Annotated in this window: 51 protein-coding genes, 1 tRNA gene and 2 pseudogenes (1 of these 54 running past the window's edge); 21 read left to right on the top strand and 33 right to left on the bottom strand. The window is 71.5% G+C overall.

Features of this window, described 5'->3' with window-relative positions; genetic code table 11:
- The 7 genes from F8568_RS38135 to F8568_RS38105 all read right to left on the bottom strand — a co-directional run.
- A protein-coding gene (locus F8568_RS38135; RefSeq protein ID WP_151598486.1) for a F0F1 ATP synthase subunit B crosses the window boundary here: on the bottom strand, positions 1–332 show its 5' portion. It extends 226 nt beyond the left edge of the window; 332 of the gene's 558 nt are visible here — the first part of the coding sequence; the start codon lies at positions 330–332; the stop codon falls past the left edge of the window.
- 32 nt (positions 333–364) lie between these two features.
- Positions 365–598, bottom strand: a complete 234-nt coding sequence (atpE, locus tag F8568_RS38130; RefSeq protein WP_151544552.1) for an ATP synthase F0 subunit C — start codon at positions 596–598, stop codon at positions 365–367.
- Positions 599–705: 107 nt separating this feature from the next.
- Positions 706–1,500: a F0F1 ATP synthase subunit A gene (gene atpB, locus F8568_RS38125; protein ID WP_151598485.1), complete on the bottom strand. Its 795-nt coding sequence runs from the start codon at positions 1,498–1,500 to the stop codon at positions 706–708.
- 61 nt (positions 1,501–1,561) lie between these two features.
- The gene (locus F8568_RS38120) at positions 1,562–1,786 is read right to left on the bottom strand and encodes an AtpZ/AtpI family protein (protein ID WP_151598484.1); all 225 of its coding nucleotides are present in this window, start codon (positions 1,784–1,786) and stop codon (positions 1,562–1,564) included.
- Between the two features lie 78 nt (positions 1,787–1,864).
- A complete protein-coding gene (locus F8568_RS38115; protein ID WP_151598483.1) occupies positions 1,865–2,281 on the bottom strand; it encodes a hypothetical protein in 417 nt (138 codons plus the stop codon).
- Between the two features lie 390 nt (positions 2,282–2,671).
- Positions 2,672–3,838, bottom strand: a complete 1,167-nt coding sequence (locus F8568_RS38110) for a glycosyltransferase family 4 protein (protein ID WP_151598482.1) — start codon at positions 3,836–3,838, stop codon at positions 2,672–2,674.
- A 191-nt stretch (positions 3,839–4,029) separates the two neighbouring features.
- Entirely contained in the window at positions 4,030–5,016 is a 987-nt protein-coding gene (locus F8568_RS38105; protein WP_160573919.1) for a DUF2207 domain-containing protein, read from the bottom strand.
- A 247-nt stretch (positions 5,017–5,263) separates the two neighbouring features.
- Here F8568_RS38105 and F8568_RS38100 point away from each other — a divergent pair, with 247 nt between their 5' ends.
- Complete coding sequence (locus tag F8568_RS38100) at positions 5,264–5,695, top strand: hypothetical protein (protein ID WP_151598480.1); 432 nt, start codon at positions 5,264–5,266, stop codon at positions 5,693–5,695.
- 326 nt (positions 5,696–6,021) lie between these two features.
- On the opposite strand, the gene F8568_RS38095 is transcribed toward F8568_RS38100, so the two are convergent.
- The 13 genes from F8568_RS38095 to F8568_RS38035 all read right to left on the bottom strand — a co-directional run bounded on the left by F8568_RS38095 (position 6,022) and on the right by F8568_RS38035 (position 20,370).
- Positions 6,022–6,891 carry an L-threonylcarbamoyladenylate synthase gene (locus F8568_RS38095; RefSeq protein WP_151598479.1) on the bottom strand — a complete coding sequence of 290 codons (870 nt, stop codon included), beginning with the start codon at positions 6,889–6,891 and terminating at the stop codon, positions 6,022–6,024.
- A gap of 70 nt (positions 6,892–6,961) precedes the next feature.
- Entirely contained in the window at positions 6,962–7,822 is an 861-nt protein-coding gene (prmC, locus tag F8568_RS38090; RefSeq protein ID WP_151598478.1) for a peptide chain release factor N(5)-glutamine methyltransferase, read from the bottom strand.
- Between the two features lie 164 nt (positions 7,823–7,986).
- Entirely contained in the window at positions 7,987–9,051 is a 1,065-nt protein-coding gene (gene prfA / locus F8568_RS38085) for a peptide chain release factor 1 (protein WP_151598477.1), read from the bottom strand.
- A 135-nt stretch (positions 9,052–9,186) separates the two neighbouring features.
- Positions 9,187–9,405: a 50S ribosomal protein L31 gene (rpmE, locus tag F8568_RS38080; protein ID WP_151544542.1), complete on the bottom strand. Its 219-nt coding sequence runs from the start codon at positions 9,403–9,405 to the stop codon at positions 9,187–9,189.
- Positions 9,406–9,610: 205 nt separating this feature from the next.
- Entirely contained in the window at positions 9,611–10,264 is a 654-nt protein-coding gene (locus F8568_RS38075; RefSeq protein ID WP_151598476.1) for a response regulator, read from the bottom strand.
- 39 nt (positions 10,265–10,303) lie between these two features.
- Positions 10,304–11,686: a sensor histidine kinase gene (locus F8568_RS38070; protein ID WP_328601203.1), complete on the bottom strand. Its 1,383-nt coding sequence runs from the start codon at positions 11,684–11,686 to the stop codon at positions 10,304–10,306.
- A gap of 289 nt (positions 11,687–11,975) precedes the next feature.
- Entirely contained in the window at positions 11,976–14,024 is a 2,049-nt protein-coding gene (gene rho, locus F8568_RS38065; RefSeq protein ID WP_151598475.1) for a transcription termination factor Rho, read from the bottom strand.
- 470 nt (positions 14,025–14,494) lie between these two features.
- Positions 14,495–15,466, bottom strand: a complete 972-nt coding sequence (gene thrB, locus F8568_RS38060; RefSeq protein WP_151598474.1) for a homoserine kinase — start codon at positions 15,464–15,466, stop codon at positions 14,495–14,497.
- Positions 15,466–16,533 (bottom strand): threonine synthase, encoded by a 1,068-nt coding sequence (thrC, locus tag F8568_RS38055; RefSeq protein ID WP_151598473.1) that lies wholly within the window; start codon positions 16,531–16,533, stop codon positions 15,466–15,468. Before thrC ends, thrB begins: the two co-directional genes overlap by 1 nt.
- Before the next feature lie 53 nt (positions 16,534–16,586).
- Positions 16,587–17,900: a homoserine dehydrogenase gene (locus tag F8568_RS38050; protein ID WP_151598472.1), complete on the bottom strand. Its 1,314-nt coding sequence runs from the start codon at positions 17,898–17,900 to the stop codon at positions 16,587–16,589.
- On the bottom strand, positions 17,897–19,294 hold the full coding sequence (gene lysA, locus F8568_RS38045; RefSeq protein WP_151598471.1) for a diaminopimelate decarboxylase: 1,398 nt from the start codon (positions 19,292–19,294) through the stop codon (positions 17,897–17,899). Before lysA ends, F8568_RS38050 begins: the two co-directional genes overlap by 4 nt.
- On the bottom strand, positions 19,291–19,971 hold the full coding sequence (locus tag F8568_RS38040; protein ID WP_160573918.1) for a DALR anticodon-binding domain-containing protein: 681 nt from the start codon (positions 19,969–19,971) through the stop codon (positions 19,291–19,293). The genes lysA and F8568_RS38040 overlap by 4 nt, the downstream gene beginning before the upstream one ends.
- A gap of 36 nt (positions 19,972–20,007) precedes the next feature.
- Positions 20,008–20,370 (bottom strand): response regulator transcription factor, encoded by a 363-nt coding sequence (locus F8568_RS38035; protein ID WP_151541835.1) that lies wholly within the window; start codon positions 20,368–20,370, stop codon positions 20,008–20,010.
- A 130-nt stretch (positions 20,371–20,500) separates the two neighbouring features.
- Between F8568_RS38035 and F8568_RS38030 the strand changes: the two genes are divergently transcribed.
- Positions 20,501–20,572, top strand: a tRNA-Arg gene (locus tag F8568_RS38030).
- Between the two features lie 340 nt (positions 20,573–20,912).
- Here the strand turns inward: F8568_RS38030 and F8568_RS38025 are convergent.
- The 3 genes and pseudogenes from F8568_RS38025 to F8568_RS38015 form a co-directional block, all read right to left on the bottom strand.
- A pseudogene (locus F8568_RS38025) lies at positions 20,913–21,344 on the bottom strand (aldo/keto reductase); the annotation flags it as partial.
- 22 nt (positions 21,345–21,366) lie between these two features.
- The gene (locus F8568_RS38020) at positions 21,367–22,269 is read right to left on the bottom strand and encodes an SDR family NAD(P)-dependent oxidoreductase (RefSeq protein WP_160573917.1); all 903 of its coding nucleotides are present in this window, start codon (positions 22,267–22,269) and stop codon (positions 21,367–21,369) included.
- A 14-nt stretch (positions 22,270–22,283) separates the two neighbouring features.
- Positions 22,284–24,539, bottom strand: coding sequence for a hypothetical protein (locus F8568_RS38015; RefSeq protein ID WP_160573916.1), 2,256 nt, complete (start codon positions 24,537–24,539; stop codon positions 22,284–22,286).
- 662 nt (positions 24,540–25,201) lie between these two features.
- On the opposite strand from F8568_RS38015, the gene F8568_RS38010 reads away from it, so the two are divergent.
- The 3 genes from F8568_RS38010 (at position 25,202) to F8568_RS38000 (ending at position 27,428) form a co-directional block, all read left to right on the top strand.
- Entirely contained in the window at positions 25,202–25,762 is a 561-nt protein-coding gene (locus F8568_RS38010) for a TetR/AcrR family transcriptional regulator (RefSeq protein ID WP_160573915.1), read from the top strand.
- Positions 25,763–25,768: 6 nt separating this feature from the next.
- Positions 25,769–26,704, top strand: a complete 936-nt coding sequence (locus F8568_RS38005) for a hypothetical protein (RefSeq protein WP_151598465.1) — start codon at positions 25,769–25,771, stop codon at positions 26,702–26,704.
- A 139-nt stretch (positions 26,705–26,843) separates the two neighbouring features.
- Positions 26,844–27,428: a hypothetical protein gene (locus tag F8568_RS38000; RefSeq protein WP_151598464.1), complete on the top strand. Its 585-nt coding sequence runs from the start codon at positions 26,844–26,846 to the stop codon at positions 27,426–27,428.
- Here the strand turns inward: F8568_RS38000 and F8568_RS37995 are convergent.
- The 3 genes from F8568_RS37995 to F8568_RS37985 all read right to left on the bottom strand — a co-directional run bounded on the left by F8568_RS37995 (position 27,425) and on the right by F8568_RS37985 (position 31,206).
- Complete coding sequence (locus tag F8568_RS37995; RefSeq protein ID WP_151598463.1) at positions 27,425–28,042, bottom strand: TetR/AcrR family transcriptional regulator; 618 nt, start codon at positions 28,040–28,042, stop codon at positions 27,425–27,427. The genes F8568_RS38000 and F8568_RS37995 overlap by 4 nt on opposite strands.
- Before the next feature lie 114 nt (positions 28,043–28,156).
- Entirely contained in the window at positions 28,157–29,074 is a 918-nt protein-coding gene (locus F8568_RS37990) for an SDR family NAD(P)-dependent oxidoreductase (protein ID WP_202125809.1), read from the bottom strand.
- Positions 29,075–29,085: 11 nt separating this feature from the next.
- Complete coding sequence (locus F8568_RS37985; protein ID WP_328601206.1) at positions 29,086–31,206, bottom strand: MMPL family transporter; 2,121 nt, start codon at positions 31,204–31,206, stop codon at positions 29,086–29,088.
- A 680-nt stretch (positions 31,207–31,886) separates the two neighbouring features.
- Here F8568_RS37985 and F8568_RS37980 point away from each other — a divergent pair.
- On the top strand, positions 31,887–32,675 hold the full coding sequence (locus F8568_RS37980; protein ID WP_151598461.1) for a VOC family protein: 789 nt from the start codon (positions 31,887–31,889) through the stop codon (positions 32,673–32,675).
- A 178-nt stretch (positions 32,676–32,853) separates the two neighbouring features.
- Here the strand turns inward: F8568_RS37980 and F8568_RS37975 are convergent, their stop codons facing one another.
- On the bottom strand, positions 32,854–33,432 hold the full coding sequence (locus F8568_RS37975; RefSeq protein WP_236009893.1) for a LuxR C-terminal-related transcriptional regulator: 579 nt from the start codon (positions 33,430–33,432) through the stop codon (positions 32,854–32,856).
- Positions 33,433–33,464: 32 nt separating this feature from the next.
- A pseudogene (locus F8568_RS51265) lies at positions 33,465–33,836 on the bottom strand (class I SAM-dependent methyltransferase); the annotation flags it as partial.
- Positions 33,837–34,000: 164 nt separating this feature from the next.
- Here F8568_RS51265 and F8568_RS37965 point away from each other — a divergent pair.
- Positions 34,001–34,795 carry an ArsR/SmtB family transcription factor gene (locus tag F8568_RS37965; RefSeq protein WP_328601202.1) on the top strand — a complete coding sequence of 265 codons (795 nt, stop codon included), beginning with the start codon at positions 34,001–34,003 and terminating at the stop codon, positions 34,793–34,795.
- 43 nt (positions 34,796–34,838) lie between these two features.
- On the opposite strand, the gene F8568_RS37960 is transcribed toward F8568_RS37965, so the two are convergent.
- Positions 34,839–35,882: a PucR family transcriptional regulator gene (locus F8568_RS37960; protein ID WP_151598460.1), complete on the bottom strand. Its 1,044-nt coding sequence runs from the start codon at positions 35,880–35,882 to the stop codon at positions 34,839–34,841.
- 172 nt (positions 35,883–36,054) lie between these two features.
- On the opposite strand from F8568_RS37960, the gene F8568_RS37955 reads away from it, so the two are divergent.
- Entirely contained in the window at positions 36,055–36,750 is a 696-nt protein-coding gene (locus F8568_RS37955) for an SDR family NAD(P)-dependent oxidoreductase (protein WP_151598459.1), read from the top strand.
- On the top strand, positions 36,750–37,496 hold the full coding sequence (locus F8568_RS37950) for an SDR family NAD(P)-dependent oxidoreductase (RefSeq protein WP_151598458.1): 747 nt from the start codon (positions 36,750–36,752) through the stop codon (positions 37,494–37,496). The genes F8568_RS37955 and F8568_RS37950 overlap by 1 nt, the downstream gene beginning before the upstream one ends.
- Before the next feature lie 5 nt (positions 37,497–37,501).
- On the opposite strand, the gene F8568_RS37945 is transcribed toward F8568_RS37950, so the two are convergent.
- Positions 37,502–39,172 carry a bis-aminopropyl spermidine synthase family protein gene (locus tag F8568_RS37945; protein ID WP_160573914.1) on the bottom strand — a complete coding sequence of 557 codons (1,671 nt, stop codon included), beginning with the start codon at positions 39,170–39,172 and terminating at the stop codon, positions 37,502–37,504.
- A gap of 59 nt (positions 39,173–39,231) precedes the next feature.
- Between F8568_RS37945 and F8568_RS49995 the strand changes: the two genes are divergently transcribed.
- The 4 genes from F8568_RS49995 to F8568_RS37925 all read left to right on the top strand — a co-directional run bounded on the left by F8568_RS49995 (position 39,232) and on the right by F8568_RS37925 (position 42,921).
- Positions 39,232–39,693 (top strand): LysE family translocator, encoded by a 462-nt coding sequence (locus F8568_RS49995; RefSeq protein ID WP_202125808.1) that lies wholly within the window; start codon positions 39,232–39,234, stop codon positions 39,691–39,693.
- Positions 39,694–39,835: 142 nt separating this feature from the next.
- A complete protein-coding gene (locus F8568_RS37935; protein WP_151598456.1) occupies positions 39,836–40,291 on the top strand; it encodes a hypothetical protein in 456 nt (151 codons plus the stop codon).
- An 11-nt stretch (positions 40,292–40,302) separates the two neighbouring features.
- Positions 40,303–41,661: a hypothetical protein gene (locus F8568_RS37930; protein ID WP_151598455.1), complete on the top strand. Its 1,359-nt coding sequence runs from the start codon at positions 40,303–40,305 to the stop codon at positions 41,659–41,661.
- Positions 41,662–41,748: 87 nt separating this feature from the next.
- Positions 41,749–42,921, top strand: coding sequence for a S8 family serine peptidase (locus F8568_RS37925; RefSeq protein ID WP_151598454.1), 1,173 nt, complete (start codon positions 41,749–41,751; stop codon positions 42,919–42,921).
- Here the strand turns inward: F8568_RS37925 and F8568_RS37920 are convergent.
- On the bottom strand, positions 42,887–44,287 hold the full coding sequence (locus tag F8568_RS37920; RefSeq protein WP_151598453.1) for an FAD-dependent monooxygenase: 1,401 nt from the start codon (positions 44,285–44,287) through the stop codon (positions 42,887–42,889). The two genes, F8568_RS37925 and F8568_RS37920, sit on opposite strands and share 35 nt — an antisense overlap.
- Positions 44,288–44,501: 214 nt before the next feature.
- On the opposite strand from F8568_RS37920, the gene F8568_RS37915 reads away from it, so the two are divergent.
- Positions 44,502–45,341: a class I SAM-dependent methyltransferase gene (locus tag F8568_RS37915; protein WP_151598452.1), complete on the top strand. Its 840-nt coding sequence runs from the start codon at positions 44,502–44,504 to the stop codon at positions 45,339–45,341.
- Here F8568_RS37915 and F8568_RS37910 read toward each other — a convergent pair.
- Positions 45,331–46,716, bottom strand: a complete 1,386-nt coding sequence (locus F8568_RS37910) for a PucR family transcriptional regulator (RefSeq protein ID WP_151598451.1) — start codon at positions 46,714–46,716, stop codon at positions 45,331–45,333. The genes F8568_RS37915 and F8568_RS37910 overlap by 11 nt on opposite strands.
- Positions 46,717–46,904: 188 nt before the next feature.
- On the opposite strand from F8568_RS37910, the gene F8568_RS37905 reads away from it, so the two are divergent.
- Complete coding sequence (locus F8568_RS37905) at positions 46,905–49,751, top strand: AAA family ATPase (protein ID WP_160573913.1); 2,847 nt, start codon at positions 46,905–46,907, stop codon at positions 49,749–49,751.
- An 81-nt stretch (positions 49,752–49,832) separates the two neighbouring features.
- Here the strand turns inward: F8568_RS37905 and F8568_RS37900 are convergent, their stop codons facing one another.
- On the bottom strand, positions 49,833–50,225 hold the full coding sequence (locus F8568_RS37900) for an SRPBCC family protein (RefSeq protein ID WP_151598449.1): 393 nt from the start codon (positions 50,223–50,225) through the stop codon (positions 49,833–49,835).
- 404 nt (positions 50,226–50,629) lie between these two features.
- On the opposite strand from F8568_RS37900, the gene F8568_RS37895 reads away from it, so the two are divergent.
- The 6 genes from F8568_RS37895 (at position 50,630) to istB (ending at position 57,376) form a co-directional block, all read left to right on the top strand.
- Positions 50,630–51,883, top strand: a complete 1,254-nt coding sequence (locus F8568_RS37895) for an extracellular solute-binding protein (protein WP_151598448.1) — start codon at positions 50,630–50,632, stop codon at positions 51,881–51,883.
- On the top strand, positions 51,884–52,825 hold the full coding sequence (locus F8568_RS37890) for a carbohydrate ABC transporter permease (protein ID WP_328601201.1): 942 nt from the start codon (positions 51,884–51,886) through the stop codon (positions 52,823–52,825).
- Positions 52,822–53,649, top strand: coding sequence for a carbohydrate ABC transporter permease (locus F8568_RS37885; RefSeq protein WP_151598447.1), 828 nt, complete (start codon positions 52,822–52,824; stop codon positions 53,647–53,649). Before F8568_RS37890 ends, F8568_RS37885 begins: the two co-directional genes overlap by 4 nt.
- The gene (locus F8568_RS37880; protein ID WP_202125807.1) at positions 53,646–54,725 is read left to right on the top strand and encodes an ROK family protein; all 1,080 of its coding nucleotides are present in this window, start codon (positions 53,646–53,648) and stop codon (positions 54,723–54,725) included. Before F8568_RS37885 ends, F8568_RS37880 begins: the two co-directional genes overlap by 4 nt.
- A 408-nt stretch (positions 54,726–55,133) precedes the next feature.
- Complete coding sequence (gene istA, locus F8568_RS37875) at positions 55,134–56,600, top strand: IS21 family transposase (RefSeq protein ID WP_151598446.1); 1,467 nt, start codon at positions 55,134–55,136, stop codon at positions 56,598–56,600.
- On the top strand, positions 56,597–57,376 hold the full coding sequence (gene istB / locus F8568_RS37870; protein ID WP_151598445.1) for an IS21-like element helper ATPase IstB: 780 nt from the start codon (positions 56,597–56,599) through the stop codon (positions 57,374–57,376). Before istA ends, istB begins: the two co-directional genes overlap by 4 nt.
- The last annotated feature ends 295 nt before the right edge of the window (positions 57,377–57,671 follow it).

Here is a 57,671-nt window from a genome sequence, read left to right as displayed (position 1 = left end):
TGGGCCTGCTCCTTCATCTCGGCGATGATCTGAGCGCCCTGCTCCTCGGCCTTCTTGCGCAGCCTGGACGCCTCGATCGCGGCGTCCTTCTGCTGGGCCTTGTACTGCTCGAGGGTCTGGCGGGCCTCCTCCTGCGCCTGCTCGGCGCGCTTGAGGCCCCCCTCGATCGCGTCGGTCCGCTCCTCCAGCGTCTGCTGGATGCGCGGCGTGAGGATCTTCCCGACCACGATGAGCACGACGAGGAACGAGAAGATGCCGACGACCAGCTCGTACGGGTGCGGGACGAGAGGGTTGTTCTCCTCCGCCGCAAGGACGGAAGCTGCTGTGATCATGTCTGCAGCCCTTCCTCAGGTGGCAGGGGTGGTCAGACGCTCTTGAAGATGAACGGCGCGACCAGGCCGATCAGGGCGAGCGCCTCGGTGAGGACGAAGCCCAGCAGCATGTTGGTGCGGATCACGCCGGTCAGCTCCGGCTGGCGGGCGATCGCGTTGACGCCCTGGCCGAAGATGATGCCGATGCCGATGCCCGGGCCGATGGCCGCGAGGCCGTAACCGATCGCGGTGACGTTACCGTCGACGGCGGCGAGGACTCCCGTCATGGGTTCATTCCTTTTCTGTCGGCCGGCGGAGTGTCCGCCGGTCTGGGCTGGAGACGAGGTTGTCGGTTTCGGGCCGCGTGCCGGGGGGCACCGTCCGACCCGGAGGGCTAGTGCTCGGCTTCGAGGCCGCTCTGGATGTACATGGCGGCCAGCAGCGCGAACAGGAAGGCCTGCAGGAACTGGATCAGCAGCTCGAGGGCGGTCATCAGGATCGTGACGATCACGCCGACGACGCCGACGCCGAACCCGGCGACCGTGGGCTTCTCGAAGATGAACCAGAACCCGACGAGGCTGAAGAACGCCAGGATCATGTGGCCGGCGAACATGTTCGCGAAGAGCCGCACCGCGTGGGTGAAGGGGGCGATGATGAAGGTCGACAGGTACTCGATCGGCACGAGCAGGATGTAGACCGGCCAGGGCAGGCCCTTGGGCAGCATGTCCGTGAAGTACTTCGCGCCCTGGTGCCGCAGGCCCAGGTACACCTTCAGGCAGTACACGAAGATCGCCAGGACGATCGGGAACGCGATGTGCGACGCGATCGGGAACTGGATGATCGGGATGACCGAGAAGATGTTCCAGAACCAGATGAGGAAGAACAGCGACATCAGCAGCGGCATCCACCGCTCGGCGTTCTTGCCGAGGAACGGCCGGGCGATCTGGTCCCGGACGAACATGTAGCCGACCTCGCCGAGGTTCTGCGCGCCGCGCGGCACGAGCTTCGGCTTGGCGAACGCGGTCCAGAAGAACCCGCAGATCAGCAGGGCGCCGACGACCGCGAACAGCACCGGCTTGGTCAGCCAGGCCGGGCCACCGGAGAACAGCGGCGGGAAGTCGAAGATCTCAGGCCCGGGGGCCTGGAACTCATCTCCCCCGGAGGAGGCGAGGACCGTCAGCGCGTTCACGCGGCGTTCCCTTCGTCAATGTGGTGATGTTTCACGTAGGCTTCCTCGGCGGCGGGGCCGCTCAGGAGGAGTGGCGACCGTACTGCAGGTAGACCAGGTAGACGGCGAGCGCGACACCGATGATCAGCCCGATCGGGATCAGCCACGGCCACCCGGTCCACCAGGACAGCAGCCACCCGATCCCGCCCCAGATGATCATTCCGGACAGGAGGTAGCTCGGCACGGACCAGGCGACGTCGGCGAATTCCCGCTGGCCCTCCTCCGGCCGGCGCTTCTGCTCGCTCATCGCGCTCCGGACGATAGCAGGCCATGCCTGCAGTGGTCATATTGGAGTAGTCCGCCAGGACCGTGCGCCGGGTGGACATCACGGACTCCGGTCCAGGGCGCTTTCGGGCTCGTCAACGTAGGGCCTCCGCTGCAGGACGACGCGGAACTCGGCGGCGATCCAGCACAGGGCGAGGGCGATCACCGCCCAGCCGAACACCGTGGTGTTCCAGATCGACACCCCGTCCATCACGGTGACCAGGACCATCACGGCGAGGATCTTCACCATGTAGCTGGCCAGCGCGGCCAGCATCATCGTCTGGGCGGAGATCCTCCCGGCCCAGGAGACCGCGATCGCGCTGATGGAGAAGAAGACGAGCACCACGACGGTGGCCAGCGCCGCCGCCAGCGCGCCCTTGCCGCCCGCCGTCAGCAGGCCGATGAGGACGGCGCCCACCCCGACCGCACCGGTCGGGATCGCGGCGCCGCGCAGGTTCCGGGCGTCGGAAGGTTGCATGAGGGCTCCGGCTGGTCACGTTCAGTGGTCGTCTCTTGTTCGTGAAAGGTATCACAAGCGTCCGGAATGTCCACAATTACCCTAGAGGTAACGCCCCGCCCGGTCAGGTCCCGGGCGCGAGACCACGCTCGCATCACGGACCTTAACCCAGGTCACGACGGTCCATCGAGGGAACGGCCGGGACGCGCCGCGGGCCGGGGACCGCGGCGGACACGAGGCGTGAACACCGGCGGGGGACCGTGCGTCCCCGCCCGCTCCGCACCTTATGACTCGAATGGTATTCGACGCCGTGTAGTACACCGTCCGGACGGCCGGGTGGCCCTCGTCACCGCGCCCGGCCGGCCGTGCGACGCCGCTCGAAAAGCGCAGGGCCGGTCGACAAAGCGCAGGTCAGACCGGGAGCTGCGGGCTGGCGGCGGGCTGCCCGGCGTCGCCCGGTTCCGCCGCGGCGCCGCGCCGCTTCCCGCGCGGCCGGCCGAGCCGCAGCATCAGCACGACCCCGAGGATCGCCACCGCCAGCGTCACCCCGATGGTGAGCCAGGCGGCGTTGAACAGCGCCAGCCCGACCAGCCCGGACGCCAGCAGCCCGACCCAGAAGTACATGATCAGCACGGCCCGGCGGGTGGAGTGGCCGAGCTGCAGCAGCCGGTGGTGCAGGTGCTGCTTGTCCGGCGAGAACGGCGACTTGCCCTGGTTGGTCCGGCGCCACACCGCCAGCAGCATGTCCATGAACGGGACCGCCGCGACCGCCGGCACCAGCAGCAGCGGCACGTACAGCGGGAACAGCCCGTTCGCCAGCACCGCCGGGTCGAACTGCCCGGTCAGCAGGATCGTCGACGCGCTCAGCAGCAGCCCGATCAGCATCGAGCCGGTGTCGCCCATGAAGATCTTCGCCGGGCTGAAGTTGTGCGGCAGGAAGCCCAGGCACATCCCGAACAGCACCGCCGCGGTGAGCGTCGCCCCGCTCAGCGTGGTCATCCCGTTGATCTTGGTGAGCAGGTAGGCGTAGCCGAACAGGCCGAGCGCGGCGATCCCGACGACCCCCGCCGCGAGCCCGTCCAGGCCGTCGATGAAGTTCACCGCGTTGATCGTCGCGACCACCACGAACACCGTCAGCGGCACCCCGTAGGCGGGCGGCAACGACAGCGACTCACCGTTCGGCAGCGGGATCGAGTAGATCTGGATGCCCTGCATGATGAAGATCCCGGCGGCGGCGACCTGCCCGGCGAACTTGGTGAGCGGGTCGACCTCCCACCGGTCGTCGGCGATGCCGACCAGCACGATCAGCCCGCCCGACATCAGCAGCGCCTTGCCCACGCTGAGGTCCCCGTTGGCGAGCACCTTGCGCATCTCCGGCAGCCCGGACGCCACCACCAGCGCCGCCACCATCCCGCCGAACATCGCCAGCCCGCCCAGCCGGGGCGTCGGGATCACGTGCACGTCCCGGTCGCGGGGGACGGCCTGCGCGCCGAACCACACGGCGAACCGCCGGACCGCCGGGGTCAGCAGGTAGGCGACCAGCGCGGCGACCAGGATGGTGAGCAGGTACTCCCGCAACTTCCTCCGCGCCTCCCCTCGCCGATCACTTCGCCGATCACCGCCGTCCCGCGGCGGAACCCTCAGCGATCACCACTCTGCCGACACCACTGCGACGTGCCCCGGATGAACGCACCGTCACCCGGACGGGGTTCCCGACCGGGTAAGACGACCGTCGATCCTGATCGGTTCGCCGTCACGACCGACCAACTCTAGTCCCACCTGACCCCATCCGCGGCATATCGCGCCGTCTCGGACATCCCGGAGCACGCCGCGGCCGCCCCGGCGATCACCAGCGCGAGGCCGGCCAGCGACCGGTCCCCCAGCGAGAACGCCCACGGCCCGCGGTCCAGCACGTCGTCGGCGGCGTCCGAAAGGATCAGCAGCGCGCCCACCACCGCCAGTGCCGCGCCCGCCCGGCGGTGCGGCACCGGCCCCCGCGCCGCCGGCACCAGCACGGCCAGGGCCAGCGCGAGCACCGCCGAGCCGGCCCACGTCCCCGCCCAGCGCGGCCTGGCGTAGTGCGGCGGCGCCACCGCGACCGCGTGCTTCGGCAGCCGCACCCGGACCGTCATCCCCTCGTGCGGGGCGAGCGCGCTCTGCGTGAAGTCCATCGCGTAGCGCCCGTCGTGCTTACCGAGGCAGCGCGTCGTCGCCCCCGGCGCGCCCGCCCGGCACGTCGCGTGCCGCAGCGGGACCGGCGCCTCCACCCGGACGACCGCGTCCCCGATCGGCACGTCCCAGCTCGTCCCGATCGCGTCCCAGACCAGCTCGTCATGGTCGGCGTACGGGGTGAACGCCCAGCCCACCGCGTACTCGATCACGTAGGCCTGGCGGCCCCGGACCTCGCGGTGCCGGTCCCCGACGGTGATCTGCAGGTCGTTGAGGAGCCGCATCGTCCGGGCGCGGGCCGGGGCGCCCGTCGACGAGCCCGCGCTCACGTCCCGCACGTCGTACAGCCGGTTCGCGCGGCGGAACGGCACCCGCCGCACGATCCCGTGCTCGCCGCCCCGGTCGAAGTCGTAGGTGATCGTCTCGCGGACGTGCACGACCCCGTCCCGGCCCAGCGTGAGGACCACGTCGTAGGTCGGGATGCTCTCGCGGGGCCCGGGCGCGGCCGCCGCGGCGGGCAGCAGGAAGACCACGGTCACCAGGACCACGCCCGCGGCGATCACGGGCCCCCGAACACGGCCGCGCATTCCCCGAATGCTCTCACCGCCGCCCGCCCCATGTCGGCAGAACCCGCCGCTCCGCGACCCGCCGCGCAGTTCCGGCCCCGGCGCGTAGCGCGTCCGGACCGTTGGACGCGGCGGAAGGCGCTCCGGTTCGGACTTATCGATCTTTCGGCCGCCCCCGGCCGCCGGGTAAGAAAAACGTAAAGTTGATCTTGATGTCGCTGCTACGTTAGCCGCCGCTAACCCGTGATTCATGAGCATGGAGGGACCAATGCGGCGATTCGCAGCCGTAGCCCTGACCGCCGGCACCCTGCTGACCGGCACCGCCCTCGTCGGCGCCCCCGCCGAGGCCTCCACCACCCACAGCTGGGCGCCCTACAACTCGTACGGCAACGTCAGCGCGTGGGGCACCTACACCCGCAAGGGCGGCAGCACCTACGTCACCGGATACCTCCGGGACGGCAAGAAGAACGGCTGGACCGCCTGCGTCCGGTTCCTGTTCACCGAGGGCAGCAAGAAGTACTGGTCCCGCTTCAAGATCGTCGGCTACACCTCCGGCGGCACCCAGTACAACTACGACGGCAAGGCCACCGTCAAGATCAAGACCAGCTCCTCCTACAGCTGGCACCTCTGGGTCCAGGAGTGCGGCCGCAACAAGAAGACCGGCAAGTACCTGTACGGCAAGGGCAAGAAGCTGTTTTAGTTTGCATCGCCCTCGGCGGTCGGGCGCTAGGGCGCCCTCCCTTCAACGGGCAATGCGGCGATCGCTGTGTTGACTGCATCGCCCTCGGCGTCAGGCCCTGGGGGCCTTCCTTCAACGGGCAATGCGGCGATCGCTGCATCGCTCCGACTCGCCCTGGGGGCTCGCTGCGCGATCAAGTTCTCGCAGGCTCGAACTTGGCTTCGCACGCGATCGCAACGCTGAGGTCGGCGCCGGCTGAGCTTACGGACGTATCCGTGACGGTCGGCGGTGGCTGGACATGAAGCGGCCGGGCAGTTCTTCTGCCCGGCCGTTTCGTTTGTCCGCGGTCAGTCTTCCTTGGGCTTCGCGGGGGGTTCCGGGGCGTCGGCGGGCTCCGGCTTGTCCGCGGGTTCGGCGGGAAGCGCCGCGGACGGGGCGGGCTCAGTGGGGGCGGGGGCGGGCTCAGCTTGCGGCTGGGGGGCTTCGGCCGCGGGCTGCTTGGTGAGGGAGGGCTTGGCTTCCACGGCGGCGGAGGGGGCCGCTGTGAGCTCCGCGGGTTCGGGCGCCTCGTCCTCCTCGGTGAGCAGCACGCCGACCACGGACCGGATCTTGTCCTCGGGGATGGCGCCGGCCCGCAGCAGCCGCGGCACCGACCCCGTCAGGTCCACGATCGTGGACGGGTCCGCGTGCCCCGAACGGCCGCCGTCCAGGTACACCGCGACCGAGTCGCCGAGCATCTTCTCCGCCTCCTCGGCGGAGCGCGCGGCGGGCTCGCCGGACGCGTTGGCGCTGCTCACGGCGAGCGGCCCGGTCTCCTTGAGCACCTCCACCGCCAGCTCGTGCATCGGCATCCGGACGGCGACGGTGCCCTTGGTCTCGCCGAGGTCCCACATGAGGTTCTGGTTCGCGCGGAACACCAGCGTCAGCGCGCCGGGCCAGAACTCGTCGATGAGGTCCTGCCCGTAGGTGCCGAGGTCCTCGACCAGCGCGGTCGCGGCCCGGACGGACCCGACCAGCACGGGCGGCGGCACGTCGCGGCCGCGGCCCTTGGCGTCCAGCAGCGCCTGCACGGCGGCGGGCGTGAACGCGTCGGCGCCGACCCCGTACACCGTGTCCGTCGGCAGGACGACGAGCTCGCTGCGCCGGACGGCGGAGACCGCCTCGGCGATTCCCCGGGTGCGCTCCATCGGCTCGGAGCAGTCATAACGTCGGCTCACGGTCGCCCGTCTTCCCATCTCGCGGCGCTCGTCCTCTGGCAGGCACCAGGATAGCCGCGCCGCGTACCGGCTAGTCGGTGGCGAGGCGGGCGGTGACGAACCGGTCCCGGTTGGTGAGGTCGCGGCGGTTGCGGACGTCCCGCCAGCCGTTCTCCTCCGCGAAGATCCAGTACACGCCGTTGCCCTGCAGGTCGCTGTGCTCGACGGCGACGTAGCCGCCGGGGCGCAGCAGGCGGCGGGCGGTCCGCTCGACGACGCGGATCGCGTCGAGGCCGTCGTCGCCGCCGCCCCACAGCGCGTCCGCCGGGTCGTGGTCGCGGACGTCGCGGGGCACGTACTCCCACTCGCTCATCGGGATGTACGGAGGGTTGCTCACTACGAGGTCGACGGTGCCGTCCAGCTCGGGGAGCGCGGTGGCGAAGTCGTCGAGGTGCAGGCGGACGCGGCCGCGCTCGTCGAGCTCCTCGATGTTGCGGGTCGCGTGCACGAACGCCTTGGGGTCCTTCTCCACCGCGTGCACGCGCGCGCGGGGCGCCTCCAGCGCGATCGACAGGGCGATGGCGGCGGACCCCGTCCCGAGGTCGACGACGAGGGGGTCGCGGACGTCCATGTCGCGGAGCGTCTCCAGCGCCCAGCCGACCATCACCTCGGTCTCCGGGCGCGGGACGAACACGCCCGGACCGACCTTCAGCTCCAGGTACCGGAAGAACGCGCGGCCGGTGATGTGCTGGAGCGGCTCCCCGGCCTCGCGGCGCGCCACGAACTCCCAGAACCGGGCGTCGAACGCGCTGTCGGGCACGCCGTGCAGCTCCGAGCGCTTCACCCCGTGCACGGCCGCGGCCAGCTCCTCGGCGTCGGCGCGCGGCGAGGCGGCCCCCGCGTCCGCGAGCCGCGCGGTCGCCCTGGCGATCTCGTCCAGCAGCAATTTCATGCCCGTGCCTCTCGAGGGGGGACGACCCCCCACACCCCCCGGTTCGCTGCGCTCATGTCCGTGCCTCTCGAGGGGGGACGACCCCCCACACCCCCCGGTTCGCTGCGCTCATGTCCGTGCCTCTCGAGGGGGGACGACCCCCCACACCCCCCGGTTCGCTGCGCTCATGATTTCTGTGCTTCGGCCAGCCGGGTTTCCATGTCCGCGTCGACCAGCGCCTGCGTCACGTTGTGCAGGTCGCCGTCGAGCACCTGGTCGAGGTTGTAGGCCTTGTAGCCGACGCGGTGGTCGGAGATCCGGTTCTCCGGATAGTTGTAGGTGCGGACCCGCTCGGACCGGTCCACGGTGCGGACCTGGCTCTTGCGCTCGGCCGCGGCGGCGGCGTCCGCCTCCTCCTGCGCCATCGCCAGCAGCCGGGACCGCAGGATCCGCAGCGCCTGCTCCTTGTTCTGCAGCTGGCTCTTCTCGTTCTGGCAGGAGACGACGACGCCGGTCGGCAGGTGCGTGATGCGGACCGCGGAGTCGGTGGTGTTGACGCTCTGCCCGCCGGGCCCGGACGAGCGGTACACGTCGATGCGCAGGTCGTTCGGGTCGATCTGGACGTCGACGTCCTCGGCCTCGGGCGTCACCAGGACGCCGACGGCGCTGGTGTGGATGCGGCCCTGCGACTCGGTCGCGGGCACCCGCTGCACCCGGTGCACGCCGCCCTCGTACTTCAGCCGCGTCCAGACTCCCTCTTCCTGGGAGCCCCTGGCCTTCACGGCGACGGTGACGTCCTTGTACCCGCCGAGGTCGGACGGGTGGGAGTCGAGGACCTCGGTCTTCCAGCCGACCCGCTCGGCGTAGCGCAGGTACATCCGCAGCAGGTCGCCGGCGAACAGCGCGGACTCCTCGCCGCCCTCCCCCGCCTTGACCTCCAGGATCACGTCCTTGGAGTCGTTGGGGTCGCGCGGGACGAGCAGCCGGCGCAGCCGCTCCTCCAGCTCCTCCTTGCGCTTCTCCAGGTCGGCGGCCTCGGCCGCGAACGCCTCGTCCTCGCCGGCGAGCTCGCGGGCGGCGGCGAGGTCGTCCTCGGTGGACGCCAGCTCCCGGTGCGTCTCGACGATCGGCCGGAGCTCGGCGTACCGCTTGCCGAGCCGGCGCGCGAGGGCCTGGTCGGCATGGACGGACGGGTCGGCGAGCCGCCCCTCGATGTCGGCGTATTCGCTGATGAGTTCGTCGAGATTCACGGTGTGTCCTGGCCCGTTCCGGCCCGGGGCCGCGGCGGGCTCCGGAAGCCGACTCCGAACGGCCCGGGGACCTGGTTCCAGGTCCCCGGGCCGTCCCTGGTCGCTGTGCGGCGCTCCGCGCCGCGCGGCCGAACGCTACTTGCCGGCCTTCTTCTTGCCGAAGCGCTGCTCGAAGCGCGCCACCCGGCCGCCGGTGTCGAGGATCTTCTGCTTGCCCGTGTAGAACGGGTGGCAGTTCGAGCACACGTCGGCGTGGATCACGCCGTTCTCGGCGGTGCTGCGGGTCTCGAAGGTGTTGCCGCACGTGCACGTCACGGTCGTGACGACGTAGTCCGGGTGGATGTCGGGCTTCATGGGTTCTCCTCGCATGAGGCGGTCGCCGGGCGCCCCGCTCGCACGGCCGTTCCGCGTGGTCGTTTCCACGCGACGGCGCCATGGGAGATCTGGGAGGCGTGAACCGGTACCGCAGCGGTTGCACTCCAAGTGTGCCAGATACCCGAACGTGCCGAGGTCATCGGTCATTCCCGATCTTGGTTCGGGCGGGCCCGCCCGGGCCGGATCAGGCGTCGGCGCGGCCCAGGTAGGCGAGCACGGCCATCACCCGGCGGTGCCCGCCCTGCGCGGGCTGCAGGTCGAGCTTGGCGAAGATGTTGGAGATGTGCTTCTCCACCGCGCCCTCGGTGACGACCAGGCCCTCGGCGATGGCGCCGTTGGAGCGGCCCTGCGCCATCAGCCCCAGCACCTCCCGCTCCCGGGGCGTCAACGCCTCCAGCGGGTCGTCGGCGCGGCGGCGGCCGAGCAGCTGCCCGATCACCTCCGGGTCGATGACGGTGCCGCCGGCGGCGATCCGGCGGACCGCGTCGATGAACTCCGCGACGTCCGACACCCGCTCCTTCAGCAGGTAGCCGACGCCCTCGGCGCCGCCGCCGATCAGGTCCGTCGCGTACCGCTCCTCCACGTACTGGGACAGGACGAGGATCGGCGTGCCGGGCCTGCGCTCGCGGACGGCCAGCGCCGCGCGCAGCCCCTCGTCGGTGAACGACGGCGGCATCCGCACGTCCACGATGGCGAGGTCCGGCTCGTGCTCCTCGACGACGCCGGGCAGCCCGGGGCCGTCCCCGACCGTCGCGACCGTCTCGATCGCCGCGTCCGCGAGCAGCCGGACGAGCCCTTCGCGCAACAGCACCGAGTCCTCGGCGATCACTACCCGCATGCGCCCATTATCGGGCCTCGCGGGCGGCGCCGGGGCGCGTCACCAGGTGCAGGGCAGGTCCGCGCGGACGATCGTGGGGCCGCCGGGCGGGCTGTCCACGATCAGCGTCCCGTCGATGGTGGCGGCCCGGTCGGCGAGCCCGGACAGCCCGCCCCCGGCCCGCGCGACCGCGCCGCCGACCCCGTTGTCGATCACCTCGACGACGACCCAGCGGTCCTCCCGTGCGACCCGGACGGACGCGCGGGTCGCCCGCGCGTACTTGGCGATGTTGGCGAGCGCCTCGGCGACGATGAAGTAGGCGATGCTCTCCACCGCGGCCGGCGGCCGCTCCGGCAGGTCGACGTCGACCTCCACGGGGACGGGCGCCCGGCCCGCGAGCCCGGACAGCGCCGGGTCCAGGCCGCGGTCGGTGAGGATCGCCGGGTAGATGCCGCGGGCGAGGTCGCGCAGCTCGGTGATGGCCTCCTTGGTGCCGGCGTGCGCCTGCTCGATCAGCGCCCGCGCGCCCTCGGGGTCCTCGTCGAGTTTCGCGCGGGCCCGGCCGATGTCCATCGCGACGGCCAGCAGCCGCTGCTGCGCGCCGTCGTGCAGGTCCCGCTCGATGCGGCGGCGCTCGAACTCGGCGGCGTCGACGCCGCGCGCCCGGCTGGCCCGCAGGTGCGCGGTCCGCTCCCGCAGCTCCCGGTTCTCCGCCTGGGACGCGTTCGCGCCGAGCATCAGCCGCGCCCACGCCGCGTGCGCGATCGCCATGCCCCGCGTCACGTACAGCGCCGCCGCCAGGACGACCAGCCCCACCGCCGACACCGGCAGCGCCTCGAACGGGTTGCCGGACCAGTACGTCACCCGCCCGAGGTTGATCTCCATGCCGCCGCCGAACAGCACGATCAGCGGCATGAACAGCAGCGTCCCCGTCAGCGCCCACGTGAAGGCCGACACCACGAACTCGACCAGCGTGAGGGGGAACAGCAGCCCGAGGTAGACGAGGTCCTTCCAGGTGGCGGGGTCGGCGGCCATCGCCTTCAGCCGGGCGAACGGGTTGCGGCTCTGCGGCCGCGGCCGGTACGGGTCGGGGATCGCGACGCCGAACGCGGTGCGCACGAGGCGGCGCTCCAGCCGCGCGCCGAAGCGCCACGCCACCATCATCAGCGCCAGCAGCGGGAACCCGACCCAGATGATCAGCGTGGCGAGCGACACCGAAAGGCCGGCGACCAGCACCACGAACCAGGTGAGCCCGGACGCGAAGCTCACCGCCAGGTACAGCGCGGACGTCCAGGTCACCGCGGACCGGGCCATCGCCGCGGGGTGCCACGGGCCGTCCATGACCGACACCGCGCGGCCCGCCCGCGTCGCGCCCCCGCCGGGGGTCCCGGCGCGCGCCGGCGGCTCGCCGGCGCCCCCGATGCCGCTGCTCAGCTCGCCCACGTCGTCCCTCCACGCCCGTTCCAACCTACGGTGCAAGCCTGCCTTCCGGCACGCCCGGCCACCATGGAGGTCCCCGCCGGATCGGGGTGGGGCTAACCCCACCATCAGCCCGGCGGCGTCGCCCCCGGAAACGCGGAACGCCCCCGCCCGGACCCCGGGCGGGGGCGTTCACCGACGCTCGGTCAGCGGATCAGCAGTCAGCGGATCAGTGTTCGATCTGGGGGGACGACCCCCCAGACCCCCGGCAAAAGCCGCTGATCCGCTCCTTCGCTGGCGCTCAGTCGGCGGATCAGCGGTCGTCGGAGACCGTCGTCTTCTGCACCTGCAGCAGGAACTCGGCGTTGGACTTGGTCTCCTTCATCTTCTCGATGAGGAGCTCCAGCGCCTGCTGGGTGTCGAGGGCGTGCAGCACCCGGCGCAGCTGCCAGACGACCCGCAGCTCCTCCGGCGCCATGAGGATCTCCTCCTTGCGGGTGGACGACTGGTCGACGTCCACCGCGGGGAAGATCCGCTTGTCGGCGAGGGACCGGTTGAGCTTCAGCTCCATGTTGCCGGTGCCCTTGAACTCCTCGAAGATGACCTCGTCCATCCGGGAGCCGGTCTCGACCAGCGCGGTGGCGAGGATCGTCAGCGAGCCGCCGTTCTCGATGTTGCGTGCCGCGCCGAAGAACCGCTTCGGCGGGTACAGCGCGGTCGAGTCGACACCGCCGGACAGGATCCGGCCGGACGCCGGCGCCGCCAGGTTGTAGGCGCGGCCGAGGCGGGTGATCGAGTCGAGCAGCACGACCACGTCGTGGCCCAGCTCCACCAGCCGCTTCGCGCGCTCGATCGCCAGCTCGGCGACCGTGGTGTGGTCCTCGGCGGGACGGTCGAAGGTCGAGTGGATGACCTCGCCCTTCACCGTCCGCTGCATGTCGGTGACCTCTTCCGGACGCTCGTCCACCAGGACGACCATCAGGTGGCACTCCGGGTTGTTCTTGGTGATCGCGTTCGCGATCGCCTGGAGCACCATCGTCTTGCCGGCCTTCGGCGGCGACACGATGAGGCCGCGCTGGCCCTTGCCGATCGGCGAGACCAGGTCGATGATCCGGGTGGTCAGGATGCCCGGGTCGGACTCCAGCCGCAGCCGCTCCTGCGGGTACAGCGGGGTCAGCTTGGTGAAGTCGACGCGGCCCTTGGCCTGCTCCGGCTCCATCCCGTTGACGGTGTCGAGCCGCACGAGCGCGTTGAACTTCTCGCGCCGCTCGCCCTCGCGCGCCTGCCGGACCGCGCCGGTGATGACGTCGCCCTTGCGCAGGCCGTTCTTGCGGACCTGCGCGAGCGAGACGTACACGTCGTTCGGGCCGGGCAGGTAGCCGGTGGTCCGGACGAACGCGTAGTTGTCCAGGATGTCGAGGATGCCCGCGACCGGGATGAGGACGTCGTCCTCGGTGATCACCGGCTCCTCGTAGCGCTCGCGGCCGCCGCGGCCCCGGTTGCGCTCGCGGAACCGGCGCCCGCGCCGGCTGCGGCCGCCCTCGTCGTCGTCGTGCTGGCCGCCGCCGCCCTGGCCCTGGCCGCCGCGCTGCCGGCCGCCGCCGTCGCGGTCGCCCCGCTCGGCGCGCTCGCCCCGGTCGCGGCCCTCGCCGCGGTCCCGGCCGCCGCGCTGGCGCTGGCGCCCGCCCTCGCGCCCCTCGCGGCCGTCGCGGCCGCCGTCCCGCTCGCGGCCGCCCTGGGCCTCGCCGTCCTCGGAGCCGCCGCCCTGGGCCGCGGCGGGCTCGCGGTTCTGCCTGTCGCCGCGTTCGCCCCGGCCCTCGGACGCCCCCCGGTCCTGCTTGTCGGCCGTGCGCGCGCTCTGCCGGCCGCCCTGCCGCTCGGCCTTGTCGGGCCGGCCGTCCTGCTTGTCGGCCTGCCGGTCGGCGGCGGGCTGCTCCGGCGCGGTCTCGGGGATCGCGACCTGCTCGGCCGTCTCGCGCTTCGCCGCGGCGCGGGTGCGGCGCGGTCGCTCGGCCTTGGCCGGCTCGGCCTTGCCGGCGTCCTGCGTGGCCTTGCCCGCGTCGGCCTCGCCGGCCCCGGCAGCGGCCTTGGCAGCGCCTCCCTGCTCGCCCGCCGAGCCCTGCCCCTGGCCGCCGCCCTGCTTCTCCTGGATGGCCGCGATGAGCTGGCTCTTGCGCATCCCGGTCACACCGGTGATGCCGAGGCTGGACGCGAGCGCCTTGAGCTCTGGCAGCACCATGGCGGACAGGCCCGTACCGCTCCGGCGGCGCCGGGGGGCGGCGGGCTCCGCGCCGTTCTGGGCGGCGTCGGCCGCGGGTGCCGTGCTGGATGCGTCCGTAAGGAGTTCGCTGGATTCGCTCACTAAGGGTCCTTCCCAGGGAGCGGGCGTCGGCCGGCGTTCGGCCAGTCAACCCGGTAATACGGCCCGGCGGGGGCGCCGAGTCGGGCTCCGCTGATCACGATGGGGCCGGGATCGGCGATTTTCTGGGCACAGCCAGATGGTGGACGGGACGGTTCGCTCGCACGTGTCCCCGCTACCGCCACGTCCGTAGTTTCGCTGGAATGCCTGACAACGGGATGTCACGGTGTCGGGGAGCCTGGTACGCGGGACCGCCACGGCCGGAGGGCCGGGCAGGTGACGCGCGGCTGACGAGCACGCTGCCCCGAACGGGGCATCTGGTGCGGCAATCAGCCTAACATCACCAGGGCACACTGCTATTCCCCAGAGGTCGATGTCTTCGCATTTTACCTAGGTGGATCCTGCGGGGACCCGCACCGGCCGGAGCGCCGCGGCGGCCCGGGCCGCGAATCCGGCCCGGCCCGGCGCCCGCGTCAGGTCCGGCGGCCGGGTTCACCGGGCACGACGCATGCGCCGCGGGTCGCGACGTCCAACGGGTGTTCGTGCCACCCATTACCCACTCGCGGAGCCATCGAATCAACTCGTGATGCGTTTGTGAAGGCCAGGACAGTGGGTCCTGCCCCCGAAATGACCGCGGGGACTCCGGCGGAACGCAGCCGTTCGAGGAGTTCCGCGGACTCCGGCATCGCGGGGGCGCGGTAATTCTGGTGCAGCCGGTCCTGCGTCGCGTCCAGCAGCACCCCGTCGCCGAGGCCGCCGGTGAGCGCGGCGACGAGCAGCGCGGCGCGTCCGGCGTTGGCCGCGGCGTCGGCGTGAGGGACGGTCCCAGGCAGCAGACCGCGTGCCCGCTCGGTCGCCAGGCGCTGCTCGGGCACGAACGCCACGACCTGCCTGACCTGCGGTTCCAGCCGGACGAGGCGGGCGCCGCCGGGGGTCGTCCAGGCGATGGTGAGGCCGCCGGCGAGGCACGGCGCGACGTTGTCGGGATGCCCTTCGATGTCGGTCGCGAGGCGCAGCGCGGCGTCGTCGTCCATGAGGTCGCCGTACGGGTGCAGCGCGCGCGCCGCGACGATGCCCGCGACGATCGCCGCGGACGACGAGCCGAGCCCGCGGCTGTGCGGGATGCGGTTGCGGCAGCGCAGCCGGATCCCCTTCGGCTGGCCGGACGGTTGGCCGGGTCCGGCCGCGGCGAGCTCGTCCAGCACGTCGAAGGTCCGGCGCAGCACCTTCACGATCAGGTGCCGCTCGCCGCGGTCGGCGACCTCGGCGCCCTCGCCGTCCACCTCGATGGCGATCCCGTCGCCGGTCAGCGCCACCTCGACGTCGTCGTACAGCGACAGCGCGAGGCCGAGCGAGTCGAAGCCCGGCCCCAGGTTCGCGCTCGTCGCCGGCGTCCGCACCAGGACGGACCGCTCCGGCCGGTTCCCCGGTTCGGCAGGGCCCATCAGGTGAGGCCGAGCGCGGAGGCCGCCTCGTGGGCGTCGACGCGGACGACGGTCGGCGCCGGCGCGCCGGAGATCGCCCAGTCGGGGTCCTTGAGGCCGTTGCCGGTCACCGTGCACACGACCCGCGTGCCGGGCTTCACGACGCCCTGCTCGGCGGCCTGGAGCAGGCCCGCGACGCTCGCCGCGGACGCCGGCTCCACGAACACGCCCTCTTCCCGGGCGAGCAGCCGGTAGGCGGCCAGGATCTGCCGGTCGGTGACGGAGTCGATCGCGCCGCCCGACTCGTCGCGCGCGGCGATCGCGAGGTTCCACGACGCGGGGTTGCCGATGCGGATCGCGGTGGCGATCGTCTGCGGCTTCAGCACCGGCTCGCCCTTGACGAACGGCGCCGCGCCGCTGGCCTGGAAGCCCAGCATGCGGGGCGTCCGCGCGGCGACCTTGTCGGCGGCGTACTCCTTGTAGCCCATCCAGTACGCGGAGATGTTGCCGGCGTTGCCGACGGGCAGGCAGTGCACGTCCGGCGCGTCGCCGAGCGCGTCCACGATCTCGAACGCGGCGGTCTTCTGGCCCTGCAGCCGGTACTTGTTGACCGAGTTGACCAGCGCCACCGGGTAGTCGACGGACAGCTTGCGGGCCAGTTCCAGGCAGTCGTCGAAGTTGCCGTCCACCTGCAGCAGCCGCGCGCCGTGCACCAGCGCCTGCGCCAGCTTCCCCATCGCGATCTTGCCGTTGGGGACGAGCACCGCGCACGTCATCCCGGCGCGCACCGCGTACGCGGCGGCGGACGCCGAGGTGTTGCCGGTCGAGGCGCAGATGACCGCCTTGGCGCCGTCCTCGGCCGCCTTGCTGATCGCCATCGTCATCCCGCGGTCCTTGAACGAACCCGTCGGGTTGAGGCCCTCGACCTTCAGGTGCACCTCGCAGCCGGTCAGCTGGGAGATCCGGACGGCCGGCACCAGCGGCGTGCCGCCCTCCAGCAGCGTCACCACGGGCGTCGCGTCCGTCACCGGAAGCCGGTCGCGGTATTCCTCGATGAGGCCGCGCCACACGCGGGCGTTCCCGTTCACGTCAGTGTCTCCTTGGCTGACCTGGGGATGTGGACCCGGATTCTACCGGTGTCTCATTCCTCGCCCTCGACGCGCATGACGCTCGCGACCTCGCGGACGCTGTCCAGCCCCCGCAGCCCCTCGACCACCGCCGACAGCGCCGCGTCCGGCGCCCGGTGCGTCACCACCACGAGCTGCGCCTCCTCGCCGAGCCCCACCTGCCGGACGGCCTGGATCGACACCTCGTGGCGGGCGAACTCCTCCGCGACGGTGGCGAGCACGCCCGCCTCGTCCGTCACGTCAAGGTGGATGTAGTAGCGGGTGACGGTCTCGCCCATCGGCAGCACCGGGAGCTTCGCGTACGTCACCTCGACCGGGCCCGGCGTGCCGCCGACCACGTTGCGCGCCACCGCGACCAGGTCGCCGAGCACCGCCGACGCCGTCGGGGCGCCGCCCGCGCCCGCGCCGTAGAACATCAGCGACCCCGCCGACTCCGCCTCCACGAACACCGCGTTGTACGCCTCGCGGACGCTCGCCAGCGGATGCGTCCGCGGGATCATCGCCGGGTACACCCGCACCGACACGCCCCGCCCGTTGCGGCCGCCTTCGGAGGGGACCCGCTCGCAGATCGCCAGCAGCTTCACCACGCAGTCCATGCCCTTGGCGCCCGCCACGTCCGCCGCGGACACCTCGGTGATGCCCTCCCGGTGCACGTCCGCCGCCGTCACCGGGGTGTGGAACGCCAGCTGCGCCAGGATCGCCGCCTTCGCCGCCGCGTCGAACCCCTCGACGTCCGCCGTCGGGTCCGCCTCCGCGTACCCGAGCGCCTGCGCCTCCTCCAGCGCCTCGTTGAACCCGGCACCGCCCGAGTCCATCTGGTCGAGGATGTAGTTCGTCGTGCCGTTGACGATGCCGAGCACCCGGTGCACGTGGTCGCCGACCAGCGACTCCCGCAGCGGCCGCAGCAGCGGGATCGCGCCCGCCACCGCAGCCTCGTAGTACAGGTCCGCGCCGTACTCGCGGGCCGCCGCGAACAGCGTCGCCCCGTCCTCGGCCAGCAGCGCCTTGTTCGCGGTGACGACCGACTTGCCGGTCTTCATCGCCTCCAGCATCAGCGTCCGGGCCGGCTCGATCCCGCCGATCACCTCGACGACGATGTCCACGTCGTCCCGCGTGACCAGCCCCTGCGCGTCCGTCGTGACCAGCGCCGGGTCGACGCCCGCGCGGACCCGCTCGGGCCGCCGCACCGCGACCCCTGCCAGCTCCAGCGGCGTCCCCACCCGCGCCGCGAGATCGTCGGCCTGCTCGCGCAGCAGCCGGACGACCTCGCTGCCGACGACGCCGCATCCCAGCAGCGCGACCCGCAGCGGGCCACGTTCGGGTTTCACGCTCCGACCTCCGCATCCGCATCCAGCCGCAGCAGGTCCTCGGCGGTCTCCCGGCGGACGATCACGCGCGACCTGCCGTCCTTCACCGCCACCACGGCGGGCTTCGGGACGTGGTTGTAGTTACTGGCCATCGATCGACAGTACGCACCGGTCGCGGCGACCGCCACCAGGTCCCCCGCCGCAATATCTTCGGGAAACCACAGGTCCCGCACGACGATGTCGCCGCTTTCGCAGTGCTTGCCGACAAGCCTACTGAGCATGGGGGATGCGTCGGACGACCGGCTGGCGAGCGCGCCGGTGTACTCCGCCCCGTACAGCGCGGTCCGCAGGTTGTCGCTCATCCCGCCGTCCACCGACACGTACGTCCGCAGCCCCTCGACGTCCTTCACCGTGCCGACCTCGTACAGCGTCACGCCGCCCGGCCCGATGATCGCCCGGCCCGGCTCCACCGTCAGCCGCGGCATCGCCAGCCCGTACGCCCGGCACTCGTGCGCGACGATCTCCCGGAGGCCGTCCGCCATCGACTTCGGGTCGTGCGGCTCCTCCCCCGGCACGTACGCGATCCCGTACCCGCCGCCGAGGTCCAGCTCCGGCAGCTCGACCCCGTGCTCGTCGCGGATCGCCACCAGCAGCTCCGCCAGCCGGTGCGCCGCGACCTCGAACCCGTCCACGTCGAAGATCTGCGACCCGATGTGGCTGTGCAGCCCCACCAGCTCCAACTGCTTGAGCGCCAGCACCCGCCGGACCGCCTCAAGCGCCGCCCCGGAACCGCGCGAGAACCCGAACTTCTGGTCGTCGTGCGCGGTCGCGATGAACTCGTGCGTGTGCGCCTCGACGCCCGTCGTGACCCGCACCATCACCTTCGGCCGGACGCCCTTCTCCCGCGCCAGGTAACCCAGCCGCGCGATCTCCTCGAACGAGTCGACCACGATCCGCCCGACGCCCGCCTCAAGGGCCTTCTCCAGCTCCCAGGACGCCTTGTTGCTGCCGTGCAGCGTGATCCGCTCCGTCGGGAACCCCGCCGCCAGCGCCACGGCCAGCTCCCCGCCGCTGCACACGTCCAGCCCGAGGCCCTCCTCCTTCAGCCACCGCGCCACCGCCGTGCAGAGGAACGCCTTGCCCGCGTAATGCACCTCACCGTCGTGGAACGCCGCCGCGTACTCCCTCGCCCGGGACCGCACGTCCTCCTCGTCATAGACGTACAGCGGCGTGCCGTACTCCTTCGCCAGGTCCCGCACGTCGACGCCGCCGATCGTCAGCACGCCGTCCTCGCGGGTCGCGCCGCGCGGCCACACGTGCGCGTCCAGGGCGTTCAGGTCGTCCGCCGGCCCCGCCGGGTGGTCTTCGGGCAGGACGTCAGCGTGCCGGGGCCCGGCAGGGTGAACTCGACTCATATCCGCTCTCTAGGGGTCTCACCGATCATCTTCAGGCCGTTGCCGAGGGCGACGCGCACGGCCCGCGCCAGCCCGGCGCGTCCCGCGTGCACCGCCCCGGGTTCCTCGTCCCCCAGGGGCACGGCCGGGCACCGCTCATGGACGTCGTGGTACGCCCCGGCGACCCTCTCCAGACAGAACGCCAGCGGCCGGGCATCGCCTTCCCGCTCGGCCTGCGCCGCCCGCCCGGGCACCTCGCCCAGCACGCCCACCAACCGCAGCTCCGCGGGCTCGGGATCCCTGAGCGAGCCCTCCCCCACCCCGAGCTCCGCGCCCCAGCGCCCCACCCAGCAGGCCCGCGCATACGCGTACCGCACCGAGAACCCTGGATTCTCGAAGGACCTGGGCCGGTCGTCCCACCCGAACCGCGGCACGCGCGCGGTCCCGTAGCCGGGATCCCGCAGGATGGCCTCCACCACGTCCGCCGCCGGCACCTCGACCCGCACGAACCCGCGCCCGGTGACGGTCCCGCCGACCCTCTCCGCGATCGCCTCGGGCGTGATCCCCAGCACCAGCCCCACGGGACTCTCGAAAACCCCGGCCCCGCACGCGAGTACGAGCACCTCACCGGGCACCTCGACGGCCGGGCCGCCCTCGGCGACGACGCCGCGCGCCGCCTCCACAAGGGCATCGCTCACCTCGGCCGGAGTCACCCTGGTGAGACTATCCGACCACTATCTGGACACCGCGGCGAGCTTCCGCACCGTCTGGATCAGCTGGTTCGGGTCGAACGGCTTGGTGACGTAGGCGTCCACGCCGATCTCGTGCCCGCGCCGCACATCGTGCTCCTGCGCCCGCGCCGTGATCATCACGACCCTGATGTGCGCGGTCCCCGGGTCCTCCCGGAGCCGGACCGCCGTCACCCACCCGTCCAGCCGCGGCATCATCACGTCCAGCGTGATCACGTCCGGCCGCACCTCGGCGACCTTCTCCAGGCAGTCCTGACCGTCCACCGCGGTCGCCACCTCGAACCCCTCGAGCTGCAGGTTCACGGCGATGAGCTGCCGGATCACCTCGTCGTCGTCGACGACCAGCACGCGTCCCAGTGGCTCGGTCACGGGCTCGAAGTTAGTCGACTCGCCCCCCGAACGCACGGCGAACGTCCACGTACGCGCAAGCCCGCCAACCCTGGTAACCTTCCAACACGCGCCGCACCGCGACGCAAGGGCCCCCTTAGCTCAGGGGATAGAGCAACGGCCTCCGGAGCCGTGTGCGCAGGTTCGAATCCTGCAGGGGGCACCCACAACCGATCAGCTAAAACCCGTTACGACCTGGAAAAACAGGCCGGACGGGTTTCTCCGTCTGTGCAGCCCTGTGCAACCGGCGGCCGCCAATGGCCGCCTTCTGCGGGCTCACTGTGAAACAGACGTTCCGGCGCCCCGCGATCGAGACCGCCGATGACGCGCGCCAGGGCGCCCCGCGGCCACGTCCAGATCCCGCGCTCGCTCATCTACTCCCCCGACCACAGCGGCCCGGCCGTCTGGACGTAGGCGATGTACGAGACCCTCATGCCAGTCGCATACTGCTTCCATGCCTTCGCCCGACGGCTGGGGCGCACTTTCGATCAGCTGAATAGGCATCAGGGACCGGAGTTGCGGTGGGAGTTCCGGCAGCCGGTCGCCCGCGCCTGTCCTGAGATGCCTTCGAGGGTGGAGAGCTCCCCGTCGGTGAGGTCGATGTCGATCGCGGCGATGTTCTCCCGCAGGCGGGACCGGCGCTTGGTGCCGGGGACCGGGACGACCGTCAGCCCGTGCAAGCGGGAGCGCGCGGACAGCCAGGCGAGCGCCACCTGCGCCGGGGTGACACCGTGAGCCTCTGCCAGACGGCGGACCGGAGCAAGCAGGGCCGCGTTGTGCCGCGCGTTCTCCGGCGCGAAGCGCGGGTGGATCTGGCGCTCGTCGGTGGCGTCCAACTCCGCCGTCGTGGTTGCGGCACCGGTCAGGACGCCACGGCCCAGCGGCGCGTAGGGGACGAATGCGATGCCCAATTCCACGCACGCGGGGACGACCCCGCCTGAAGCATCCGCGTCGTGGTCAGGATCGCGGCAGGGGTGTCTCGAATGGGCCGATGAGGCGTTCGGTCACGTCCCAGAGACGTCCAGCGGTGGCGCGGTCGCGGGCGGGCACGGACGGGGCGGTGAGCGTCGTCCGGTCGTAGTAGCCGCCGTTGCCCTCGACCGGATCGACGGCGAGCCGGATGACGGCGGGGGCGGCACGGTCCGGGCTGATCGCCGTCATCTTCATCGCCATCACCAGCAGGCGGGGGAACTCGCGTCCCAGGTCCGTTCGCACCACTCCGGGGTGCAGCGCGTTGACGATCAGTTCGTGCCCGTATCGGCGCGCCAGTTCCAGTGTGAAGAGCATGTTGGCGAGCTTGGTGCGGCTGTAGACCAGGGCGGCCTCGTAACCGGATTCCGCTTGCAGGTCGGTGAAGTCCAGGGTCGGGTTGTGGTGCCCGCGCATGCTGGTGTGGTGCCCGGCGCTGTTGACGTTGACCACGCGCGGCCTGCCGGACCCTTCGGGGTCCCCGGGCATCGACCCCTTGCGCAGGAGCGGCAACAGCGCCCCGGTGATCGCGAAGGGCGCCAGATGGTGGACCGCAAAGTTCAGTTCGTGGCCGTCCTCGGTGACGCGCCGCCTCGGTACCATCACACCGGCGTTGTTGATCAGCACGTCGACCCGTCCGGTCAGGCCGAAGACGGATTCGGTGAACGCGCGCCGGCCGGTCGCCGTGGACACGTCCCCGACCAGCACCTCGTGGCCGGCTCCGCGTCGGCGGCGCAGTTCGTCACGCAGCGCGGCGGCACGGCGGGCGGCACGGCCCAGCCCGATCAGCCGGTGCCCACGGCCGGCGAGCATCAGCGCGACCGACCGGCCGATGCCGCTGGTGGCACCGACGAGCACCACCGTGCTTTTCGGAGCGGAAGTCATCATCATTGCCCCCATCGGATCTACGCGGCACCGCATTTGGGCTCATGGCAGGTCAGCAGGCGGGCTTCCCAACGCTCCGGGCCACGGATGGACAAGAGCAAATACGGACGCCCCTTGGTGTCGACTTTCAGTTGCAGGTCGTCCAGCGTGTTCCAGCCGCGGATGCGGAGGTCATCGGAAAGAGTCACCTTTCCCCGGCGAGAACAATCTGCGTTCTTGCAGGCGATAAGGACGGCTCTCCCGCGGTCGTGCTCGTAGGTCGCGATCAGCGGGAGCCCATCGGATCCCAGCGCCAGTCCCCACTCCGGTCCCCATTTGTCCCCCTCTGCGGTGTAGTAAGGTCCGGCGACGGAGACGGCGTCACTGGCGGCGCAGTCCGGGGTGCGACAGCGCAGCAATTGCAGGTTTCCGGTGGCCGCGTCGCCGTGCATGATGATCGGACGATCGTCCGGCGGCACGACCACATCGACGCCCTCCGTTTCCAGATATGTGTCGCGGGCGTAGGGCACGGGCCGGGCCAACTGGCGTGTCACATGCTGTCGGCAGTCAGCGTCATCACAGCTCACGAGGGTCATGGCATGGGTCGCCCTGTTCTCGAACACGGCAACGGGCCTTCCTCGCGCACCTTCGGCAATCGCGACCCTGCGGTCCTTCTCTTCTCTCGTCGGGCCGTATCCGGCGACCACTCGATCCGTCACCAGCAGGCGAGGCCCTTGACAGTCGAAATCGTCACAGCGCACGATTTGCAGCGCCTGGGAACGCACGCCACTGGAACCGGACGATGTCGCGTCGAACATGACGACCGCCATGATTCCCCGTCCAGCGGACATGATATCAAAGGCGGGGAAGTATGGTCTTTCAGGAAAGTTGCGCCCCTCCGCTATGACCGGCGACTGCCGGAAGTCGTTCGGGCATCTCTCGGACGTGCAGCGGGTGAGCCTGATTTCCATGGGTACCGGCCGATCATTGTCGCTGCCCATTTTCCTTTTAGCGCGTTCGGATGGGATGCTCTGGGCGAGTGCGATGGTCCCGTCCGGAAGCGCGGCAGATCTCGGCTCCCCGAAGCCGGGGTATGGATACGGGAGCGTGGAGGCGTGGCCGCATTCCGCGTCTTTGCATACGTCGATCTTGGCGTCCGACAGATACTTGTCGGATGCGACGACCACGGCGGCTCGGTTCCCGTTCACCGATACCAGGTCGTAGGTGAAACCGGCGTCGGGCAGGTTCCGGATCGTGACCTTGGGAAGGGAGAGCGGATTGGCGTGGAGGTACGCCCCGTACATGGCTCCAGGCGCGGCGAGCATCAGCGGAACCAGTGCCGCCAGCGAAACGGCACGTCCTGGGCGCCTTCTTCGTGGTGTGGTCCCGGAATGAAGCCGGGCCGCCACCGCGTCCAGGTCCATCGGACGGGGTTCCAATTCGGACGGGACGTTCAGGCGGACGTATAGCGGATATTCCGGGCTCAGCGTCACCACCGCGAGGGCCGCTCCCTGTACGACCACCGTTAGGACGGCCGTGATGATCCCGAGTGCCGCCTCGGCGACGCTCCGCTCGATGCCAGCGAACCGTGAGGTCGCCCATATGCAGACCAGTTCGAGCGTAAGGGGGGCCAAGACCGCCGGTACCATGCCGTGCCAGAAGATCTGCGGCCACCTGTAGCGGGCGAGATCCCGCAACCGAGACAGTGCCCTGAACGGTCCAGCCCCCTCCAGCACCACGATCGGGACCGTGAACAGCAGCCAGCAGGTGAACACCCCAAGCAGCGTGGCCGTCAGCGTGACGTACAGCCAGGGGTGGGTTACGACCGGAGTGAGGGCGAGCAGGAAACTCAGCACTCCTACGACGAAGCAGGCCAGGGTCAGCAGGATCATGATCGGCCCGGTTCCGTGCAGCGCCTGGCGCATTGCCCCGCCGACGGGCGCAGGTCGGCCCAGGAGCACGCCGGCCATCACCACGACGACCATCGCCACCATGACCAGGTGGGCGGCGAGCAGCACACCGGCGACCGCGAGACCGGTCACGACCAGTCCCGGCCGCGGTGCGTCAGGGCGCAACTCCCCGTTGATGATGAGCGCCTGGCCGTCCAGGTTCACCGGGACGGCCGCGAGGCCCAGCACGGTCAGCGTCCCGTAGACCAAGGCGACCGGCACGAGCGCGTGCAGGTTTCCCAGGGACAGCCGCACCACGAGCGCGGCCACTTTCCGCAATGGCCGGGCCACGGGACGCGGGCTGGAGGCGCTGTCCCAGATAGCGGTCGCTTGGTCGGACTTCCGCATTTCTCCCATTCAATGCTGTCCTTCAACGATGACCTGATCGGCCCAGGGACTCCGACCGGCTTCGCGGGCTTCGGCCGTCTGAAGCCCCGGTCGGTAAGGCAGAAGGCGAGGCAGAAACTGACAGGCGGGCACAACCGCCGGCCCCTGGAGGCTTCCAGGGCCCGCACCGGGAGCGCGGCGCCCGCGCTGCTCACCCTGCTTGCCCCAGCAAAGATGATCTTGATATCGGGCGGCACGCGCAGCCTGCGGTCGGCCACCGGCCTCACGAGTCGCACCACCGGTGCTCTTGCCCCATGGAAGACGGTGGCGTGCGGCATACCGCCCTGGCGCAACTGCTCCGGCGGGGCGGCAACAGCAGCCGATGGCGATCGTAGGCCTCTGCTGCGTTCGGGGAGGCGGCCTCGCCCCTGCTCGAGCCCCGATGACGCCCGATTCCGGCCAGGCCGTCCCCGACCGCAGGCTCGGCGAGCCCTCCGGGTAGGTGTCTACGGCCCCCATGCGCGCTTCCCCTCCGGCAACGAGACTTACGATAATCTCCGTTACCGGTATAGCAAGAGCACTATACGGAAGTCAATACTTCCGTTAACATGCCGGGCATGCCGGCGCGATACGCGGCCTTGTGGGCTGATATGGAAATCGATGCTGCCGTTAAACTTCTCCCAATGAGCGGAGACAAGACACGGGGCCGGCCCCGGGATCCGGCCGTTGACCAGGCCGTCCTGCGCACGACGCTGGCCCTGCTCGACAGTCACGGGTACGCGGGGCTGCATGTAGGCGAGATCGCCAGCACCGCCGGTGTCGGACTCGGCTCGCTGTACCGGCGCTGGCCGACCAAGTACGCCTTGGTCGTGGACGCGCTGCGGGCCGCGGCGGCCGAGCGCGTGCCCGAGCACAGCGACGATCCGGTCGAGGACCTGGTGACCGGGCTGATACAGATCGCCGAAGGACTCCGCCACCGGGGCGCACCGCTGCTGGCGGTGCTGCTGACCGATCCCGCCTCGGAGCTGGCCGCGGCGGTCCGCGAGGCCAAGATCGACCCCGTCCGCGCCGCCAACCAGGAGAACCTGCGCCGGATCCTCGGCCCAGTGCCCGACCTGGCGACCCGCGCCGACGCCGGACCGGCATTGATCTTCGTGCACATGATGATCCACGGAGCCCCACCCGACGAGCGGCATGTCCGGGAGCACATCGTGCCCCTCATGACCGCACCCCCGACGGAGTGATGCGGCGTGGACGAGGTGGAGTCTTACCGGGACATGGCGGGGTTGGCGGTCGGCGGCTTCCCCCTCCTGATCGCGTTGGTCGGGTCGGGTCTGCCGGCGTGGCGGCGCGGGTTCTACACGACGTACCGCAAGAGGCGGGGTGGCCTCGCGCCTTATCGTGCGATACTGCTGGCACTGCTCGCCGGGGCGCTGCTGACATCTTGGTTCGCGTACGACCTGCATCGCTCGGAGGGCGTCTCGCTGTTCGCGGGCGACTTCTGGGGCGGTCTGCGGGAAGGGACCGTCATCGTGGGCGTCGTCCCTTCGGGCATCGTGGGCATTGTGCTGGTCGCCGTGCGTGCGCTCATCATGAAGAGCCGTGGCGCCGTCGCCTACAACGCCCGCCCCTACCTATCGTTTGGGCGACTTGAGCGGATGTGGCGGGCGGAGCAGGCCGCACTCACTGGTGAGTTGGCCGACTCCGGACCGTCGAGTCCGGCGGGAGCCCAGGCGAGGGCATGCCTGGACGTCGCCACTCGTCTCTATGAAACTAAACGCGCCGAGCACGGTGACCCGCTCGGGGCCGGGCACGTCCTGGCGGCGATCGTTCTCGCGCGAGCCGGACGCACCGCGCTGAACTCCGGCGCCCCGATACCGGAAGAACTCCGGTTCTGCGCGCTCAACCCCCTTCACGGGGTGACCGCGGACACCTATCCACTATTTTTGAAGCGGACGGAACCGGCCTCGCTTCGTCCGCTGTGCGCGTCCTGCCGCGACCGTTCGATGGTCGACCCCGATTTCGATCCCTGGGATCGAACCCTGCAGCTTCCCGGCAGCTTTCCGCAATTGTACTCTGGGTACGAACCGTTTGTCGGCCTCGATCACGGCGACGGGATCGGCGTCGATGCCCTGCTGCGGGGCAGCGAGGAGCGCCTTGACCTGTGCGCCAGGACACGCCGCTGACCTGCGGACGCCCGGCGAAAAGATCTTCTGGGCGTCCACAGCCCAGGCAAACCCGAGTCGACCCGCTCCCTGTTCGCAGAGGCCATCGACAGGCCGACCCGCGCTACGGGGCGGCACTATTACCGACTACCGCGACCCGGTGCTCTTCCACAAGCCGCCGGACGTTGAGGATATGAACGCCTACTATGGGCGCCTTTCTGACACGACACGCTGGCCCACCTTCCTCCTCCCACTTAGCTCGGGAGCACAGGTCGTCGTCATCTTCCGCAACCGCGAAGGTGATGCCGGGACCGATTTCGTCCTTCGATCGGCCGACCGCTCCAATGCCCTTTGCTGGGTTCGTCTCGACGGGCACTTCCTGGCCCCGGGGCTGAGCTGGCCTGAGTTGGTCGACATCTCGTCACGTCCGGGCTCGGGCGAGGGCGTGATCGAACACCACGCCCGCGTGCTCCTCCTGTTGCCCGCCACCGGAGACGCCGATCCTCCGACCTCGGCCCTGCCCGCACTCGCCTCCGCTTTGACAGCCGCCGGCGCGACCAAAGATGCAGCGACACCGCTCGCCTGCGAACTTCTCAACCACCCGCTCGGCGGCACCGCACACTGGCGGCAAGACGGGGACGCCGTAATGTTCTGCGACGCCCTCAACAGCCGCCGAAACCCCGCCGGCCTCGCCGCACTCAGTCCCAGCGAGACCCTCTTCCTGTCCGAAGCCCTCCGCTCCTAGGGGTGGGCGGGGCCTGCAGGCGGAATATCAGAGATCGGGGGCCCGGTCGTCGTTCCGGCCCTCAGGGCCCCTTGGAGAAAGACCTTCGTGATGGCGGCGCTGGCCTCTTCGACGCCGAGGCGGCCCTGCAGGACGCGGGAGATCGCCCCTTCCAGAAGGCCGATGTAGATCTCGACCAGGACGGTGGCCGGCAGGTCCTGGCGGAAGGCTCCCTCGGCGGCGCCGCGGGCGAACAGGTCGCCGAGCGGTCCGGTGAAGTGCCGGTCGGCCTCCCGCGCCACATCCGGGGGTTTGCGGAAGATCACCAGACCGCGATATTTACTCGTGGCGCCGACCATCGCGCGGGTCAGGCGGGCGATCGCTTCGGGGATCGGGACGGTGTCCAGGTGAGCGTCGGCGATGCGCTCGGCCAGTTCCGCCAGTGCCGTCTCGGTCAGCGCCTTCAGCAGCGCGTCGCGGTTGGGGAAGTAGCGGTAGAGCGTCGCCCGGGCGACGCCGGCGGCCTCCGCGATGTCGGTCATGCCGGCCTGCTCGCCGCGCTCGGCCAGCACCCTGGCGGCCGTGTCGAGGAGTCCCTTGGCGACATGGTCGCGGAGTCTCGGATTCCTGGCCATCGGCACCACAGCCTAGCGAGCAGAGGGGGCCGTCCTTCAAGGGCGGGCCCTCACGGGCCCTTAAGGGACGACGCCGGCGATGTGCTCGTCAGCGGGAAGGGGCGGTCCGGGCTCTCATGAGCGAAGGTCGGTGTCGAAGGCCCCGCTGGCGACCAGGCGGGCGGAGATATCCCACAGGCGTTCGGCCAATTGCGGGTCTTTGGCCTGCGGGTTGACTTTTCCTGGTGTGAAACCGTGGAAATAGGTGCCGTTCGGAGCCGGGATCTCGTTGGCCGACGCGAGCCATACAAGGGGTTCGGCTCCGTCTTCAGCGGTGATCCGGAAGTGGCGCAGCGGGGGCCGGTCGAACAGCGGGGCGAGCCGGGACTCGCTCGCGAACCGCGGATAGGTCGACTCGGGCCCTCGCGGACCGCGGACGCCCGGGTCGGGATGGACCGAGAACGCTTGGATATGGGGGTAGCGGCGGACCAGCTCGTAGGTGAACATGATGTTCATCAGTTTGGTGGTGGAGTAGGCGATCCAGCCGCCCCCGTAACGGCGCTGGCGCCAGTTCAGGTCGTCGAGCCTCAGGCGGCCGAATCTGTTGCCGAGGCTGGCGGTGGTCACCACGCGCACCGGTGCTCTTCGGGCCCCCTCTTCCAAGTGCGGCAGCAGCAGCGTGGTGAGCAGGAAAGGCGCCAGGTGGTTGGTCTGGAAGGTGAGCTCGTGGCCGTCCGCGGTCTCCCAGCGCCGCGACAGCAACCCGCCGGCGTTGTTGACCAGGACGTCGATACGGTCGCGACGCGCCAGCAGGTCGCGGGCGAGGCGCCGCACCTGGGCCAGATCGGCGTAGTCGGCGACGAGCGGTTCGGCGCCGATCTCGTCGGCGACCCGCGCGGTGCGGACCGGTGAGCGTCCCACTGGGATCACGTCGGCTCCCTGTGCGGCCAACCGTCGGGCCAGGGCTGCCCCGAAACCGGAACTGGCTCCGGTGATCACCACGGTCTCGCCCGTCATGTCGATGCGGGTGTCGGGTCGCGCTGTTCTGCCCATGATGGTTTCTCCTAGGTGGTGTGCAGGTCGCGAGGCATCGCCGCTGCGGCGTGCGGCGCATGATCTGGCGAGTCGAGCCGGGTGCCCTCGATGTCGATGTCCGGCAGGAGCCGGTCGAGCCGGCTGGGCAGCCACCACGCGGTGCGGCCGAGCAGTGTCAGAACGGCCGGCACGATCGTCATCCGGACCACGAACGCGTCGAACAGGGTGGCGGAGGCCAGCGCGAACCCGATCGACTTCACCAGCGAGTCGGAGGAGAGGATGAAGCCGGAGAACACGGCGACCATGATGATCGCGGCGGCCGTGATGACCCGCGCGCCGTGCCCGACACCGCTGACGATGGCCGCCGAAGGGGTCTCGCCGTGCGCGTACTCCTCACGGATCCGGCTGACGAGGAAGACCTGGTAGTCCATGGCGAGCCCGAACACGACGCCGACGAGAAAGATCGGCAGTGCGCTGAGGATCGGGCCGTGCGCGCCGAACGTGTCTCCCAGCACGCCCCACTGGAAGACCGCCACCACCGCGCCGAAGGTCGCCGCGACGCTGAGCAGGAATCCCAGCGCCGCTTTCAGGGGTACCAGTACCGACCGGAAGACCAGGACGAGTAGCAGGAACGCCAGTCCGGCGACGATTGCGAGGTAGGGCGCGAAAGCGTCGCCGAGCTTGGCGGACATGTCGATGTCCAGCGCGGTCTGACCCGTCACGGCCACCTCGGCTCCGGTGGCGGCGCGCAGCGATGTTGCGCGGTCGCGGATCTGCGCGACGAGGTCCTCGGTGGCCCGGCTGCTCGGACCGCCGTCCGGGATCACCGTGAGCACCGCCGCGTCCGCCACCTTGTTGAAGCTGGGCGGAGTGACGGACGCCGCGTGGCCGAGGCGGGACACCTCGCCGGCGACCCGCCGCACCGCCTCGGTCCGATCCTTGGCGGCGGAGACGTCCACCACCAGCAACAGCGGCCCGTTGAACCCCGCACCGAAACCCTCGGCGAGCAGATCGTAGGCCTTGCGCTGCGTGGTGTTGGCGGGGGCGGTGCCGTCGTCGGGCAGGCCGAGACGCAGGTCGAGGGCGGGCACGGCCAGGACGAGCAGCCCGAACACCCCCGCGACCAGGGCGAGCACCGGACGCCGGGCGACACCACGCGCCCAGCGGGTTCCCATCGGAACCTTCTCGTCGCGGACGAGACCTGCGGGGCGGACGCGCCGCCCGGCGAAGCCGAGCAGAGCGGGCAACAGGGTCAGCGCGATGAGCACGGCCACGGCCACCGTGACGGCGGCGGCCAAGCCCATCTGGGTGAGGACCGGGATCCCCACGACCACCAGACCGGCCAGCGCAATGATGACAGTGAGGCCGGCGAACACCACGGCCGATCCCGCGGTCCCGACCGCCCGGCCGGCGGCTTCCGCGCTTTCGTGCCCGAGTGCGAGTTCGTGGCGGTAACGGGACACGATGAACAGCGAATAGTCGATGGCCACCGCGAGCCCGATCATCACGGCCAGGGTCGGGGCGGAGGCGTTGAGGTCGACGAGCCCGGTCGCGGCCGTCACCGCGGTCACACTGATGGCGATGCCCAGGATCGCCGTCACCAGCGGCAGACCGGCCGCTATGAGCGAACCGAACGTGACGACAAGCACGAGCGCCGCCACGACCAGACCGATCGCCTCCGTCGGACTCTGCCCGCCGGACTCCTCCACCGCGTCACCGCCCATCTCCACGGTCAGCCCGGCGTCCCGCGCCGGCGCCACCGCCCGGTCCAGTGCGTCAGGGGCACCCGCGCTGAGATCGGACGCCGCGACCTTGTAGGTGACCTGGCTGAAGGCGATGGTCCTGGCGGAATTCACCGTGCGCGCCGTGAACGGGTCGGAGACCGCCGCCACCTCCCGGCCGTCCCGCAGTCCCTGCACCACCTGCGCGATCGCGGACCGCTCGGCCGGGCCGGTCAGCTTCCCGCCGCCGGGTGCGGCGAAGACGATCCGGGCGGTGGCGCCTCGGGCGGACACCTCAGGGAACCGGTCCACGAGCAGGTCCATTGCCCGTTGCGCCTCCGTGCCCGGAATAGCGAAGGAGCCGGTGACCGTCCCGGACAAAGTCACCGCCCCGGTCCCGGTCAGCGCAAGGAGCAGCAGCCACAGCACGGCGACTGCACGACGGCGACGGAACGCGAACCGGCCGAGTCGGTGGAGAAGCACGGCCACAAGAAGCTCCCGAAGTAGACAGTGAGTCTCTTTTAAGAGACAGCATGTCTCATCTCGGAGTCCGAGTCAATCCGGGTGACCGCCCGGCACCGTGGAACGACGGAGCGTCGCTCACGACGAACGAACCGGTGACGGTCAGCTGGCCGTCGCCCAGGGCGACAGCACGTTCCCCTCTGTGTGGGATCCCCCGGGGGCACCAGAACACCTGTTACGACCTGAGAAACGGGCCGAACGGGTTTTTCCGTTCGTGCGGGCCTGTGCGACCGGCGGCCGCCAATGGCCGCCTCTGTGGGATAACCGTCGGCAACGCACTGATCGATTCGCTCTGGGGCTCGATGCGACCCGAATTGCCCGGCATTAGAGACCTGACGGCAAAATCGAGGTCGCGGAAATGGAGTGATGCCCCGCCGCACCTCCAGTCGGCGTGCCACGAAGCACTCGTGGATCCCTCAACCGCAAAGAAGGTGATCGGCATGCCGGTAGAACTGGTCGGCGGATTTCAAAGCCACTCGGTTTCGGCGGGCCGGTCGATCGCTCTTGAAGAGCACTTGAGGCATTATTGACCCGATCGCATGCCCGCTCGGCCGTAAGATTGCATATCTGCGCCTAGAGTGAGTGACATGGCACAGACGAGCGATTATGCACCCGGGATGCCGACATGGGCCGAACTGTCCACCCCCGATCTTGAGGCGTCCAAGAGGTTCTATTCCGCGCTCTTCGGCTGGTCATACCTCACCGTGGCCGCGGAGTCCCTCGGCGACTACGAGATGTGCACTTTGGGCGGGACCCAAGGACCGCAGATCGCCAGCATGCAGGCGATGGCCGATGACACACTGCCGCCCTCATGGACCTGCTTCTTCCGGACCGCCGACGTCGCGGCGACCGTCAGCGCCGTCCGGTCGGCCGGCGGCCGGGCCCTGACCGACCCGGTGCAAGTGGCCCAGATGGGGCGGTTGGCCATGTTCGCCGACCCTGAAGGCGCAAGCTTCGCTGTATGGCAGCCGTACGAGTACAAGGGCGCCGAGGCCACCGGTGAACCCGCGACCATGTGCTGGGTGGAACTGGCCTGCCGCGACATCGAGCAGGCGCGGAGCTTCTACCGAGCGGTCTTCAACTGGCGCGCGGTGGACCACCGGCACAACGTTCCCGCTTACACCGTCTTCAAGCTGGTCGATGAGGCGGTCGCCGGGATGATTCGCATAGAGGACTCCTGGCCGGCTCACCAGACCCCGCACTGGATCCCCTACTTCGCCGTCGCCGACTGCGACGCCTCCGCCGCGCTCGCCGCCGATTTCGGCGCCCGGATCCACGTCTCGCCGTCGGACATCCCGCCCGGCCGCATCGCGGCCATGACCGATCCTGTCGGTGCACGCCTGGTCATCATCACTTTGGCCGGCCACCACGAATGAAAGCGCCCTGTCCGGGCCACCCAGAAGATCGCTGTGTCCAGCGCGCGGGCCACTTTTCTCAGTGCGCCTAAGGCCTCGGAAGCTCGCTTGTCGTAGGCGGCCGAGCATCTCCCCGAGTGCTGTGAAGATTCAGTGGTGGGGGGATCCAGTTCCTGCCCATGACCGGTGGAGTCGTGCGTCAGAGCAGGCCGGCCTGATGGGCGAGGATGGCGGCTTGGACGCGGTTGGTGATGGAGAGCTTGGCGAGGATCCGGCTGACGTGGGCCTTCACCGTCGCCTCGCTCATGTGCAGGGCGGCTGCGATGCCGGCGTTGGAAAGGCCGCCGCCCACGGCGATGAGTACTTCACGTTCCTTGCCGGTCAGTACCGACAACCGCCTCTCGGCCTCCGAGCGGGCGGGGTCGGAGCCCATGAAATGACGCAGCAGTCGGCGGGTGGCCTTGGGAGAGAGCATCGCTTCGCCGCGCGCGGCGCTTCGTACGGCGGTGAGCATCTCCTCTGCCGAAGCGTCCTTGAGCAGAAACCCGGCGGCGCCATGCCGCAGTGCGGTGTGGACGTACTCGTCCAGCATTCCCGTGTCGGCGCGGCGGAGCGTCTCGATGCGGTCGATGACGAAGCCGGCCCGCTCGATCGCCGCGGCCGTGTCGCGGCCGGTGTGGCAGCCGCCGCTGACGAGCGGCCACAGCGTGGCGTCCGCGAGGCGCTGCACGCGCCGTCCGCCGGTGGTGTCGGCCCGGACGTGCTCGAAGAAGCGCAACCGGCCGCCGGGACGGAGGATCTCCGGAAGATCTCGGCGAGGGCCGTGACGGGATCGGGGACGGTGCACAGGACCAGGCAGGCCACCGCCGCGTCACAGGACCGGTCGTCGGCGGGGAGCCGGTCGGCGACGCCGTCGACGATCTCGACGGGCACGGGCGCCCGTTCCGCGGCGGCAGCGGCGACGTCGCGGAGATGCGCTTCGGGTTCGACGGCCAGGACCGAGGTCACCTCGGGCGGGTAGTAGGCGAAGTTGGCGCCGGCGCCCGCGCCGACCTCCAGGACCCGTCCGTGCAGGCCGTCCGGCAGCCTGGATCGGTAGGGGCCGAGGCCGCGTTCCAACCGTGGGCTCATCCGGGCGTAGTACCGCGCGTACAAGGGATGCCGCACCCGCCTGGACGTCATGGCTCCTCCTCTCGATCATGGTCGGCCTACCCGCGCGAGCGCTCCCCCCAACCGGTCCCGCCGCGTCGGCGGACGGGTTGCGGTTCCGGTCGGCCGGCGGTGCCGTGACCAGCGGCGATGTCGGCCATTGCATTATGCAGGTGATTACCTGCATAATGGCCCTCGTGAATCGGGACGCCACCACGATGGACGCGGCCTTCAAGGCGCTGGCCGACCCCACCCGGCGGCTGCTGCTCGACCGGCTGCGCGAGCGCAACGGCCAGACGCTGGGCGAGCTGTGCGAGCGCCTGGAGATGGCGCGCCAGTCGGCGACGCAGCACCTCGACGTGCTCGTCGACGCCGGCCTCGTGACCGTGCTGCGGCGCGGGCGGCAGCGGCTGCACTACCTCAACCCGGCCCCGATCCACGAGATCGAACAGCGCTGGATCGCGGAGTTCGACAGGCCGCGGCTGCGCGCGCTCAGCGCCATCCGGACCCGAGCCGAGGAGTACGCCATGACCGAGACGTCCGTCTCCGTGCCGACCTACGTGTACGTCACCTACATCCGCGCGAGCGCCGAGCAGGTGTGGCGCGCGCTGACCGACGCCGACCTGACCGCCCGCTACTGGGGGCACGCCAACGTCTCCGACTGGCAGCCGGGATCGTCCTGGGAGCACCGGCGCACCGACGGTTCGGGGGCCGTCGACGTCGTCGGGCGGGTCGTCGAGGCGGAGCCCCCGACCCGTCTCGTCATCACCTTCGAGGACCGGCCGGACGCCGAACCGGAGCGGGAGCCGTCGGTGGTCACCTTCCTCGTCGAGCCGCACCGGGACATCGTCCGGCTGACCGTGACGCACGAGAACCTGCCGAACGAGGAGATGCTGAACGGGATCTCGCAGGGCTGGCCCGCCGTGCTGGCGAACCTGAAGTCCCTGCTCGAGACCGGCGACGTCCTGCCGCAGGCGCCCTGGGAGATGTGACACCACGGAGGCCGCCCGCTCGGCACGGCCGCGGGACGGGACGTCAGCGCGGCGTCCAGATGGCGATCGCCAGGGCGGCGCGGTCCTCGAAGTCGAGGGGGTCGCGGCCCGTCAGCGCCTGGACCCGCGACAGCCGGTGCCGCAGCGTGCTGGGATGCAGGGACAGCGCGCGCGCCGTCGGGCCGACCGCGCCGCCCCGGTCGAGGAACGCGCGCAGCGTCTCCACGAGCCGTCCGCCGTGGGTCTCGTCGTAGTCGGCGAGGGGACGGGCGATCTGGTCCTCGAACGGGGCGAGCTGCTCCCGGTCCAGCCGGCCGAGCAGCGCCCGGAACGTGGCGAGGCCCGCGGCGTGCACGACGCCGCCGGTGCGGCGCGCCGCGTCCAGCGCCGCCCGCGCCTCCGCCAGCGACCGCGGCAGGTCCGCGAGCGGGCCGGGGGTGCCGATCCCGGCCACGTCCGTGCCGGCGTACTCGTCGCCCGTGATCATGAGCGCGACGTCGCCGTCCAGGCCGAGCACGGCGGACGCGTCCGGCGCGTCCGCCGCCGGCATCGCGACCGCGACCAGCAGGCCCGGATCGAGCCCCGCCTCCTCGACGAGCGGGCGCAGCGCCTCCGGAGGCACCAGCCCGTGCTGGACCTCGTGCAGCAGCCGGCCGGTCTCCTCCCGCTCGTCCCACTCCTCGCGGGTGGACGCGAGCCGCTCGGCGAACCACTCGGCGAAGCCGAGGAACGGCACGTCGGCCGGGATCTCGACCAGCGGCAGCCCGAGCCGCTCGCAGTGCCGGCGCAGCGCGTCCGGGACGGTCTCGGTGACGTCGCCGACGCCGTAGCCGATCGCGCCCGCGCGCGCCGCCTTAACCGAGGTCGCGAACGCGGCGCAGGCGTCCGCGTCGCGCAGGGCCGCCCCCGCCGTCAGGACGACCTCGTGGCCGCGCAGGTAGGGGGCGGGGTCGAGCAGCTCGGTCGAGTGCGCCGAGCGGATCGGCCGGTCCAGCCCGGCGGACCCGGCGACCAGCCGCAGCCGGAAGCGCGGGACCTCCAGGAGGTGCCGGACGGTGAGGCGCGGCATCGCGGGATCGCTGGTCACACCGTCACCTTCTCACCCCGTCCGGGCGCGGGGGACGGGCCGGGCGCCACCTTCCGGCGAAGGTCGCGGCAAACCTCGCGCCCGGCAGTGCATTCGGCCAAGAATCGGCCATGACCCTTGTCACCTGGGCTAATGCCGGGTTTGCCTGGGTCTCGGGAGGGGGGGACGGCGGATGCGCGAACGAGTCGCGCTCGTGACCGGGGCGGCCGGCGGGATCGGCAGCGCGATGGTCCGCGAGCTGGCGGGACGCGGCTGGACGACGGCCGCGCTCGACCTGGGCCCGGCCCCGGACGCCGACTATGCGGTCGGCGTGGACGTCGCCGACCCGGGCCAGGTCAGCGCGGTCGTCCGCCGGATCGAGCGGGAGATGGGCCCGATCGAGGCGGCGCTGTGCGCGGCGGGGCACTACGCGCTCGTCCCGGTGTCCGACATCGCCTGGGAGGACTGGAACCGCATGCTCCGGGTGCATCTGGGCGGGCTGGTGAACGTGTGCCGGGCGGTGACGCCCGGGATGGCGGAGCGCGGGCGCGGCGCCGTCGTCGGCGTGGCGGCCGACCTCGCCCTGGGCGGAGGCGACGCGGAGGCGCACTACTCGGCGGCGAAGGGCGCGGTGATCGGGCTCGTCCGGGCACTGGCGGCGGAGCTCGCGCCGGCCGGGGTGCGGGTGAACGCGGTCGCGCCGGGCCCGACCGACACGCCGCTGCTGCCGCCCGACTCGCCGTGGCGCCGGCCCGCCTTCGTCCAGGCCCTGCCGACGGGACGGCTCGCGGCCCCGGAGGAGATCGCGCTCGCCGCCGCCTACCTGGTGGAGGACGGGACGTTCTGCGCCGGCGAGATCCTCTCCCCCAACTGCGGTGCGGTGATCTGATGGCCCTCGCGCTGATCACCGGGGCGGGCGGCGGCCTCGGCACCGCCGTCGCGCGGCGGCTCGCGGCGTGCGGGCACCTCGTCGCGCTGAACGACCGCCCGGACCGGCCCGTCGGCGAGCTCGCCGCCGAGCTGGACGGCGTCGCCGCGCCCGCCGACGTGTCCGACCCCGACGCCGTCCGCGAGATGGTCGAGCAGGTCGAGCGCCGCACCGGCGAGCACATCGGGATCCTCGTCGCGAACGCCGCGTACACCGCCTTTTCCCCGTTCGCCGAGCACGACCTCGACGACTGGTGGCGGATCATCGACGTCAACCTCGGCGGGACGTTCGCGTGCGCGCAGGCCGTCATGCCCGGGATGGTGGAGCGCGGCGGCGGCCGGATGGTCCTCGTCTCCTCCGAATGGGGGGTGACCGGACGCCCCGACGCGACGGCGCACTCGGCGTCCAAGGCGGGGATCATCGCGCTCGCCAAGTCGCTCGGCCGCGAGCTCGCCCCGCTCGGCATCGCCGTCAACGCGGTCGCGCCGAACGTGCTCGATGCCGGGCTGCTGGAGGCGGACGCGGCGGCCGCGGGCGTCACCGGCGAGGAGATCCGGGCCCGGTGCGCGGCGCGGGTGCCGCTCGGCCGGACCGCCGCGCCGGAGGAGATCGCGGCGGCGATCGCGTTCCTGGCCGACGACCGGCTGCCCGCGCTCGTCGGCCAGATTTTGCACGTCAACGGCGGCACGACGCGCGCCCGCGCGTGACCGGGTCAGTCCGGCAGCGCCTCGACGGAGCGCCGGACCTGCTCGTCCAGGACGGGCAGCAGGTGCGCCGGCAGGTCGATCAGCGACCGCTCCAGCAGGCCGGGACGGTCGGCGGCCGACGCGATGGCCCTCCGGGCCTCGGCCTTGGTGAGCGTCCGCCCGTCCGCCTTGCGGAGCGCGATGAGGCCCTCGCGCCAGCCGTTGCCGATCTTGCCGTGTGCGCGCGCGTGGATGTGGGCGAGGACCCGCTCGGCGGCGTCCGCCGGACGGTCGTTCCGCTCGGCCAGCACGAGCGCCATGCCGGACGACGGGACGCCGCGGAGCATGCGTTCCACCCGGTATCCGGGCCCGGCGAGCCGCCGGACCTCGCGCTGCCCCTCCGCGTCCCGCAGGAACGGCAGGTCGTTGCGGCAGACGAGCCCGACGCGCGGCGCGTTGGCGGCCAGCAGCGCCCGGACCGCCGACGCCCCGAAACCCGGATACAGGTTGACCAGCACCGTGCCGTGGCCTTGGAGGTTGCGCGGCAGCGGAGCCGCCATGAAGTCGCGCAGCGACACGCGGCGCCCGGCGGCCTTCGCGGGCCAGCCGTCCCCCACCAGCAGCGGACTCTCGGCCGAGGCGAGCTCGACGATGCGGGCCGCCGCCGCGTCGTCCAGCGCGCCGGTCCCGGCCTCCACCGACTGCGCGCCGTGCGTGTACATGGCGGTGCGGGGATCCTCGGCGGCGGCGCGGACGGCCCCGGCTGTCCGCTTCGTGGGGCGCAGCACGTACAGGGCCGCCGCGCTGCCGATCGCCTGCGCCCCCACATACCGGTTGAAGCCCGGCAACATCGCCTCATACACCAGATGCAGCGGATTCAGCGCCTTCTGCACGGCGAGCCCGAGCGCCGGCTGCTGCTCCCCGTACCCGTACGCGAGCAGCACCCGCCCGTTCCGCTGGTCCCCGAGCCCCTCCAGGCCACGGACGACGAACAACCCCACGCCCTCCGGCGTGTACGGCGGATCCGTGAAGACGACCTGGCACGACTCCCGCAACGACGCCGGAAGGCCGAGCCGCAGGTCGGCGGCATGGCAGCGGACGTCCCAGCCCTTCCGTGACGCCTCCGCGTCGATGAACGCCAGCAGCCGCTCGTCGATGTCCGCCACGCTCACCCGCAGGCCCTCCGCGCCGCCCGCGACGAACAGGCCGAGCGACGTCAGATCATGATCGCCGACGCACAGCACGTGGGCGCCGCGCAGGTCGAAGCCGTCCAGCAGGTACCGGGCCCGCTTCAGCACCGTCTCCGCGGTCGCGGGCACATGATCCAGCGCCTGGACGGCCGGGGGCGCCGCCCTGACCAGCGCGTCCATCGCCTCGATGGCCCCGGGGTCGCGCCGGGCCCGCTCCGTCCACGGATCGGGGATCTCCACCGGCTCACCGAAGATGTCGCCATATTCGCCGACATGCCGCTTCGCGATCCGCCGCGCGTCCCCTTGAGCCTCCAGATGCGGCGCGAGCGTCCGCAACACCGCCTCCACCGTCCGCCGCGACGACCCCGTCCGCGCCACGACCTCCTCGACCGTGTGGAACGCGCCGTCGGCGAGCAGCCGCCCGATCCGGTCGACGCGCCTGCCGTCGATGCCGAACCCGGCCCGCACCTCGCGGACGGCCGAGCGCACCGAGTCGCCATCTGTCATGTGCCGGCCTGATCCGTTCCAACGGGGACGAGTGCGCACCGATCCTATGCACCGAGATCGTGCAATGCCGATCGACCGGCACCTGCTCGCCGCGTCCTCCCCGACCTCGGCCGTCGCGATGCCCGCCCCCGGCCCCGACATGCGGCCCCCGCGCCGGCCTCCTCGCCACCGCGGGCGTCGCGACCGGCGAGGCCGTCCACGCCGCCGTCGCCCCGCCCTCGAACCGCCGCGCCTACCTCAACGGCCTGGTGACCAATCTACTGAGACCCAAAATGGTCACCTTCAGCATCGCTTTCCTGCCCCAGTTCATCGACCCGGAATCGGGCCGGGTCCGTCTCCAGTTCGCCGTTCTCGGCACCCTCCTGGTCGTCCTCGAATTCCTCGTCGACGGCACGGTCGGCGTCCTCGCAGCCCGCATCGGCGAATGGCTCCGCCGCCGCCGGACGGCCCGCCGCCGCCTCGACGTCGCGACCGGTTCCCTCTTCATCGACCTCGGCCTGCGCCTCGCCGCCCGGCCCTGAAGATCCGGATGCCCGAATAAGATCATCCCGCCGCTCCGAATTGCCCGATCCCTGACACCTGGTCAAGCCGTATGACAGAGTCGACGGGCGCGTCCGCGCCGACGCCGAGACCAGCACGACGGGAGCCGGAGGGGGAACCGAAATGCCGCCCGTGGATCCGAGATCGGTACCGCCCGGCGCCTACGGCAACTGGCCCGGCCTCAACCAGACCGGCGAACTCCGCGTCGACCGCACCCGCCTGCGAGCCATCGCCAAACGCCTCGAATCCGACCTCGAAGAGCTCCTCGAAGCCACCAAGGACCTCCAGCGCGCGGTCGGCACCCCCGACACCGCCTACGGCACCTGGGACGCGGCGCAGAGCCTCGTCCCGAGCGTCGTGAAATGCCGATCCGTGCTGACCGAACAGCACGGTGCGTTCCTGACGGAGGCGCTGAACACCATCAAGATGCTCCGCCGCAGCGCGCAGGTCTACGACGACGCCGAATCCGAACTCGAACGCCGGGTCGCCGCCGTCCGGACCCAGCTCGAGGACACTCCCGATCCCACCGCACCCCGCACGACGGACTCGCCACGGCCGGGCCCAGGGTCGCTGAGGTAACGGAGGTCGAAATGACGAACGAGTACACGTACTACATGCGTGACGGGGCCCCGACCGGGTCACCGGGCCGATATGACCGAGCGAGCATCCTTCAGTACCTGAAGTCCAGCGATCCGGGCGCCGTCACGGAAGCCGGAGAGGCCTACCTCCGCTTCGCGGCGGCCTACGAGAAGCTCACGCCGAAGCTCGCCCAGATCGGCCACGATCTGAACGACGCCTGGAACGGCACCGACGCCGCCGCGGCTCAAGAACAGCTGCGGAATCTGTGGGCTTCCAGCCGCACGATCGGCGCCGCGTCCAGAGACTTCGGCACGGCCATCGAACGCCACGGCTCCGAATACCTGGCCTGGTACAAGAACAACATGCCGCAGCCGAAGAACGACGCCGAAGCGCGTTCCTGGATGCAAGGCGCGAACGAACGCATCACCGAAACCTGGAGTGCCTTCCCCTCGAGTATCTCGACGTCGCTCTCGTCGAGCAATCTCGAGCACGGTGGCCTCATCAGCACGACGCCTGCCGGAGGTTCCGTTGGGCCGGGTGCTCCCGGCGGCGTCGGGGGCCCGGATGGGGCTGGGGAATTCAATGGATCCACCACCTTGAACGCCGCTCCTTCTTCAGCCTCCTCCGGTAGTGAATCAAGAGGCGGCAACTTGCCCGGCAATCTGACGCCTACCCCCTTGGCAAAAAGCCCAGGCGGTGGACCCGAAACCCCGATCGCCCCTCCGATACCGCCAGGACAACACGGCGCTCCACCAGTCGGTTTTTCACCTACCTCACCTGGTAGCGGAAACCAAGCGAACCAGGGCACGGACCTCTCAGGCGTTCCCTCTCCCGGTATGATTGGAGACAGCAGCCCCGCCCTTCCTGACGATCCTAAAGTGCCGCTATCCAATCCGGGCTCGGGCTCTGCAAATCCCGTGTCGAGCGGTCTCCCACCTCACGTCCCCAATGGAGCGGGCTTCGTACCGGGTCCCGGGAGCGCCGGTCTACCTGGCGGTGCAGTACTAGGCCTGCCCAGAAGTGCAAACGGCGCCAAAGGCGGTGGCACACCCGAAATCGGCGACCTCAATCGGAATGGCCCAAGCGGAAACGGCCGTATTCGAAACGGCGTGATCGGCCGGGGCAGTATCGGCCCGGGCGCCGCAACAGCGGCAGCCACCTTCAGGGAAGCGACCGCTGCACGCTCGGGCCCCATGGCGATGGGCCCGATGGTCGGCGCGGGCGGATCGACGTCGGGAGACCGAGAGCGGCACCGCCAAGCGTGGGCGGACGAAGACTCAAATTTGTGGAACGAGGACATCGAGGCCGTCCCAGGCGTTCTCGGAGCAGCGCCCAGGCGGCCGACGCGAGACGGCGGCCCAGCATCGTGAAATGTCGAGGCTTATGAGGTATCAGCACGAGTTCACGAGGGACCGCATGTGAGGGCGCGTCACCGCGCCGTCGCGGCTCTGGCCTCAATGGCCCTGGTTTTCGTCAACGCGGCACCCGCTTCGGCGGACCTTCAGCCGCGTGCGGACGAATGGTGGTTCTCCGCTTGGGACGTCCAGAGCTCCGTCTGGCCGCTCTCGAAGGGGTCCGGCGCCACGGTCGCCCTTCTCGACACCGGAGTGGACGCAAGTATTCCGGAGCTTTCCGGCGCCGTCCTCAAGGGCGCGGACACCGCGGGCGGAAAGACCGATGGACGGAAAGACCTGGACGCCTTCGAGGACGGCCATGGCACGTCCATGGCCGTCATGATCGCAGGTCAGGGCGGAGGGAACAGCGGCTACGTGGGGATCGCTCCAGAGGCCAGGATACTTCCCGTGAACGTGATGACCAAAGATGTCACGGGGTCCGAGATAAATCCCACGGACGCCGTCGCCAACGGGATCCGATTCGCTGTTGGCAAGGGTGCCACGGTGATCAACCTGTCCTTCGGAGGCGGGGCAGATGATATTCCACATCAATGCCCCAAGAAACTCCTCGATACCATCGCTTACGCGATCGAGCATGATGTCGTTCTAGTCTCCAGCGCCGGCAACAAGGGGAGAACCATCAACTCCCCGGAGGCCCCAGGTTCCTGCCCCGGTGTCGTCGCCGTCGGCGGCATCGACTCGAACCTCAGTCCGTGGTCGCGAACTCAGCGGCAGCCCTACGTTGCCGTCGCGGCGCCCGCGAGCGGGTCGGTGGTCGTCGGCAGGGGTGACAAGGTCTACGCGGATGCCGAGGGGACGAGCGGGGCCGCGGCGTTGGTTTCGGGGGCGGTGGCGTTGATTCGGGCGCACAACCCGAACATGTCCGGCCGCACCGTCGTCCAACGGCTCATCGCCACCGCCTTGCCGATCAGCAAGCCCGTCCCCGACAAAGCGACCGGCTACGGCGCCATCCGCATCGCGCGCGCCATGGACCCCGCCAAGTACCCGGTGCCCGCCAATGCGCCCAACCCCGTCTACGAGCGGTTCGATCGGGTGCAGGTGGCGGCGAATGGTGTGAATGTCGTTCCGGCCGGTGCGGGGCGCGAGCCGGCCGGCGGGCGGTCTCCCTTCTTGTACGTCGCTGTTGCGGGGCTGGGTGCGTTGCTCGTTGGCGCGCTCGCCCTTCTGTGGCGTGGCCGCCTCAGAGGAGGTCGTAGCGGGTCAGGTGGGGGGTGAGGGAGTCGGGGGCGCCGGTGTGGGCTCGGTAGCCGTCGGGGCGGACGAGGACGACGGTCGGGCCCGTGATGTCGTAGGCGGCTTCCGCTTCGGGGTTCGCGGTGATCTGGACGGTGCGGACGCCGCGTCCGCAGGCGGGCGGCGGGGTGTTGAAGGCGAGCAGGGTGAAGTGGGGGCCGCGGAAGGCGTCGAAGAGGGTGGTGCCGTCGGCGAGGCGGGCGTCGGGGGCGCGGGTGCCGCCGTGGGGGCCGGACGAGAGGGGGCTGTCGGGGTAGGCGAGCAGGAGCTGCTGGGTCTCCTCGCCGCGCTGGTGGGCGTCGGCTTGGCCTTCGGCGGCCTTCTGGTAGAGGGCGGTGCTGATGCCGAGGACGCCGGCGGCGACGGGGAGGCGCTCCTCCTCGTAGGTGTCGAGGAGGGACGGGGACGCTCCGGACAGGACGGCGGCGAGCTTCCAGCCGAGATTGTAGGCGTCCTGGACGCCGGTGTTGAGGCCCTGGCCGCCGGCGGGCGAGTGGACGTGGGCGGCGTCGCCCGCGAGGAGGACGCGGCCGGCGCGGAACCGTTCGGCCATGCGGATGTTGACGCGGTAGACCGACGCCCAGCCGAGGCCGGTGAGGCGGATGTCGTCGCGGCCGGTGCCGGCGTCGAGGTGCCGCTGGTAGGTGGCGAGGGTGAGGTCGGGGTCCTCGCCGGGTGCGAGGGCGGCGGTGAACTGGAAGTCGGACGTGCCGGCGAGCGGGCACAGGCCGACACCGGGCGTGCGGGTCTCCAGGTCGGCCCACATGTGCCAGTGGTCGCGGTCGAGGTCGGGGGTCCGGACGTCGCCGATGAGCATGCGTTCCTCGTCGCGGGTCTCGCCGAGGAAGGGGACGCCGAGGGTCTTGCGGACGGTGCTGCGTCCGCCGTCGGCGCCGACGAGGTAGGCGGCGCGGACGGTCGTGCCGTCGGTCAGGACGGCGGTGACGCCGTCGTCGTCCTGTGTGAAGGAGGACAGGCCGACGGGGTCGACGCGGCCGCCGAGGGCGGTGAGGCGGTCGCGGAGGATCCGCTCGGTGCGCCACTGCGGCACCATCAGCACGTTCGGGTACGGCACCTCGGGCGTCGGCGGGACGGGCTCGTGCATGCGGCCTTCCCAGACGACGTCGGCGCCGGAGTAGGCGCGCAGCGGCGGGTAGGGGGCGCCGGCCGCGCGGACGGCGTCGATGACGCCGAGGTCGTCGAGGACCTCGAGGGTGCGGGGCTGGAGGCCCTTGCCGCGCGAGCCGGACGGCTGGGCGGGGTCGACGATGCGGTGCGGGACGCCGCGGCGGGCGAGGTCGATGGCGAGGGTGAGGCCGGTCGGGCCGGCTCCGGCGATGAGGATCATGGAGCCAGCATCGGCAAGGGCCCTGGCATATCGCTGGCAGGACGCTGACAGCGGCCGCCGGGCCGGGAGGCCCGAAAGGAATGCCGCCTGATTTTGATGTGAGGTATATAGGGAATTTATTTGACACTGCTATGATGGGGCTGTCGGCGAATAGGCTGCCTTTTCTCAGACACAGGCCCACGGGCGCACCGGGGCCAGATGGGAAAGGCACGCCATGGACGAAGGACGGCCCAGCCGCACCGCGCTGTCGGCGGCGGCGGCCCGCGCCGCGCACCCGCTGGTGGACGAGCGGCCCCTCATCTTCACCGATCCGCTGGCCGGGCGGCTGCTCGGCGGCCTCGCGGACGAGATGATCGGCTACCACCGCGGCAACGGCGGGCACATCATCCTCGCGGGGACCCGCACGATCACCACCGTCCGCAGCCGCTACGCCGAGGCGCGGGCCGGCGCCTTCGACCAGTACGCGGTGCTCGGCGCGGGACTCGACACCTACGCGTTCCGCGCACCGGCCGGGATACGCGTTTTCGAGGTCGACCATCCGGCGACGCAGGAATGGAAGAAGGGCCTGCTGGACGCCGCCGGAATCGCCGTCCCGGAGAACGCCGCGCTCGTTCCGGTCGATTTCGAGAAGCCGGACGGGCCCGTCCCGCCCCTCGAGGCCGCCGGGTTCGACACCGCCCGCCCGGCGCTGGTGAGCTGGCTCGGCGTCAGCTACTTCCTCACCCGCGACGCGGTCGCGGGCACGCTCGCGGAGATCGGCCGCCTCGCGCCCGGCACCGAGCTGGTCATGGACTACGCGCTGCCGCCGGGCCTGCGGGACGCCGAGGGCGACGCCTACGCCGAGATCGCGGCGCAGGTCACCCGGGAGGCGGGCGAGCCGTCCCGGTCCCGGTTCGCGCCGGACGAGGTGGACGCGCTGCTCGCGGAGCACGGCCTGGACGTCGTCGAGAACGTGACCCTGGAGCGGGCGGTGCCGCCGGAGGCGTGGCGGCGCACCGACGCCCTGCGCCCCTTCGACTACTTCCGCCTGCTCCGCGCGGTCGTCACCGGTTAGCCCCCGGCTCACCGGCGTCGGCGGGGCCGTGCAGGCGGAGGGCGCTGAGGGCGAGCGCGACCTCCACCAGATCGCGGGGGTGGGCGAGCGTGCGGCCGGTGAGCTGCTCGATCTTGCGGAGCCGGTTCAGGACGGTGTTGCGGTGGCAGAACAGCCGGTCGGCGGCGCGGGCGGCGGACCCGTCGCAGTCCAGCCAGGCGGCGAGGGTCGCGAGCAGCACGTCGCGGAACGCGGGGTCGACGCCGGCGAGGCCGCCGAGCGCGACGTCGCCGAGCCGGCCCGCCAGCCGCGGCTGGGACAGCACCAGCGCGTCGGGAAGGCGCCGGTCGAGCCGGACGACCTGGGAGCCGGGGCCGCGGCACGTGCGCAGCGCGAGCTCGGCGAGCCAGCGCGCGCCGCCGAGCTCGGCGAGGGTGTGCACGACGGGGCTGACGCCGGCGTGGGAGCGGGCGTAGGGGCGGACGGCGGCGACGAGGTCGTCCAGCTCCGCGGTGCCGAGCGCGACCAGCGCGACCTGCGCGTCCGCGCGCAGCCGCCAGATGAACCGCATCCCGCCGATGTCGCCGGGGCGCCGGTCCCGGCCGCCGGGGAACTCCGCGGACAGCTCGCCGTCGAGACCGCCCGCGAACCCGCCCTCGGCGCCCAGCATCACCACCGCGTACCGGCCCGCCGCGGGGAGCCCGAGGACGGACGCGGCGGTGGCGAGCAGCCCGCCGTCCGCGCCCTGCCCGTCCAGGAGCGCGTCCACGATCGCCTGGACGCGCTCCTCGCTGCGCCGCGCCAGCGACAGCTCGGTCTGGTGGTAGGCGTCGGCGGCCGCGCCGGACTGCTCGTCGATGGTGTCCCAGGTGCGGGTCGCCTGCCGGACGAGCGCGGGCACGTTGCCGGGGTCATGGGTTCCGACGACCTCGACGACGGCCTCCCAGAACACCCGTCCGGCGAGCCGGTAGGAGCGCAGCAGCTGGTCGAGCGGCTGCCCCTGGTGGGCGCGGCGCCGGCCGAGCCGGCGCGCCCAGTCCAGGTCGGTGCGGCCCCGGCCAGGGTCGAGGATCGCCTGGAAGCCGTGCCCGAGGCCGGTCTGGCAGACCTCCCACAGGTCGCCGCGCAGCTGCTCGGAGCGGTCGCCGTCGTCGCCGGACAGGATCTCGGCGGCGAGCCGGTCGGCGAGGTCGGGGAGCCGGTCGGTCAGCCGGAGCACCGCCTTGCGCAGGATCGCCCGGTCGGCGTCCGCGCGACCGAGGTCCCGGTCCCGGACGAGGTGGGCGGGGTGGGCGGGGTCGCGGCGGGCCGGCTCCCGGTGGGCGGGGTCCCCGCGGGCGCCCTCGCGGAGCCCGGTGTCCCCGCGGTCTGTGGTTCCCGACCGGCTCGCCGTCATCGCCTGCCACCTCCGGCACAATGCAGGGGGCCTCATCGTGCCACCGCGCGCACTCCGGTACCACCGGTACCGGCCCGCACTGTGCCGGCGCACAATCGGGGCCCTGTCCCGTTGCGCGGACGCCCCGAAACTGAACCGCGCTCTGGACCGTCCGGCGGGCCCGTGCTCCTCTCGTGACCATGGGTGTGTTGTCTGGACACGATCGGCTGTACGGACGCGACCGGGAGCTCCGGGTCGTCGAAGGGCTCCTCGGCCGGGCGCGCGACGGGCAGGGCGGCGCGCTGACCGTCGTCGCGGACGCGGGGATGGGCAAGACGGCCCTGCTGGACGCTGCGGAGCGGACCGCCGCCGAGGGGTTCCGGGTGCTCTCGGCGACCGGTGTCCCGGCCGAGGCGGACGTCCCGTACGCGGGCCTGCACCGGCTGCTGCGGCCCCTGTCGGACCTGGCCGGGGAGCTGCCGCCGGCGTTCCGGGCGGCGCTGGCGCCGCTGTCGGGCGGCGAGGCGCCGGCCCCGTTCGTCCTGTATTCGGCGGTCTGCGAGCTGCTGAGCGTCGCCGCGCGGTCCGGGCCCGTGCTGTGCCGGGTGGACGACGCGCAGTGGCTGGACCGGGTCTCGCTGGACGCGCTCGCGTTCGCGGCGCGCCGCGTCGGGGACGAGCGGCTCGCGATCGTCTTCGCCGCGCGCACACAGGCGCCGCTGACCGGCATCCCGCACCTGCGGTTACCGCCGCTGGACGAGGAGGCGAGCCTGCGGATCCTGCAGGACGCGGTCGGCGACGCGCTCGGCACCGAGCTCGCGGAGGAGGTCGTGGACCTGGCGAGCGGGTGCGCGCTCGCCGTCCGGGAGCTGGCCGGCGGGCTGACCGCCGCGCAGCTGTCCGGCGGCGCCGCGCCGCCCCGCGCGCTGCCGCCCGGCAGCGTCCTGCGGACCCTGTTCCGGCGCCGCCACCTGCGGCTCCCGGCGGGCGCGCAGCGGCTCGTGCTGATGGTCGCGGCGGACGAGTGGCTCGGCGCGGCGACGGTGGCGCGGGCCGCGCGGACCGCCGGGATCGGCGCGCGGGAGATCGAGGCGGCGCGCGAGTCGGGCCTGCTGCGGCTCGCCGACCACGCGGTCGCCGGGGACGACGCGGTGGTCGTGCGGGACCGGCTCGTCCGGTCGTCGCTGTGGGCGGAGGCGTCGCGGGCCGAGCGGCGCGCCGCGCACGCGCTGCTGGCGCAGCTGCTCGTGCAGGACTGGCAGCGGCCGTCGCTGATCTGGCACCGCGCGGCGCTGTCCGGGGAGGCCGACGACCGGATCGCCGACGAGCTGGCGGAGGCCGCGTCGCGGTCCCGGCGCGCGGGCCGGTACGGCGACTCGTGGCAGGCGTGGCAGCGCGCCGCGGCGCTGACGTCGGAACGCGGCGCGCGCGCGGACCGGCTGCTGGCCGCCGCCACCGACGCCTGGGCGGGCGGGCGCGCGCGCAGGGCCCGCGCCGTGCTGCGGCAGGTCCGGCCCTTGGACGAGGACGGCACCCGCGCAGGGCTCGCCGAACTGCTGCGCGGCGAGATCGAGGCGGGCTCCGGGTCGCCGGCCACCGCCGTCCCGATGCTGCGGGACGCCGCCGAACGGCTCGCCGGCACCGACGGCGCGCTGGCGCTCACGGCGCTCATGTGGGCGGCCGAGGCCGCCGACGCCGCGGGCGACCACATCGCCTACGCCGAGATCGCCGAGCGCGCCGCGAACCTCCCCGGCGCGCCGGACACGCCCCGCGCCGACCTGATGCGGGCGCACCTCGCCGGGATGGCCGCGACGTTCCGCGGCCGCTACACCGAGGCCGCGCCGCTGCTCGGCCGGGCCGTCCGGCTGGGCGAGGCCATCGCAGGCGACTCCCCGGCCGACCGTTCCGGCGACTCCGCCGGGGACTCCGCCGCGCAGGCGTGGGCGGCGCTCGCGGCCCTCGCCGTCGGCGACGACCGGGCGCGCGCGCTCGCCGCCGGGGCCGTCGCGTCCGCGCGGCTGCGCGGAGACGCGCCCGCCGAGTCGTACGCGCTGGCAGCCGCGGCGCGGTGCGAGACGCTCCTCGGCCATCCGCCGGTGCCGGTCGCCGCGTCCCACGAGGGCCTGCGGCTGGCGCGCGCGACCGGGCAGCACGGGCACGCCGCCGAGCACCTCGCCGCGCTCGCGCTCGTCGCCTCGTTCAACGGCGACCGCGACGCGGCGCACCGGCACCTGGAAGCGCTCTCCGGCGGCGCGGACCGGCGCGGCCTCGCGGGCGCCGACCGGCGCGGCCTCACCCGCGCCGCCGCATTCGGCGCGTGGGCGCCCGCCTGCCTCGACCTCGCCGCGGACCGTCCCGGCGACGCCGCCGCGCGGCTGCGGTTACCCGGCGGCGCGGGCCTGGCCCACCCGCTCGCCCGGCTGCTCGCCGCCCCGCACCTGGTGGAGGCGCTCGCCTACACCGGCCACCGGGCCCGCGCCGTCCGCGCTGCCGAGGACTTCACCCGCTGGGCGGACGCGACGCGCACCCCGGGACGGCTCGCGCTCGCCCGCCGCTGCGCCGCCCTGCTCGCCGAATGCGACGACGAGGCCGCCGCGCACTACACCGAGGCGCTCCGGCTGCACGAGTCGGCGGGCGCGGTGTTCGAGCTGGCCCGCACCGAGCTGCTGTTCGGCGCCCGGCTCCGGCGCGGCCGCCGCCCCCGCGCCGCCCGCGAGCACCTGCGCACCGCGCTGCGGATCTTCGAGCGGTACGGCGCCGTCCCGTGGACGGGCCAGGCCCGCGCGGAACTGCGCGCCGCCGGCGACGCGGGCCCCGTCCCGGACCCGGAGGCGGCGGCACCGCGCACCGCCTCCGGGCCTGGGGAGCCGCCCGCGCTGACCGGCCTCACCGCGCAGCAGGCGCACATCGCCCGGATGGTCGCCGAGGGCGCCACCAACCGCGAGATCGCGGCCCGGCTGCTGCTCAGCCCCCGGACGATCGACCACCACCTCCGCAACGTCTTCACCCGCCTCGGGATCCGGTCGCGCGTCGAGCTGGCCCGGATGATCCGCTGACCCGCCGGGCGTGGACGCGGGGTCCACGCCCGGCGCCCTGAGGAGGCCGCGGCGTTCCGTCCGGCGGAGGCCGGTGCGGTCTCAGGCCTTCTCGTACTCCTCCTCCTTGGCCGCGTCCTTCGAGCCACGGCTGCTCTTCGAGGAGCCCGAGGAGTTCGAGCCGGAGCCGCCCTTGGCCGCCGCGGACCGCCAGACGATGTGCCGGTCCGGGACCTGCTCGACGATCGTCGAGCGCCACGTGCGGCTCGACCAGAAGATCCGCGCCTTCCAGTCCAGCCTCTCGTCGGACGGCTGGTCGACGCCCACCACCTTCTTCATGAAGGACGGGAAGTCCTCGAAGCGGGTCCACTGGTCGTAGACCAGCCGGCAGGGCGCGCCGACGTCGATCCGCTCGACGATGTTCACCGGCCCGCCGCGCCGCCCGCCGCCGAAGATCCGCGGCCGCTTCCGCACCCGCCGCCGCGCGCCCGTCACGGCAGGTCACAGGGGTCGCGCGCAGAGTGAGCGCCCCAAACCCGCGCGACCACGGGCCGAAACCGCCCGACCAGACCAGCCCAGCGTGCACACCGGACCACGACCGCCTCCGGTAACGGTTAAGCCTCTTGCGTAATGCACCCCTTGAACTGGTACGGACCAGTGTTTATCTTCATGGCCACCACGCGCGTTTGTGCTCAGTGAGCATTCGCACCGCGCACAATTTTTCATGCGCGAAAGGGAGGAGGGCCGGGCGGCCGACGCCGCCCGTGGGAGGAGCACGCCAAAGGGTCATGCGACGGCACGCCGCGCGACCCGTCCGGGGCGGCGTGAACATGCGGGCCGAAAACGACGCACGGGCGCGCGGGAGCGTCCGCAAGTGCGAGCCGAAGAAGGCGGGACAGATGAAACGGCACCTCATCGGCGCCATCGCCGCGGGCCTCACCGTGGCACTCGGCGTCAGCGGATGCGGCAAGGGAAGTTCGTCCGGCGGAGACGACTCCGACGGCAAGACGATCAAATTCGTCGCGGCGATCTACGACGACAACACCAAGCCCTTCTGGGACGCCCTGATCAAGGACTTCGAGGCGAAGAACTCCGGGTACAAGGTGAACCTGGAGATGGTCGACTGGACCCAGATGGACGCCAAGGTGAAGACCTACGTCCAGACCAAGCAGGTCCCCGACATCCTCAACTACAACGCGTTCTCCGACTTCGCCCGCGACGGCCTGCTCTACAAGGCCTCCGAGGTGGTGTCGCCGGCCACGCTCAGCGACTTCACCCCCACGTTCGTCGAGCAGGCCAAGTACAACGGCGAGCAGTACACGCTGCCGTTCATCTCCAGCGCCCGGCTGATGTTCTACAACAAGGACCTGTTCAAGAAGGCCGGCATCACCGACCCGCCGAAGACCTGGGCCGACATCAAGGCCGACGCGCAGAAGGTCAAGAAGACCGGCGCCATCGGCTACGGCCTGCCGCTCGGCCCCGAAGAGGCGCAGGCGGAGTTCTACTCCTGGGCGATGAACGACAACGGCGGCTGGGTCGACTCGTCCGGCAAATGGGCCATCAACCAGCCCGCCAACATCGACACGCTCAACTTCCTCAAGGACCTCAACAAGTCCGGGCTGACCCAGCCGAACCCGGAGAGCACCGACCGCAAGACGGTGTTCAACCAGTTCGCGCAGGGCAAGATCGGGATGGCGATCGGCGGCCCGTTCACCAAGGCCGGATTCATCACCCCCGCGAACCCGAACCTGAACTTCGGGGTCACCTCGCTGCCGGTGAAGAACGCGGGCTCGCAGCCCAACACGCTCGGTGTCATGGACGTCCTCGACGCGTTCAAGAAGAACGACGGCAAGAACAAGGAGGCCGTCAGGAAGTTCCTCGACTTCTTCTACCAGAAGGACAACGTCTCGCGGTTCCTGTCCAAGGAGGGCTTCCTCCCGACGACGAAGTCCGCCGGTGACGCGCTCAGCTCCGACCCGTACATGAAGCAGTTCGTGGACGCGCTGCCGACGAGCAAGTTCGCGCCGACCAGCAACCCCGCGTGGTCCGCGGTCGCGGGCGCCGTCAAGCAGAGCCTCGGCACCTCGGTCGCCGACAAGGACCCGAAGAAGGTGCTCGACGAGATCCAGCAGACCGCCGAAAAGGCGAGCTGAGTGCAGGACGTCGCCGTGCAGCGGGACGCCGGGCTCCGTCCGGCGTCCCGCGCCTCCCTGCCCAGGCGCATCGGGCGCGCGCTCGTCCCGCTGCTGTGGCTCGGCCCGTCGATCGCGCTCATCGCCGTCGTCGTGCTGTGGCCCGTCATCGAGATGGTCCGCACCTCGCTGCTGAAGATCAGCTCGTCCGGCGTGACGCTCGGCAACCGCGGCTCGGCCAACTACACCGACCTGTTCGACGAGGACGCCCTCGTCCCCGTCGTGCTCCGCACGCTGCTGTGGGTCGCCGGTGTCGTCGTCGTCACCATGGTGCTGTCGCTCGCGATCGGGCAGCTGCTCAACGCCCGCTTCCCCGGCCGCCGCGTCGTCCGCTGGGCCGTCATCGTCCCGTGGGCGGCGTCGGTGCTGATGACCGCGCTGATCTGGAAGTGGATGCTGGACAACTACTCCGGCATCGTCAACCGCGTCCTGCTCGACCTGCACGTCATCGACAAGCCGGTCAACTGGCTCGGCCACCCCCACCAGGCGATGCTGTGGATGATGTGGGTCGCGGTGTTCGTCTCGCTGCCGTTCACCTCCTTCGTCATCCTCGCCGGGCTCCAGTCCATCCCGTCCGACGTGTACGAGGCGGCGCGCGTCGACGGCGCCGGCGCGTTCCGCACCTACTTCGGGATCACGCTGCCGCTGCTGCGGCCCGCCGTCCTGATCGCCTCCATCATCAACGTGATCAACGTCTTCAACTCGTTTCCGATCATCTGGGCGATGACCGCGGGCGGTCCCGGGCACGCCACCGACACCACCACCACCTTCATGTACAAGCTCGCGTTCTACGACCAGCACGTCGGCGAGTCTGCCGCGATGGCCGTCGTCAACTTCGTCCTGATCCTGGTGATGGTGCTGGTGTACCTGCGTGCCACCCGCTGGCGGGAGGAGGTCCGATGAAACGCTCTCCCGTCCGCAAGGTCATCCTCACCGGGGTCGGCTGGCTGGTCGCGCTGATCTTCGTGGCTCCGTACCTGCAGATGTTCCTGACGTCGCTGAAGACCGAGCACGAGCTGACGGAGTCGCCCGGCACCTACCTGCCCGGGCACTGGCAGTGGTCGAACTTCGTGGACGTCTGGAAGGCCGCGCCGATCTGGACGAACATGCGGGTCTCGCTCGTCGTCGCCGCCGTCGCCACCCTGGTGACGCTGGCGTGCGCGCTGCCCGCCGCGTACTACACCGCCCGCAACCGGTTCCGCGGCCGCGGCGCGTTCCTGCTGCTCGTCCTCGTCACCCAGATGTTCGCGCCGACCGCGCTGGTCATCGGCATCTTCCGGGAGATGGTCGCGCTCAACCTGACCGACACGCTGATGGCGCTGATCCTCGTCAACGCCGCGTTCAACCTGCCGTTCTGCGTCTGGATCCTGCACGGCTACTTCTCCAGCATCCCCAAGGAACTGGAGGAGGCCGCGTTCCTGGACGGCGCCGGACGCCTCGGCGCCCTGTTCCGGGTGACGCTCCCCATCTCCACGCCGGGAGTCGTCACCGCCATCGTCTACACGTTCATCACCGCCTGGAACGAGTACATCGTCGCCCTGACCGTCACCGCATCGCCGAACCGGCAGCCGCTGACCGTCGCGATCCCCTCGTTCGTCACCCAGTACCAGGCGCACTGGCAGTACCTGTTCGCCACCTCCCTCATCGCCATCGTCCCCGTCGTGATCCTCTTCGTCTTCATCGAGCGGTACCTGATCGGCGGCCTCACCGCGGGCTCCGTCAAGTGACCGTCATCGCGCTGGACGTCGGCGGGACGTCCATGAAAGCCGCCCTCGTCCCCGCCGGGACGGGGGCGGCGCCCGGCGAGACGCTGCTCGCCGAGACACGGCCCACCGACCGCACCGACCCCGTCGGCGGGATCCTCGACTTCGCCGCCCACATGGCCGCCCGCGCCGCAGCGCTCGGACGGCCCGCCCGCGCCGCCGGGATCGCCGTCCCCGGCATCGTGGACGAGGCGTCCGGCACCGCCGTCCGCGCCGCCAACCTCGGCTGGCAGGACGTGCCGCTGCTGCACCTGGCGCAGGAGCGGCTCGGCGTCCCCGTCGCCGTCGGCCACGACGTCCGCACCGGCGGGCTCGCCGAAGCCGTCCTCGGCGCCGGACGCGACGCCGGCGACTTCGTGTTCATGGCGATCGGCACCGGCATCGCCGCCGCCCTGATCCTCAACGGCACCACCTACCCGGGCGTCTCCGGCTGGAGCGGCGAGGTCGGGCACATCGTCGTCCGGCCCGGCGGCGAGGCCTGCGCCTGCGGCAATCGGGGCTGCCTCGAGACCTACGCGTCCGCCGCCTCCATCGCGCGCCGCTACACCACCGCAGCGGGCAACCCGATGCCGGACCCGGCCGGGAGGCTGGACGGCGCCGCCGGCGGGGCGAAGAGCGCGGGAATGACGAGCATCGCACCGAACGGCGCGGGCGCGGGAGGTGCTCACACGGAAAGTACCGCAAGAGGCGCCCGCACAGAGCCCACCAAGGAAAGCGCCCACGCAGAGACCGCTCCGGGAAACGTCCGCGCGGAGGACGTGATCGCGCGGGCCGGCACCGAAGATCTCGCCGCCCGGGTCTGGTCGGAGGCCCTCGACTGCCTGGCCGACAGCCTCGCCGCCACCACGCTGCTCCTCGACCCGGGGCTGTTCGTTCTCGGCGGCGGGCTCGCGCAGGCGGGGGCGCTGCTGCTCGAACCTCTGGAGTCACGGCTCGCCGACCGCCTGCTGTTCCGTCCCGCTCCCCCGCTGGCCGTCACGCGACTCGGCGACCGCGCCGCCGTCCACGGCGCCGCCCTCCTCGCCGCCCGCCTTCTCTGACCTCACCTCCCGACAACGGCGGCTTCCTTTTCGGCGTACGCCGAGGGTGGCGCCGTACGGGTGGCGCCGTACGGGTGGCGCCGTACGGGTGGCGCCGTACGGGTGGGCCGAACTGCGCGCGAGCCCAGGTCGAGAAGTGTTTCCTGACGAAGTGATCCAATGCTGATCTACGCGACTCCTTCGAAATTCAATCGAGAGCCCGTCGAGATTCTGCCGGGAGCCGGTCGGGAGTGTCCGTGGCCGTGCAAAAGTCTCCGGTGGTGGCCGGGTCGAGGTCACCGCTGGTGGCCGGTTAGAAGTCCCCACTTCTCGTTGATCATGCGTGTCGTGTCCGGGGGTGTGGGCCCTGGACGGCGATCTTGACGGTGTCAGCCAGTCGAGATCGCCGCCCAGGGGGCCTTCAGCGTCATGAAGTCATCGGGGGAAGTCATGGACATCATCGCCGCCTACCGTGAGGTGGGCACCTATCGCGGGGCCGCAGCGATGTGCGGGACGACGCACAAGACGGTCAGACGCATCATCGAGCGGCAGCAGGCCGGAGGCAAGGCGCCGGTCCGTGCGCCGCGCAAACACAACTACGACGCGGTCGCGGGGCTGGTGGCCCAGAAGGTGACCGCGACGCAGGGGAAGATCTCGGCCAAGCGGCTGCTGTCGGCGGCGCGGGCGGCCGGTTACACCGGGTCGGCGCGCAACTTCCGGCGGCTGGTCGCCTCGGCGAAGAAGACCTGGCGGCGCGAGCATCACCGGGGGCGCCGTCCGGCGGTGTGGACGCCCGGTGAGATGCTGGTCATCGACTGGGGCTCGGTGAGCGGGCTGCACGTGTTCTGCGCGGTGCTGGCCTGGTCGCGAGTGCGGTTCGTGCGGTTCGCCGCCGACGAGCGGGCCGCGACCACGCTGGGGCTGCTGGCCGAGTGCTTCGAGGAGCTCGGCGGGGTGCCCAGGGTGGTGCTGGCCGACCGGATGGGCTGTCTGAAAGGCGGCGTGGTGGCCAACAAGGTCGTTCCGACGGCCGATTACGTCCGTTTCGCGGCGCACTACGGGTTCCGGCCGGACTGGTGCGAGGCCGCCGATCCCGAGTCCAAGGGGATCGTGGAGAACCTGGTCGGTTACGCCAAGGCCGACCTGGTCGCCGCGCAGGCCCCGTTCACCGGCCTGGGGGCCGCCAATGCCGCAGCCCGGCAGTGGTGCGCCGAGGTCAACGGCGTGGTGCACTCGGAGATCTGCGCGGTTCCCGCCGAGCGCCTGGAGGCCGAGCGGGAGCTGCTGTCGGCGTTGCCGTCGCTGCGTCCGGCGATCGGCCCGGCGCCGGTGACCCGCAAGGTGGACCGGCTGTCGTGCGTGCGGTTCGGCTCGGCGCGCTACTCGGTGCCCACCCGGCTGATCGGCGCCCGGGTCGCCGTGGCCGAGTCGGGCGGGCGGTTGCTGATCACCGATCCCGCGACCGGCCAGATCGTCGCCGACCATGCCCCGGTCGCGCCGGGTGAGGCCGCCGTGCTCGATGAGCACTACGGCGGCCCCCGACCCGCACCGCGCCGCGCGGCCCGGCCGCGCACCGAGAACGAGAAGGCCTTCCTGACCCTGGGCGGGGTCGCCGAGCGGTGGCTGACCGGGTCGGCCGCCTCGGGCAACACCCGGCTGGCCGGCGACCTTGCCGATCTGGCCGCGCTGCGAGCAGCGCACGGCGACGACACCGTGGCCGCCGCGCTGGAGCGGGCGACGGCGTTCCGCCGATGGCGGGCCGCCGACGTGCGCGCGATCCTGGCCGCCGGACCCGGCACCCCGCAGCCCCGCCCCGCCGGAGACGCCTTGGTGCTGGACCTGCCCGCAGTGCCGACCCGGCCGCTGTCGGCCTACACGATCGGAGACGCCTCATGACCGCCGCGACCGATCCCGCGCTGCCGGCCGACCTGGACGCCGGGCTGCGCCGCCTGAAACTGTCGGCCATCCGGCGGCTGGCGCCCGAACTGCTGGTCACCGCCCGCACCCAGAGGTGGCGGCCCGAAGAGCTGCTGCGCACCCTCATCGACGCCGAACTGGCCGCACGCGATGCCTCCAACACCCGCAACCGGATGAAGACCGCCGCGTTCCCGGTCATCAAGACGATCGAGGAGTTCGACGTCGCCGCGTCCTCGATCCCGGCGGCCACGTTCGACTACCTGGCCTCGCTGGAATGGGTCCGCGCCGCCGAGAACTACTGCGCCGTCGGCCCGGCCGGGACCGGCAAGTCCCACACCCTCATCGCGTTCGGTGTCGCCGCGGTCCAGGCCGGCCACAAGGTCCGCTACTTCACCGCCGCCGACCTGGTCGAGACGCTCTACCGCGGGCTGGCAGACAACTCCGTCGGCCGCGTCATCGACACCGTGCTGCGCGCCGATCTGGTCATCATCGACGAGGTCGGGTTCGCGCCACTGGACGACACCGGCGCCCAACTGCTGTTCCGGTTCGTCGCCGCCGCCTACGAACGCCGTGCCCTGGGCATCGGCTCGCACTGGCCCTTCGACCAGTGGGGCCGGTTCCTGCCCGAGCACACCACAGCCGTCAGCCTGCTCGACCGGCTCCTGCACCACAGCCACGTCGTGGTCACCGAAGGCGAGTCCTTCCGCATGCGACAAGCCCGAACACGCACCGACCGACGACTCACCACCACCTGAAAACCGGCACCAGACCGGGGACTTTCACCTGGCCACCAGCGGCGACACGCACTTGGCCGTTGACAGGGAGTCGGTCCGGTCGGGAGTCGGTCGGGAGTCGGTCGGGAGCCCGTCGATTGGCAGGAAGGGCGTCGGGCGTTCTTCTGGGGTGTTAGGGCGCTCTTCAAGAGTGTGTTGCTTGATTGGCAAGAGGGGTGTTCGGGTGGTGGGGTGGCGCTTGCGTACGGGGCCGCCCCTCCAAAGTCAAGGGCGCCTTCGGCGTCGCTACGCGATGGACTTCGTCCACCCTTGACTT

Source organism: Actinomadura physcomitrii (assembly GCF_008923205.2).
Taxonomy (GTDB): domain Bacteria; phylum Actinomycetota; class Actinomycetes; order Streptosporangiales; family Streptosporangiaceae; genus Spirillospora; species Spirillospora physcomitrii.
This window is presented reverse-complemented; position numbering and strand designations above follow the sequence as displayed.

Bases quoted from the DNA above. Each gene is read 5' to 3' on its own strand.
- atpE (WP_151544552.1), bottom strand. From the start codon at position 598: ATGACGGGAGTCCTCGCCGCCGTCGACGGTAACGTCACCGCGATCGGT.
- F8568_RS38120 (WP_151598484.1), bottom strand. From the start codon at position 1,786: ATGAGCGAGCAGAAGCGCCGGCCGGAGGAGGGCCAGCGGGAATTCGCC.
- F8568_RS38115 (WP_151598483.1), bottom strand. From the start codon at position 2,281: ATGCAACCTTCCGACGCCCGGAACCTGCGCGGCGCCGCGATCCCGACC.
- F8568_RS38105 (WP_160573919.1), bottom strand. From the start codon at position 5,016: ATGCGCGGCCGTGTTCGGGGGCCCGTGATCGCCGCGGGCGTGGTCCTG.
- F8568_RS38100 (WP_151598480.1), top strand. From the start codon at position 5,264: ATGCGGCGATTCGCAGCCGTAGCCCTGACCGCCGGCACCCTGCTGACC.
- prmC (WP_151598478.1), bottom strand. From the start codon at position 7,822: ATGAAATTGCTGCTGGACGAGATCGCCAGGGCGACCGCGCGGCTCGCG.
- rpmE (WP_151544542.1), bottom strand. From the start codon at position 9,405: ATGAAGCCCGACATCCACCCGGACTACGTCGTCACGACCGTGACGTGC.
- F8568_RS38075 (WP_151598476.1), bottom strand. From the start codon at position 10,264: ATGCGGGTAGTGATCGCCGAGGACTCGGTGCTGTTGCGCGAAGGGCTC.
- thrB (WP_151598474.1), bottom strand. From the start codon at position 15,466: ATGGGCCCTGCCGAACCGGGGAACCGGCCGGAGCGGTCCGTCCTGGTG.
- lysA (WP_151598471.1), bottom strand. From the start codon at position 19,294: ATGAGTCGAGTTCACCCTGCCGGGCCCCGGCACGCTGACGTCCTGCCC.
- F8568_RS38020 (WP_160573917.1), bottom strand. From the start codon at position 22,269: ATGATGATGACTTCCGCTCCGAAAAGCACGGTGGTGCTCGTCGGTGCC.
- F8568_RS38015 (WP_160573916.1), bottom strand. From the start codon at position 24,539: ATGCGGAAGTCCGACCAAGCGACCGCTATCTGGGACAGCGCCTCCAGC.
- F8568_RS38010 (WP_160573915.1), top strand. From the start codon at position 25,202: ATGAGCGGAGACAAGACACGGGGCCGGCCCCGGGATCCGGCCGTTGAC.
- F8568_RS37995 (WP_151598463.1), bottom strand. From the start codon at position 28,042: ATGGCCAGGAATCCGAGACTCCGCGACCATGTCGCCAAGGGACTCCTC.
- F8568_RS37990 (WP_202125809.1), bottom strand. From the start codon at position 29,074: ATGGGCAGAACAGCGCGACCCGACACCCGCATCGACATGACGGGCGAG.
- F8568_RS37980 (WP_151598461.1), top strand. From the start codon at position 31,887: ATGGCACAGACGAGCGATTATGCACCCGGGATGCCGACATGGGCCGAA.
- F8568_RS37955 (WP_151598459.1), top strand. From the start codon at position 36,055: ATGCGCGAACGAGTCGCGCTCGTGACCGGGGCGGCCGGCGGGATCGGC.
- F8568_RS37950 (WP_151598458.1), top strand. From the start codon at position 36,750: ATGGCCCTCGCGCTGATCACCGGGGCGGGCGGCGGCCTCGGCACCGCC.
- F8568_RS37945 (WP_160573914.1), bottom strand. From the start codon at position 39,172: ATGACAGATGGCGACTCGGTGCGCTCGGCCGTCCGCGAGGTGCGGGCC.
- F8568_RS37935 (WP_151598456.1), top strand. From the start codon at position 39,836: ATGCCGCCCGTGGATCCGAGATCGGTACCGCCCGGCGCCTACGGCAAC.
- F8568_RS37930 (WP_151598455.1), top strand. From the start codon at position 40,303: ATGACGAACGAGTACACGTACTACATGCGTGACGGGGCCCCGACCGGG.
- F8568_RS37925 (WP_151598454.1), top strand. From the start codon at position 41,749: ATGGCCCTGGTTTTCGTCAACGCGGCACCCGCTTCGGCGGACCTTCAG.
- F8568_RS37920 (WP_151598453.1), bottom strand. From the start codon at position 44,287: ATGATCCTCATCGCCGGAGCCGGCCCGACCGGCCTCACCCTCGCCATC.
- F8568_RS37915 (WP_151598452.1), top strand. From the start codon at position 44,502: ATGGACGAAGGACGGCCCAGCCGCACCGCGCTGTCGGCGGCGGCGGCC.
- F8568_RS37910 (WP_151598451.1), bottom strand. From the start codon at position 46,716: ATGACGGCGAGCCGGTCGGGAACCACAGACCGCGGGGACACCGGGCTC.
- F8568_RS37895 (WP_151598448.1), top strand. From the start codon at position 50,630: ATGAAACGGCACCTCATCGGCGCCATCGCCGCGGGCCTCACCGTGGCA.
- F8568_RS37885 (WP_151598447.1), top strand. From the start codon at position 52,822: ATGAAACGCTCTCCCGTCCGCAAGGTCATCCTCACCGGGGTCGGCTGG.
- istA (WP_151598446.1), top strand. From the start codon at position 55,134: ATGAAGTCATCGGGGGAAGTCATGGACATCATCGCCGCCTACCGTGAG.
- istB (WP_151598445.1), top strand. From the start codon at position 56,597: ATGACCGCCGCGACCGATCCCGCGCTGCCGGCCGACCTGGACGCCGGG.